The sequence below is a fragment of the Mycobacterium bohemicum DSM 44277 genome (genome assembly GCF_001053185.1).
In the GTDB taxonomy this organism is placed as follows: domain Bacteria; phylum Actinomycetota; class Actinomycetes; order Mycobacteriales; family Mycobacteriaceae; genus Mycobacterium; species Mycobacterium bohemicum.
The window spans coordinates 1-55,381 of the sequence record NZ_CSTD01000007.1 but is presented as its reverse complement, the minus strand read 5'-3'; the positions used below and the strand labels follow the sequence as shown (position 1 = coordinate 55,381).

At 69.8% G+C, this 55,381-nt stretch carries 60 protein-coding genes and 8 pseudogenes (1 of these 68 cut by a window edge); 46 read left to right on the top strand and 22 right to left on the bottom strand.

Annotation, left to right across the window (positions count from 1 at the left end):
- The 3 genes in view from BN971_RS23415 to BN971_RS23405 are tightly spaced (at most 8 nt apart) and all read left to right on the top strand, a layout consistent with a single transcriptional unit that may run on beyond the window.
- Positions 1-131, top strand: partial view of a 3-oxoacyl-ACP synthase III family protein gene (locus BN971_RS23415; RefSeq protein ID WP_090350686.1) — the 3' end only. The gene continues 883 nt to the left of window position 1, outside the view; only the last 131 of its 1,014 coding nucleotides appear in the window; its start codon lies off the left edge, out of view; the stop codon is at positions 129-131.
- Positions 131-1,183, top strand: a complete 1,053-nt coding sequence (locus BN971_RS23410) for a pyridoxal phosphate-dependent aminotransferase (RefSeq protein WP_085179150.1) — start codon at positions 131-133, stop codon at positions 1,181-1,183. The genes BN971_RS23415 and BN971_RS23410 overlap by 1 nt, the downstream gene beginning before the upstream one ends.
- Before the next feature lie 8 nt (positions 1,184-1,191).
- Positions 1,192-1,710, top strand: a complete 519-nt coding sequence (locus BN971_RS23405; protein ID WP_085179149.1) for a MarR family transcriptional regulator — start codon at positions 1,192-1,194, stop codon at positions 1,708-1,710.
- 11 nt (positions 1,711-1,721) lie between these two features.
- Here BN971_RS23405 and mmsB read toward each other — a convergent pair whose 3' ends face one another.
- The 4 genes from mmsB to BN971_RS23385 all read right to left on the bottom strand — a co-directional run bounded on the left by mmsB (position 1,722) and on the right by BN971_RS23385 (position 6,514).
- Positions 1,722-2,597 carry a 3-hydroxyisobutyrate dehydrogenase gene (gene mmsB / locus BN971_RS23400; RefSeq protein ID WP_090350685.1) on the bottom strand — a complete coding sequence of 292 codons (876 nt, stop codon included), beginning with the start codon at positions 2,595-2,597 and terminating at the stop codon, positions 1,722-1,724.
- Between the two features lie 19 nt (positions 2,598-2,616).
- Positions 2,617-3,798 carry an acyl-CoA dehydrogenase family protein gene (locus tag BN971_RS23395; RefSeq protein ID WP_085179147.1) on the bottom strand — a complete coding sequence of 394 codons (1,182 nt, stop codon included), beginning with the start codon at positions 3,796-3,798 and terminating at the stop codon, positions 2,617-2,619.
- 17 nt (positions 3,799-3,815) lie between these two features.
- Positions 3,816-5,336, bottom strand: a complete 1,521-nt coding sequence (locus BN971_RS23390) for a CoA-acylating methylmalonate-semialdehyde dehydrogenase (RefSeq protein WP_085179146.1) — start codon at positions 5,334-5,336, stop codon at positions 3,816-3,818.
- Positions 5,337-5,434: 98 nt separating this feature from the next.
- Positions 5,435-6,514: a GGDEF domain-containing protein gene (locus BN971_RS23385; RefSeq protein WP_085179145.1), complete on the bottom strand. Its 1,080-nt coding sequence runs from the start codon at positions 6,512-6,514 to the stop codon at positions 5,435-5,437.
- A gap of 189 nt (positions 6,515-6,703) precedes the next feature.
- Here BN971_RS23385 and BN971_RS23380 point away from each other — a divergent pair, with 189 nt between their 5' ends.
- The 5 genes from BN971_RS23380 to BN971_RS23360 are packed head-to-tail and all read left to right on the top strand — an operon-like array spanning position 6,704 to position 9,667.
- The gene (locus BN971_RS23380) at positions 6,704-7,246 is read left to right on the top strand and encodes an RNA polymerase sigma factor (RefSeq protein ID WP_085179144.1); all 543 of its coding nucleotides are present in this window, start codon (positions 6,704-6,706) and stop codon (positions 7,244-7,246) included.
- Positions 7,243-7,938: a Rieske (2Fe-2S) protein gene (locus BN971_RS23375; RefSeq protein ID WP_085179143.1), complete on the top strand. Its 696-nt coding sequence runs from the start codon at positions 7,243-7,245 to the stop codon at positions 7,936-7,938. The genes BN971_RS23380 and BN971_RS23375 overlap by 4 nt, the downstream gene beginning before the upstream one ends.
- 21 nt (positions 7,939-7,959) lie before the next feature.
- Complete coding sequence (locus BN971_RS23370) at positions 7,960-8,349, top strand: cupredoxin domain-containing protein (RefSeq protein WP_090350648.1); 390 nt, start codon at positions 7,960-7,962, stop codon at positions 8,347-8,349.
- Positions 8,346-9,278 carry a metallophosphoesterase family protein gene (locus tag BN971_RS23365; protein WP_085179141.1) on the top strand — a complete coding sequence of 311 codons (933 nt, stop codon included), beginning with the start codon at positions 8,346-8,348 and terminating at the stop codon, positions 9,276-9,278. The genes BN971_RS23370 and BN971_RS23365 overlap by 4 nt, the downstream gene beginning before the upstream one ends.
- Positions 9,275-9,667, top strand: coding sequence for a hypothetical protein (locus tag BN971_RS23360; protein ID WP_085179140.1), 393 nt, complete (start codon positions 9,275-9,277; stop codon positions 9,665-9,667). Before BN971_RS23365 ends, BN971_RS23360 begins: the two co-directional genes overlap by 4 nt.
- Here the strand turns inward: BN971_RS23360 and BN971_RS26520 are convergent.
- Both BN971_RS26520 and BN971_RS26515 read right to left on the bottom strand, forming a co-directional pair.
- Positions 9,664-10,623: a hypothetical protein gene (locus BN971_RS26520; RefSeq protein ID WP_249262775.1), complete on the bottom strand. Its 960-nt coding sequence runs from the start codon at positions 10,621-10,623 to the stop codon at positions 9,664-9,666. The two genes, BN971_RS23360 and BN971_RS26520, sit on opposite strands and share 4 nt — an antisense overlap.
- A gap of 52 nt (positions 10,624-10,675) precedes the next feature.
- A pseudogene (locus BN971_RS26515) lies at positions 10,676-11,059 on the bottom strand (PE family protein); the annotation flags it as partial.
- Between BN971_RS26515 and BN971_RS26350 the strand changes: the two are divergent.
- Positions 10,959-11,174: a hypothetical protein gene (locus tag BN971_RS26350; RefSeq protein ID WP_283159890.1), complete on the top strand. Its 216-nt coding sequence runs from the start codon at positions 10,959-10,961 to the stop codon at positions 11,172-11,174. The pseudogene BN971_RS26515 and the gene BN971_RS26350 sit on opposite strands and share 101 nt — an antisense overlap.
- A 97-nt stretch (positions 11,175-11,271) precedes the next feature.
- On the opposite strand, the gene BN971_RS26510 is transcribed toward BN971_RS26350, so the two are convergent.
- The 7 genes and pseudogenes from BN971_RS26510 to BN971_RS23325 all read right to left on the bottom strand — a co-directional run bounded on the left by BN971_RS26510 (position 11,272) and on the right by BN971_RS23325 (position 19,195).
- Positions 11,272-12,387, bottom strand: coding sequence for a PecA family PE domain-processing aspartic protease (locus BN971_RS26510; protein WP_139027165.1), 1,116 nt, complete (start codon positions 12,385-12,387; stop codon positions 11,272-11,274).
- Positions 12,388-12,767: 380 nt separating this feature from the next.
- Positions 12,768-13,325 (bottom strand): annotated as a pseudogene (locus BN971_RS26810) (PE family protein); the annotation flags it as partial.
- Positions 13,326-13,460: 135 nt separating this feature from the next.
- Positions 13,461-14,069 (bottom strand): dTDP-4-dehydrorhamnose 3,5-epimerase, encoded by a 609-nt coding sequence (gene rfbC / locus BN971_RS23345; protein ID WP_085180083.1) that lies wholly within the window; start codon positions 14,067-14,069, stop codon positions 13,461-13,463.
- A 1-nt stretch (position 14,070) separates the two neighbouring features.
- Positions 14,071-15,066 (bottom strand): dTDP-glucose 4,6-dehydratase, encoded by a 996-nt coding sequence (gene rfbB / locus BN971_RS23340; RefSeq protein ID WP_085180084.1) that lies wholly within the window; start codon positions 15,064-15,066, stop codon positions 14,071-14,073.
- A 58-nt stretch (positions 15,067-15,124) separates the two neighbouring features.
- Complete coding sequence (locus BN971_RS23335; RefSeq protein ID WP_085180085.1) at positions 15,125-15,973, bottom strand: LLM class F420-dependent oxidoreductase; 849 nt, start codon at positions 15,971-15,973, stop codon at positions 15,125-15,127.
- Positions 15,974-16,001: 28 nt separating this feature from the next.
- Positions 16,002-17,522, bottom strand: coding sequence for an ATP-binding protein (locus tag BN971_RS23330; RefSeq protein ID WP_085180086.1), 1,521 nt, complete (start codon positions 17,520-17,522; stop codon positions 16,002-16,004).
- Positions 17,519-19,195 carry an NAD(P)/FAD-dependent oxidoreductase gene (locus BN971_RS23325; RefSeq protein WP_085180169.1) on the bottom strand — a complete coding sequence of 559 codons (1,677 nt, stop codon included), beginning with the start codon at positions 19,193-19,195 and terminating at the stop codon, positions 17,519-17,521. Before BN971_RS23325 ends, BN971_RS23330 begins: the two co-directional genes overlap by 4 nt.
- A 272-nt stretch (positions 19,196-19,467) precedes the next feature.
- Here BN971_RS23325 and infA point away from each other — a divergent pair, with 272 nt between their 5' ends.
- The 8 genes from infA to truA all read left to right on the top strand — a co-directional run bounded on the left by infA (position 19,468) and on the right by truA (position 23,988).
- Entirely contained in the window at positions 19,468-19,689 is a 222-nt protein-coding gene (gene infA / locus BN971_RS23320; protein ID WP_003418601.1) for a translation initiation factor IF-1, read from the top strand.
- A gap of 55 nt (positions 19,690-19,744) precedes the next feature.
- Positions 19,745-19,858, top strand: a complete 114-nt coding sequence (gene rpmJ, locus BN971_RS23315; RefSeq protein WP_003879483.1) for a 50S ribosomal protein L36 — start codon at positions 19,745-19,747, stop codon at positions 19,856-19,858.
- Between the two features lie 179 nt (positions 19,859-20,037).
- The gene (gene rpsM, locus BN971_RS23310) at positions 20,038-20,412 is read left to right on the top strand and encodes a 30S ribosomal protein S13 (RefSeq protein WP_083175650.1); all 375 of its coding nucleotides are present in this window, start codon (positions 20,038-20,040) and stop codon (positions 20,410-20,412) included.
- 3 nt (positions 20,413-20,415) lie between these two features.
- Positions 20,416-20,835 carry a 30S ribosomal protein S11 gene (gene rpsK, locus BN971_RS23305; RefSeq protein ID WP_085180088.1) on the top strand — a complete coding sequence of 140 codons (420 nt, stop codon included), beginning with the start codon at positions 20,416-20,418 and terminating at the stop codon, positions 20,833-20,835.
- A 9-nt stretch (positions 20,836-20,844) separates the two neighbouring features.
- Positions 20,845-21,450: a 30S ribosomal protein S4 gene (rpsD, locus tag BN971_RS23300; protein ID WP_085180089.1), complete on the top strand. Its 606-nt coding sequence runs from the start codon at positions 20,845-20,847 to the stop codon at positions 21,448-21,450.
- 77 nt (positions 21,451-21,527) lie between these two features.
- Positions 21,528-22,571, top strand: a complete 1,044-nt coding sequence (locus BN971_RS23295; protein WP_085180090.1) for a DNA-directed RNA polymerase subunit alpha — start codon at positions 21,528-21,530, stop codon at positions 22,569-22,571.
- 36 nt (positions 22,572-22,607) lie between these two features.
- The gene (gene rplQ, locus BN971_RS23290) at positions 22,608-23,138 is read left to right on the top strand and encodes a 50S ribosomal protein L17 (protein WP_090350646.1); all 531 of its coding nucleotides are present in this window, start codon (positions 22,608-22,610) and stop codon (positions 23,136-23,138) included.
- On the top strand, positions 23,134-23,988 hold the full coding sequence (gene truA, locus BN971_RS23285; RefSeq protein ID WP_428978078.1) for a tRNA pseudouridine(38-40) synthase TruA: 855 nt from the start codon (positions 23,134-23,136) through the stop codon (positions 23,986-23,988). The genes rplQ and truA overlap by 5 nt, the downstream gene beginning before the upstream one ends.
- Here truA and BN971_RS23280 read toward each other — a convergent pair.
- Entirely contained in the window at positions 23,985-24,611 is a 627-nt protein-coding gene (locus BN971_RS23280) for a cutinase family protein (protein WP_085180170.1), read from the bottom strand. The two genes, truA and BN971_RS23280, sit on opposite strands and share 4 nt — an antisense overlap.
- 72 nt (positions 24,612-24,683) lie before the next feature.
- On the bottom strand, positions 24,684-25,550 hold the full coding sequence (locus BN971_RS23275; RefSeq protein WP_085180093.1) for a cutinase family protein: 867 nt from the start codon (positions 25,548-25,550) through the stop codon (positions 24,684-24,686).
- A gap of 108 nt (positions 25,551-25,658) precedes the next feature.
- Between BN971_RS23275 and eccB the strand changes: the two genes are divergently transcribed.
- The 7 genes and pseudogenes from eccB to BN971_RS26805 form a co-directional block, all read left to right on the top strand.
- Positions 25,659-26,852 (top strand): type VII secretion protein EccB, encoded by a 1,194-nt coding sequence (gene eccB / locus BN971_RS23270; RefSeq protein WP_346425740.1) that lies wholly within the window; start codon positions 25,659-25,661, stop codon positions 26,850-26,852.
- Positions 26,801-27,145: pseudogene (locus tag BN971_RS23265) on the top strand (type VII secretion-associated protein); the annotation flags it as partial. The gene eccB and the pseudogene BN971_RS23265, both read left to right, overlap by 52 nt.
- Positions 27,146-27,181: 36 nt before the next feature.
- A complete protein-coding gene (locus BN971_RS23260; RefSeq protein ID WP_085180098.1) occupies positions 27,182-27,499 on the top strand; it encodes a WXG100 family type VII secretion target in 318 nt (105 codons plus the stop codon).
- 8 nt (positions 27,500-27,507) lie between these two features.
- Positions 27,508-27,810, top strand: coding sequence for a WXG100 family type VII secretion target (locus BN971_RS23255; protein ID WP_090350679.1), 303 nt, complete (start codon positions 27,508-27,510; stop codon positions 27,808-27,810).
- 237 nt (positions 27,811-28,047) lie between these two features.
- Positions 28,048-28,491, top strand: coding sequence for a 50S ribosomal protein L13 (gene rplM / locus BN971_RS23250; protein ID WP_085180099.1), 444 nt, complete (start codon positions 28,048-28,050; stop codon positions 28,489-28,491).
- A 53-nt stretch (positions 28,492-28,544) separates the two neighbouring features.
- Positions 28,545-28,961, top strand: a pseudogene (gene rpsI / locus BN971_RS23245) (30S ribosomal protein S9); the annotation flags it as partial.
- A pseudogene (locus BN971_RS26805) lies at positions 28,936-29,037 on the top strand (hypothetical protein); the annotation flags it as partial. The pseudogenes rpsI and BN971_RS26805, both read left to right, overlap by 26 nt.
- 3 nt (positions 29,038-29,040) lie before the next feature.
- Here the strand turns inward: BN971_RS26805 and BN971_RS23240 are convergent.
- The 3 genes and pseudogenes from BN971_RS23240 to BN971_RS23230 all read right to left on the bottom strand — a co-directional run bounded on the left by BN971_RS23240 (position 29,041) and on the right by BN971_RS23230 (position 31,261).
- Positions 29,041-30,083, bottom strand: a pseudogene (locus tag BN971_RS23240) (LLM class F420-dependent oxidoreductase).
- A 46-nt stretch (positions 30,084-30,129) separates the two neighbouring features.
- The gene (locus BN971_RS23235; protein ID WP_085180104.1) at positions 30,130-30,969 is read right to left on the bottom strand and encodes a dienelactone hydrolase family protein; all 840 of its coding nucleotides are present in this window, start codon (positions 30,967-30,969) and stop codon (positions 30,130-30,132) included.
- A gap of 100 nt (positions 30,970-31,069) precedes the next feature.
- A complete protein-coding gene (locus BN971_RS23230) occupies positions 31,070-31,261 on the bottom strand; it encodes an Rv1535 family protein (RefSeq protein ID WP_085180105.1) in 192 nt (63 codons plus the stop codon).
- 425 nt (positions 31,262-31,686) lie between these two features.
- Here BN971_RS23230 and glmS point away from each other — a divergent pair, with 425 nt between their 5' ends.
- The 15 genes and pseudogenes from glmS to groL all read left to right on the top strand — a co-directional run bounded on the left by glmS (position 31,687) and on the right by groL (position 46,756).
- On the top strand, positions 31,687-33,552 hold the full coding sequence (gene glmS / locus BN971_RS23225; protein WP_085180106.1) for a glutamine--fructose-6-phosphate transaminase (isomerizing): 1,866 nt from the start codon (positions 31,687-31,689) through the stop codon (positions 33,550-33,552).
- 86 nt (positions 33,553-33,638) lie between these two features.
- Entirely contained in the window at positions 33,639-34,538 is a 900-nt protein-coding gene (locus BN971_RS23220; protein ID WP_085180107.1) for a DUF4436 domain-containing protein, read from the top strand.
- Between the two features lie 94 nt (positions 34,539-34,632).
- The gene (locus tag BN971_RS23215; protein ID WP_085180108.1) at positions 34,633-35,505 is read left to right on the top strand and encodes a DUF4436 domain-containing protein; all 873 of its coding nucleotides are present in this window, start codon (positions 34,633-34,635) and stop codon (positions 35,503-35,505) included.
- A gap of 38 nt (positions 35,506-35,543) precedes the next feature.
- Positions 35,544-35,839 (top strand): annotated as a pseudogene (locus BN971_RS23210) (DUF4436 family protein); the annotation flags it as partial.
- A 75-nt stretch (positions 35,840-35,914) separates the two neighbouring features.
- Entirely contained in the window at positions 35,915-36,628 is a 714-nt protein-coding gene (locus BN971_RS23205) for a rhomboid-like protein (RefSeq protein ID WP_090350642.1), read from the top strand.
- 39 nt (positions 36,629-36,667) lie between these two features.
- Positions 36,668-38,069, top strand: a pseudogene (locus BN971_RS23200) (NAD(P)H-hydrate dehydratase).
- A gap of 13 nt (positions 38,070-38,082) precedes the next feature.
- A complete protein-coding gene (gad, locus tag BN971_RS23195) occupies positions 38,083-39,465 on the top strand; it encodes a glutamate decarboxylase (RefSeq protein ID WP_085180110.1) in 1,383 nt (460 codons plus the stop codon).
- Positions 39,466-39,709: 244 nt separating this feature from the next.
- Positions 39,710-40,876 (top strand): alanine racemase, encoded by a 1,167-nt coding sequence (gene alr / locus BN971_RS23190; protein ID WP_211279787.1) that lies wholly within the window; start codon positions 39,710-39,712, stop codon positions 40,874-40,876.
- 52 nt (positions 40,877-40,928) lie between these two features.
- Complete coding sequence (locus BN971_RS23185) at positions 40,929-41,993, top strand: alpha/beta fold hydrolase (protein WP_085180174.1); 1,065 nt, start codon at positions 40,929-40,931, stop codon at positions 41,991-41,993.
- Entirely contained in the window at positions 41,986-42,447 is a 462-nt protein-coding gene (gene tsaE / locus BN971_RS23180; protein WP_085180112.1) for a tRNA (adenosine(37)-N6)-threonylcarbamoyltransferase complex ATPase subunit type 1 TsaE, read from the top strand. Before BN971_RS23185 ends, tsaE begins: the two co-directional genes overlap by 8 nt.
- A complete protein-coding gene (gene tsaB / locus BN971_RS23175; RefSeq protein ID WP_249262771.1) occupies positions 42,426-42,992 on the top strand; it encodes a tRNA (adenosine(37)-N6)-threonylcarbamoyltransferase complex dimerization subunit type 1 TsaB in 567 nt (188 codons plus the stop codon). Before tsaE ends, tsaB begins: the two co-directional genes overlap by 22 nt.
- Positions 42,989-43,453 (top strand): ribosomal protein S18-alanine N-acetyltransferase, encoded by a 465-nt coding sequence (gene rimI / locus BN971_RS23170; protein WP_085180114.1) that lies wholly within the window; start codon positions 42,989-42,991, stop codon positions 43,451-43,453. Before tsaB ends, rimI begins: the two co-directional genes overlap by 4 nt.
- Positions 43,450-44,496, top strand: coding sequence for a tRNA (adenosine(37)-N6)-threonylcarbamoyltransferase complex transferase subunit TsaD (gene tsaD / locus BN971_RS23165; RefSeq protein WP_085180115.1), 1,047 nt, complete (start codon positions 43,450-43,452; stop codon positions 44,494-44,496). Before rimI ends, tsaD begins: the two co-directional genes overlap by 4 nt.
- Positions 44,497-44,731: 235 nt before the next feature.
- On the top strand, positions 44,732-45,034 hold the full coding sequence (gene groES / locus BN971_RS23160) for a co-chaperone GroES (protein WP_007167930.1): 303 nt from the start codon (positions 44,732-44,734) through the stop codon (positions 45,032-45,034).
- Between the two features lie 90 nt (positions 45,035-45,124).
- The gene (groL, locus tag BN971_RS23155) at positions 45,125-46,756 is read left to right on the top strand and encodes a chaperonin GroEL (protein ID WP_085180116.1); all 1,632 of its coding nucleotides are present in this window, start codon (positions 45,125-45,127) and stop codon (positions 46,754-46,756) included.
- Positions 46,757-46,810: 54 nt separating this feature from the next.
- Here the strand turns inward: groL and BN971_RS23150 are convergent, their stop codons facing one another.
- Complete coding sequence (locus BN971_RS23150; protein WP_085180117.1) at positions 46,811-47,893, bottom strand: alpha/beta fold hydrolase; 1,083 nt, start codon at positions 47,891-47,893, stop codon at positions 46,811-46,813.
- A 107-nt stretch (positions 47,894-48,000) separates the two neighbouring features.
- Here BN971_RS23150 and BN971_RS23145 point away from each other — a divergent pair, with 107 nt between their 5' ends.
- Positions 48,001-48,585 (top strand): TetR/AcrR family transcriptional regulator, encoded by a 585-nt coding sequence (locus tag BN971_RS23145; protein WP_085180118.1) that lies wholly within the window; start codon positions 48,001-48,003, stop codon positions 48,583-48,585.
- Between the two features lie 57 nt (positions 48,586-48,642).
- Here the strand turns inward: BN971_RS23145 and BN971_RS23140 are convergent, their stop codons facing one another.
- Entirely contained in the window at positions 48,643-48,957 is a 315-nt protein-coding gene (locus BN971_RS23140) for a hypothetical protein (RefSeq protein ID WP_085180175.1), read from the bottom strand.
- A gap of 102 nt (positions 48,958-49,059) precedes the next feature.
- Here BN971_RS23140 and BN971_RS23135 point away from each other — a divergent pair, with 102 nt between their 5' ends.
- Positions 49,060-49,854 carry an enoyl-CoA hydratase gene (locus tag BN971_RS23135; protein ID WP_085180119.1) on the top strand — a complete coding sequence of 265 codons (795 nt, stop codon included), beginning with the start codon at positions 49,060-49,062 and terminating at the stop codon, positions 49,852-49,854.
- Here the strand turns inward: BN971_RS23135 and BN971_RS23130 are convergent, their stop codons facing one another.
- Positions 49,855-50,163, bottom strand: coding sequence for a WhiB family transcriptional regulator (locus BN971_RS23130; protein WP_067009583.1), 309 nt, complete (start codon positions 50,161-50,163; stop codon positions 49,855-49,857).
- Positions 50,164-50,515: 352 nt separating this feature from the next.
- On the opposite strand from BN971_RS23130, the gene BN971_RS26090 reads away from it, so the two are divergent.
- Positions 50,516-51,487: a hypothetical protein gene (locus BN971_RS26090; protein ID WP_428978076.1), complete on the top strand. Its 972-nt coding sequence runs from the start codon at positions 50,516-50,518 to the stop codon at positions 51,485-51,487.
- A 3-nt stretch (positions 51,488-51,490) separates the two neighbouring features.
- Here the strand turns inward: BN971_RS26090 and BN971_RS23120 are convergent, their stop codons facing one another.
- A complete protein-coding gene (locus BN971_RS23120) occupies positions 51,491-51,901 on the bottom strand; it encodes a DUF5319 domain-containing protein (protein WP_085180122.1) in 411 nt (136 codons plus the stop codon).
- A 181-nt stretch (positions 51,902-52,082) separates the two neighbouring features.
- Here BN971_RS23120 and guaB point away from each other — a divergent pair, with 181 nt between their 5' ends.
- From guaB to BN971_RS23100, 4 genes are all read left to right on the top strand, one after another.
- Positions 52,083-53,693, top strand: coding sequence for an IMP dehydrogenase (gene guaB / locus BN971_RS23115; protein WP_085180123.1), 1,611 nt, complete (start codon positions 52,083-52,085; stop codon positions 53,691-53,693).
- Positions 53,694-53,696: 3 nt separating this feature from the next.
- Positions 53,697-54,521: an IMP dehydrogenase gene (locus BN971_RS26800; RefSeq protein ID WP_170322222.1), complete on the top strand. Its 825-nt coding sequence runs from the start codon at positions 53,697-53,699 to the stop codon at positions 54,519-54,521.
- Between the two features lie 81 nt (positions 54,522-54,602).
- Positions 54,603-55,178 (top strand): sigma-70 family RNA polymerase sigma factor, encoded by a 576-nt coding sequence (locus tag BN971_RS23105; protein ID WP_085180120.1) that lies wholly within the window; start codon positions 54,603-54,605, stop codon positions 55,176-55,178.
- Positions 55,165-55,381, top strand: a 217-nt coding sequence (locus BN971_RS23100; RefSeq protein WP_283159885.1) for an anti-sigma-D factor RsdA, incomplete at its 3' end; no start/stop codon positions are given. The genes BN971_RS23105 and BN971_RS23100, both read left to right, overlap by 14 nt.

Below are 55,381 nucleotides of genomic sequence, written 5' to 3'. Positions count from 1 at the left end.
TCCCCGTCAACCTCGAGCGCGCGATCTGTTCGGGCCGGCTCAAGACCGGCGACGTGCTCATGATGGCCGCCTTCGCGCACGCCGGCGACTTCGCCGGGGCGGCGGCGGTGCGCTGGGGCGGGCGAGACTGATGCAGCCCGTCCCGGGCCCGGTGGCCGAGGACATCGGCGACGCGCTGCCCAATGCGATCGACCCGTTTGCGCTGTCGCTCAACGAGAATCCGTTCCCGCCGCTTCCGGCGGTGCGCTCGGCGTTGATCCGCTCCGTCTACGCGGCCAACCGGTACCCCGAGTTCCTGCCCGAGCGGCTGCGCGGCATGATCGCCGCCCACGTCGGCGTGCCCGCCGACTGGGTGGTGCCGGGCGCCGGCGCGACGGGCCTGGCGTTGCAAACCCTGCAGGCGCTGACGTCCCCGGGGGACACGATCGCGATGGCGTTGCCGACCTTCGACGGTTATCCGATCGTCGCGCGGATGGCCCGGCTGAACTCGCTGATCGTCCCGCTCGACGGACAGGGCCACAACGACCTCGACGCATTGGCCGACGCGGCCGCCGACGCCCGCGTGGTGGTGCTGTGCCGCCCGCACAACCCCACCGGCACGCTGGAGCCGGTTGCCGAGGTGTTGCGATTCCTGGGCCGCGTCCCGCGTGACACCGTCGTGCTGCTCGACGAGGCGTACATCGAGTTCACCGCGCCCGAGCACCGGATCGACCTGCCCGCGCTGCTCGTCCGGTTCCCGAACGTGGTGGTGATCCGAACATTCTCCAAGGCCTACGGCCTGGCGGGGCTGCGGATCGGCTACGGCGTCGCCTCGCCCGATCTCGCATCGAGGCTGTGGGCCCAGCAGCTGCCGTTCGGCGTCGCGATCACCGGCCTGCTCGCGGTTGCGGCCAGCTACGGCGCGGAAGACGAACTGCGGCAAAGGGTCCGGGCGATCAACGCCGAGCGTCGCCACCTGCGCATGCGGCTGAGCGCCATGGGCATCTACACCACCGACAGCCATGCCAACTTCCTCTACCTGCCCTTGGGCGCCGCACCGTGGCAGGGGGTGTTCGCCGACGGCGGGCTGCACGTGCGGCACTACCCCGACGGCGGCGCGCGGATCACCGTGGGCAACCGCGCCTCGACGCTGGCCGTCCTCTCCGCGCTGGGAAAGGCCACACGCCAGCTCCAAGTGCGGTAAGAAAGGGCGTGGCGGCAGCACACCCGGGCAAACGTCGCGACCAACGCGACCCGATCGCGCTCGCGCGCGCCAACTGGGAGGGCGCCGGATGGGGCGACGTCGCCCAGGGCATGGTCGCGGTGACGTCGGTGATGCGGGCCCACCAGATCCTGCTCGCCCGCGTCGAGACCGCGCTGCGTCCCTACGATCTGAGCTTTTCGCGGTACGAGTTGCTGCGGCTGCTGGCGTTCAGCCGCGCCGGCGCCCTGCCGATCACCAAGGCGTCGGACCGGCTGCAGGTCCACGTCACGAGCGTCACGCACGCGATCCGGCGGCTGGAGGCCGACGGGCTGGTGCGGCGGGTCCCGCATCCCACCGACGGCCGGACCACGCTGGTGCAGATCACCGAGCTGGGCCGCTCGACGGTCGAGGACGCCACCATCACGCTCAACGAGCAGGTGTTCGCCGACATCGGGATCGACGCCGCCGAGTCGGCGGCCCTGGTGTCGTCCATCGAGACGTTGCGGCGCAACGCCGGTGACTTCTGAGCGCGCGGGCGTCAGGCGTTGCGCAGCATTTCGATGACGGCGCTGAAGTCCTTGTCGGCGTGGGAGGCGGCGAATTTCGCGTAGATCTCCGCGGCGTGGGTGCCCAGGGGCGCGGACGAACCGGTCGAGGAGACCGCGTCCATCGCCAGGCCCAGGTCCTTGTTCATCAGCGCCGTCGCGAAACCGGGCCGAAAATCGTTGTTGGCCGGCGATGTCGGGACCGGTCCCGGCACGGGGCAATTTGTTTGCACCGCCCAGCAGTTGCCCGTCGCGCCGGTGATGACGTCGAAAAGCGACTGGGCCGACAGGCCCAGCTTCTCGGCCAGCACGAACGCCTCGCCGACGGCGATCTGCTGCACCGCGAGCACCATGTTGTTGCACACCTTCGCGGCCTGCCCGGCGCCGGCGGCGCCGCAGTGAATGATCTTGCCGGCCATGGGTTCCAGCACGGGGCGGGCCCGTTCCACCGCGTCGGCCTCGCCGCCGACCATGAACGCCAGCGTCCCGGCCGTCGCCCCCTTCACGCCGCCGGACACGGGCGCGTCGAGTTGCTGCATGCCGTGCGACCCGGCGAGTCCGTGGGCCTCGCGGGCGTCGTTGACCGAAATCGTGGAGCTGTCGATGAACAGCGTGCCCGCGCGCGCGGCCGGGAGGACCTCGGCGTAGCAGCGCTTGACCACGTCGCCGTTGGGCAGCATGGTGATCACCACGTCTGCCTCGGTCGCGGCGTCGGCCGCGCTGTCGAACACCGTGACGCCGTGGGCGGTCGCGGCCTCCGCCGCCGCCGGCACGGGGTCGAAGCCGCGCACCGTGTATCCCGCACCCACCAGGTTCGCCGACATGGGGCCGCCCATGTTGCCCAGACCTAGGAAAGCAATGGACGCGATGCTGCTCATGGCTGCCTTTCTACGCGGTCGTGCGGAACCGTGCGGCCTCGGCCCGGCCGATGACCACGCGCATGATCTCGTTGGTGCCTTCCAGGATCCGGTGCACCCGCAAATCACGGACGATCTTCTCCAGGCCGTACTCGCGCAGGTAACCGTAGCCGCCGTGCAGCTGCAGGGCCTTGTCGGCGACGTCGAAGCAGGTGTCGGTGACGTAGCGCTTGGCCATCGCGCACAGCTCGACCTTGTCGGGATCGTCGGCGTCCAGCGCACTTGCGGCCCGCCACAACATCATCCGGGACGTCTCCAGGCCCGTGGCCATGTCGGCGAGGGTGAAGCGCACGGTGGGTTCGTCGAGCAGGGCGGAACCGAACGCCTGCCGCTCGCGAACGTAGGCCCCGGCCTTGTCGAAGGCGGACTGGGCGCCGCCGAGCGAGCACGCCGCGATGTTGATCCGGCCACCGTTGAGGCCGTTCATCGCGATGCCGAAACCGGCTCCCTCGCCCTCGGCGCCGCCCAGCATCGCGTCGGCGGGCACCCGTACCCCTTCCAGGATCACCTGGGCGGTGGGTTGCGCATGCCAGCCCATCTTCTCCTCGCAGGCGCCGAAACTGAGCCCGGGCGTGCCTTTTTCGATGACGAAGGTCGAAATGCCGCGGGGTCCGGGGTTTTCCGCCCCGCCGGTGCGCGCCATCACCACGTACACGTCGGAGGCGCCCGCGCCGGAGATGAACTGCTTGACGCCGTCGAGCACGTAGTCCGCGTTTTTTCCAGGCCCCTCCTTGACGGCCCTGGTGGTCAACGCGCTCGCGTCGGACCCGGCGCCGGGCTCGGTGAGGCAGTAGCTCGCGATGACGTCCATCGCGGCCAGGCGGGGCACCCAGGCCTTGCGCTGCTCGGGCGTGCCGAACGTGTCGATCATCCACGCGCACATGTTGTGGATCGACAGGAAGGCCGCCGTCGTGGGGTCGGCGATGGCCAGCTGTTCGAAGATGCGGACGCCGTCGAGCCGGCGCAATCCGCTGCCGCCGACGTCGTCGCGGCAGTAGATCGCCGCCATGCCGAGTTCGGCCGACTCGCGCAGCACGTCCGTCGGGAAGTGCTTGGTGACGTCCCACTCCAGGGCGTGCGGGGCGAGCCGCTTGGCGGCGAACGCGGCCGCCGTCTCGGTGATGACGCGCTCGTCGGCGTTGAGGGTGAACATGATGGCCGTGACTCCGCCTAATTCATTGTGGGGATGACGAATTCGGCCCCGTCCTTGATGCCCGACGGCCAGCGGGAGGTGACCGTCTTGACCTTGGTGTAGAACTGGATCGACGTCGGGCCATGCTGGTTGAGGTCGCCGAAGCCGGAGCGCTTCCAGCCGCCGAAGGTGTGGTAGGCCACCGGGACCGGGATCGGCACGTTGACCCCGACCATGCCGACCTGCACCCGCGAGACGAAGTCGCGGGCGGTGTCGCCGTCGCGGGTGAACACGGCAACCCCGTTGCCGTACTCGTGCTCCGACGGCAGCCTCAGCGCCTCCTCGTAGTCGTGGGCGCGCACGATGCACAGCACGGGCCCGAAGATCTCGTCGGTGTAGATCGACATGTCGGGCGTGACGTGGTCGAACAGGGTGGGGCCGATGAAGAACCCGCCCTCGAGGTTGGCGTCACCGAATGTCAGGTCGTCGCTGCGCCGCTCGCGGCCGTCGATCACGATCTCGGCGCCGGCGGCCACCCCCTGGGCGATGTAGTCGCGCACGCGATGCAGGGCGGCCTCGGTGACCAGCGGTCCGTAGTCGGCCTTGGGGTCCAGGCTGTGTCCGACCCGCAGGTTGTTGATCCGGTCAATCAGCCTGGCGCGCAGGCGTTCCGCCGTCTTCTCGCCCACCGGCACCGCGACGCTGATCGCCATGCACCGTTCCCCGGCGCTGCCGTAGCCGGCGCCGATCAGCGCGTCGACGGCCTGGTCGAGGTCCGCGTCGGGCATCACGATCATGTGGTTCTTGGCGCCGCCGAAGCACTGCGACCGCTTGCCGTGGGCCGCGGCGCCCGCGTAGATGTACTGGGCGATGTCGGAGCTGCCGACGAACCCTACGGCCTGGATGTCCGGGTGTTCCAGGATCGCGTCGACGGCTTCCTTGTCGCCGTGGACCACCTGGAACACGCCGGGCGGCAGGCCGGCCTCCAGAAACAGCTCGGCCAGTCGCACGGGAACCGAGGGGTCGCGCTCGCTGGGCTTGAGGATGAAGGCGTTGCCGCAGGCCAGTGCGGGTCCGGCCTTCCACAGTGGGATCATCGCCGGGAAGTTGAACGGGGTGATGCCCGCGACCACGCCGAGCGGCTGGCGCAGCGAGTAGACGTCGATGCCGGGGCCGGCGCCCTCGGTGTACTCGCCCTTGAGCAGGTGCGGGATCCCGATGGCGAACTCGATGACCTCGACGCCGCGCTGGACGTCGCCGCGCGCGTCGGCCAGGGTCTTGCCGTGCTCGAGGGACAGCATTTCGGCGAGCTCGTCGGCCGCGTCGTTGACCAGCTCGACGAACCGCATCATCACGCGGGCACGGCGCTGCGGATTCCATGCGGCCCAGCCCTTTTGCGCCTCGACGGCCGAGGCGACGGCGGCGTCCACCTCCGCCCTGCCGGCCATCGGCACCAGCGCCTGCACCTGGCCGGTGCTCGGGTTGAAGACGTCGGCGGTGCGGCCGGACCGGCCGGCGGTGCGCTTGCCGTCGATGAAGTGCGGGATCTGCGTGGTCATGGGTGCCCTCGGGTGTGGTGACGACTGGATACTTGCATATCCTAGTAACCCGGTTCGCGCGTTGGCAAGGTGCGGTTGCCAGGCCCGCGCCCGGCGGCTTACGGCGTCAGCTGCGCGCCGCGGCAGCGAACCTGATTGCCGCCGGCGTGCTTGGCCTCATACATCGCGGCATCGGCCGCGGCGATCATCTGCTTGATCAGCGCCGGCTGCGGGTCGGCGTTGGCCAGCGGCGTCGTGGCGACACCGACGCTCGCGGTCACGGCCCACGGGGTCGCGGCGACGGCCGCGAGCATCCTGTCGGCGGTGTCCCTCGCGGCGGCGGCATCGCCGACCTCGGCGATCAAGAACTCCTCGCCGCCGAGGCGGGCGACCACGGAGTTGACGTTGCTGGCGCGGCGCAGGTTGTCGGCCACGGCCGTCAGGATTTCGTCGCCGACGGCGTGGCCGTGGTGGTCGTTGAGCCTCTTGAAGCCGTCCAGGTCGACCATGACCACCGCGAACGACCCGGCCTCGTCGGGTCCCTTCGCCGGAAGGAGCGCCTGCACCGAACGGTAGAAGCCGCGCCGGTTGTGCAGCCCGGTCAGCGGGTCGGTGTGCGACACCATGGCGTCGAGCGTCAGCAGGTGCAGCAGCACCTGGCCGGCGAAGGGGACGGCGAGCACCGCGATCGCCACGCCCAGAAAGTGGCCGAAGGCCAGCGCGGGATCGCCGGCCAGCGCCACCCGCACCGCCGAGAACACGGTGGTGAGCGCGGCGTTGGCCAACGTCAGCGTGAGCAGCCGGCTGGAATGGAAGAGCGCCACGTAGCCGCCTATCGGCGCGAACGTCGTGCAGGCCAAGAGGCCGGTGATCGGGCTGCCCGCGACGATGCAGCCGATGGTGACGCCGACGTTGCATCCGAGTGCGAACAGTTCGGACTCGTGCCGGGTGGGCCAGTGACTGAGCCACAGCGCGGCCATCGCGGCGCACAGGAGCGTGATCGCGACGGCCGCCGCGGTCCCCGTTGTCCCTTTCGGACCCGACGGGCTCCACAGCATCACGATCGGCACCACTCCGAACAGGCTGGCGAAGGTCGCGATCGCCAGTTGGGCGAACCGCTGAAGTCCCCGCTCGGCGAGATACCCCGACAGCCATTGGTATTGGTCGGGTTGCCCGCCGAATGGCCGGATCCACGTCACGGCGCCTCCGGGGGATGATCAGCGGTTTCGCGCGGGACAGATATCGTCCGCGGGGCCGGGGTGGGCGCCGGCGGACAGATAGTACAACGGCGTCAACCCCGCCGCGACTCGGCGGAGGCCGCGGCGCGGGCCCGGCAACGGATACTGACCGTGTAACCCGACCCGATATTCATCGGGTGGAGGAGGCACGTGACGGCACACCAGGACGACCCCGTCGGCCCGCGCAAGCTGCGCGCGGTACCCGACGACGGCTACGCCGACTGGGAGGCGGTGTACTCCGACAACGCGGCCTGGGTGTACCGGACGCTGTTCGCGCGCGTCGGCAACCGGGCCGACGCCGAGGACCTCACCGCCGAGGTCTTCCTCGCCGCGCTGCGGCCACTGCGGCTCACCGCCAGCGTCGGTGAGGTGCGCTCGTACCTGCGGACCACCGCCCGCACGGTGCTGGCCGCGCACTGGCGGCAGACACTGGGCCGGGAGATAACCTCGATCGACGACGTCGAACAGCCACCCGACAGCGAGGAAGCGATCAGCACCGCGCCCCGGCGGGTCGCCGAGGTTTTGGACAACCTGCCCGACCGATACCGCAGGATTCTGGAACTCCGCTTCCTGCAAGGCGATTCGATCAAGGAGTCGGCGGCCAAGCTTGGCATCAGTGTTGCCAACGCCAAAGTGCTCCAGCACCGCGCCCTGCGGCTGGCGGCGCAGGTCAACGAGGGAGGTGGGCCATGAACGCGCGCGGTTTGCGGCGCTACGTCGACGATTTGCTGCGCGGCCGCCGGCCCAAGGCGTTCGAGCCGGACGACTTCGAGGCCGCGCAGATCCGCACCGCGATCGAACTGCGCGCGGCGCGGCCCGGCCCGGATGCGGACGCCGAGCCGCGTCCGGAATTCCTCAGCGGCCTGCACCGCCGCCTGGCCGAGCAAATGTCCGGAGCCACGACGCAGGTGCCGCCGCGGCAGAGCAGCACGCGCCGCCAGGTCATCGTCGGCACCTCGGCCGCCGCGGCCGCCGCCGTCACCGCGGTATCGATCGATCGTGCCGTGATCGGCCAGTCGGGGGAGGCGCCCGCGGTGGCGGCCCGGCTCACCCCGAACGACGGAAGCTGGCAGAAGGTCGCGGCCAGTTCGGAGGTGCCCGACGCGCGCATGCGCTCCTTCGATCTGGGCTCTGTCGCCGGCTTCGTCCGTCGCGTGGACGGCAGGCTCGAGGCGGTCTCGGGGGTCTGTACGCATCAGGGCTGCCGGCTGTGGTTCGACGCGCCGGATGACACGCTGCGCTGCCCCTGTCACTCCACGTCGTTCTCCCCGACCGGACAGGTGGTCACCCACCAGCTGCCGATCGCCCCGAAGCCGTTGCCGACGCTGATGGTCCGCGAGGTCGACGGCGCGGTCGAGGTGTTCGCCCCGCGCCACGAGGTGTAACCCGCCGCCCTATCTCGGGGTATGACTACCAAGCTTCGAAAACGTCTGCTCGCGGCGTCGGCCGCAAGCGCGCTGTTGCTCGCCGGCTGCTCGTCGTCCCCGCCGGCCGCCCAGCCGTCGGTCGGCCCGGCGCCCGCAACGGGATCGCCGGCCGCGGCCACCGGGGACCAGGTCAGCATCGACAACTTCGCCTTCGCGCCGGCCACCCTGACCGTCAAGGCCGGCGCCACCGTCACGTGGACCAACCGGGACGAGGAACCGCACACCGTGGCCGCCAGCGACGGCTCGTTCCATTCGCCCGGGATGGGAACGGGCGCAACGTATTCGCACACTTTTCCGACGGCGGGGAAGTTCGACTATGTGTGCTCGATTCATCCGATGATGCACGGCACCGTGGTGGTGACGGGATGACCGGCGCAGACCCCGAGGGGATGACGCGCCGCCAGCTCATCCGGCACTCGGCGTGGTTCGGCGCGGCGGTCGGTTTCGCCGTCGTCGGCGGCGAGGTGATCTCGCATGCCGCCGGCTCGGCGACCGCGCAGCGCGCCCAGTCCCGGCCCACGCTGCGATTCGCGCAAGTCAGCGACAGCCACATCGGTTTCTCCGGCCCGCCGAACCCGGACGTCGCCGGCACGTTCGGCCACGCGATCGCCGAGATCAACAACCTCGGCTACACACCGGATTTCGTCGTTCACACCGGCGACCTCACCCACCTGTCGAGCCCTGAGCAGTTCGACCAGGTGAGACAGATGATGACCACGCTGCGGACCCCGCACGTCTTCACGGTGCCCGGCGAGCACGATTCGGTCGATGACGCGGGGCAGAAGTACCGCAGCGTCTTCGGCGCGGGGACCCGCGGCGACGGCTGGTACAGCTTTGACATCGCCGGCGTCCATGTGATCGCGTTGGTCAACACGCTGAATCTGAAGAAACTGGGTCATCTGGGCGCGGACCAGCTGGCGTTCGTCGAGAAGGACGTGCAGGCGCTGTCGAGTGACACACCCATCATCGTGTTCAGCCACATCCCGCTGTTCGCGATGTATCCGGACTGGGGCTGGGGCACCGACGACGCCGGCCAAGCGCTCAGTTACCTCAGTCGCTTCTCGTCGGTCACCTGCATCAACGGACATGTGCACCAACTGTTTTCCAAAACGGAAGGCAAGGTCACCTTCTACAGCGGGACCACGACAGCCTATCCGCTGCCCCATCCCGGCGACGGGCCGGCGCCCAAGCCCGTCACGCTGCCGGCCGGCAAATTACGCGACGCTCTAGGCATTCGCGAGGTCAGCTACACCAAGGGGCAGACCGCCCTGGCCCTGAAGGAGAGCGTTCTGCAATGAAGTTTGTGTTCCGGCTCGCCCTGGCGGCCTGCCTTACCGTCAGCGCACTGGGCCACGCCTATCTGTATGTCCATGGCTACCAACATATCCCGATGATCGGCATCGGTTTCCTGATCCAGGCCAGCGTCTCGATTTCGTTGGCTCTGCTGATCGCCGTGGGCGGCCCCTGGTGGTTACGGTGGGGCGCGGCCGCGTTGGCAGGCGGGTCGCTGGCGGCGTTCGTCCTGTCCAGGACCGTGGGGCTCTTCGGCTTCACCGAGCGCGGATGGGACCCGGCCCCGTATGCGGCCCTCACGGTGGTGGCCGAAGCGCTGTGCGTGCTGTTGTGGGCGAGCGCGTTCGTGAGGTGGCCGGGGCCGCTGACCTACCGCTCTCGGTTCGCCGGCTAGATCGCCGGATCGAACTCGATTGTGCCGCCGGCGGGGCTGTAGGAGAAGTAGATCGGCATCTGCTTGAAGACGTAGTTGCCGGTGTTGAAGGCGCCGGGCCCGTTGGGCGGAGGGGCGGTCTGCGACACCGTGACTTGCATCGAATTGGCGCCCACCGTCTCCGAATACAACTGTTCGGCACCGCCTTGCCCGTTGGGAATGTCCACCTGGATTTGGGTGCCCGCCGGCAAGTACTGGCCGGGCTGATAGCCGTTGACAATGTCCGACGGGATGTTGCCGCCGTTGCCACCGGTGTCGACGAACGCGCCGGTGAGGTCCTGGAACGCCCCGTTGTTGACCGAGATGGTCAGGTCATCGGTGACCGGAGCGCCGGACACGGAGGCGAAGGGCGCCACGGGATTCGGCCCGAATTCCACGTAGGGATGGGCCGCCTGCTCGTTGAAGAGCACGCCCTGACTCAGCGCGCCCGGCAGTTGCTGCACGGGGCTGGTGGCGAAATTGGGCAGATTTTCGGTGTTGGCCCCCACGCCGAGGATGGCCTCGTTCGGGGTGACGGGCATTCCATTGTGTGTTTCCGCGGTGATGACGCCGATCGTCATCGGCTTCGTGAGGACCCCGTCGCCGAAGTTCAGAACCGCGGTGTAGGTGGTATAGAAGTCGATGGTTCGGTCCTCGGGCGGCCCGAATGCATATTGGCTCTGCTGGCCGGGGGTACCGAGCGACGCCGGATTGACCATGCTTTCCGGGAACAGGGCGGCGGTGGATCCACTGTCCATCAGCGCCTGCACCTGCGGTCCGTCGTTGACCGAGACGGTCACCGTCGGGCGGCCGCCGTTCGCGGCGTCGACCCCGTTCAGCGTGAGGGTGGCCGGACCGCCGGCGGCGCCGCCGACCCCCGAGTGGCCCCACAACATACCGCCGGTGCCGCCGTGGCCGCCGACACCCGAGACCACCACCGCCGGGCACGCCGGCCGTGGTACTGGCGCCGCCGTCGCCGCCGTCGCCCCAGAGGATTCCACCGGCACCGCCGGGGGTCCCGGCCCCCTGGGAGTTGGTCGTGCCTTCGGCCCCGTTGCCGATCAGCGGCCGGCCCAACAGCGTCTCGGTCGGCGCATTGACCAGGGCCAGAAGGTCTGCTTCGAACGTCCGCAGCGGCTCGGCGCCGGCGACCTCTGCAGTGGCGTAGGCCTGGGCACCGGCGGTCAGGGTCTGCATGAATTGGGTGTGAAACGTCGCGGCCTGCGTGCTCAGCTCCTGATAGGCCAGCCCGTATCGGGAGAACAGCGTCGCGATGGACGCCGACACCTCGTCGCCGGCGGCGGGGAGCACCGCGGTGGTGGGCATCGCCGTGGCCTCGTTGGCCGCGCTGAGCGTGGCGGCGAGGCTCTCCAGCGAGCGCGCAACATCGGTCATGGTCTCGGGCACCGCAACGACGAACGACATCAAAACCTCCGGTCGCACAGTATTGCCATTTCGAGAGGTCGCCCCCAGTGCGGCGGGTACATAGTAGTCATTTCGGCTCCGTCACTAACAAGGTCAAACCGGATGAAAATTTTCTTAACTAGCGGTGAGCGATTGCGCCCAAACGCCGTCCGGCGCCGGTCTCAGGTATCGAAAACCATTGTGCCGGCACCGCTTGGGCTGTACGAGAGGTAGACCGGGTCCTGCAGGAAGGGGCTTATTCCAGTGTTGAAGAACCCTCCGAGGGCGCTCGGCGCGACCGTCGTCTGTTGGTTGCCGGCCGTCGTCGTGTAGAGCAATGTTCCGTCGGGTGTGTAAACGGAGACGGTGGTGCCCGCCGGCAGGTATCCACCGGAGTTCGGCGGGCCCAGGTTGTCGGGCACGGAACCGCCCAGACCGCCGGAATCGATGTATGCGCCGGTGGTCTGCTGCATCGCGCCGCCGTTGATCCGGACATCCAGGGTGGTGATCGGGGCCCCGGTCACCGACGCATACCCGGGTAAGGGATTGGGGCCGAATTGCAGTGTCCCCGTGGGTTCGTCGATGAGCAGTCCCTGGCCGAACGCCCCCGGCAACGCCGTGACGGGACTGCTGGCCGGACCGTAGCCATTGGCCCCGACGCCCAGAATGGCCGGCGCCTGCGAAGCCGGGTAGGAGAAGATGAAATTCTGGGTTATCGAGGTGACGACGGCGACTGTCGTTGGCGCCGTGACGATTCCGTTCCCGAAATTCACCGTGGTCGTATAGGTGTTGTAGTACTCGGTCAGGTAATCCCCGACCCCGCCGTACGTGACGCTCCCCTGCCCGGTCGCGTTACCCAGACTGGCGAGGTTCACATCCTGCGGGGGGAGGATGAGACCGCGGGATCCGGTGTCGACGATCACCGGCACGTTCGGGCCGCCGCCGACCGAGACGTTGACGTAGAGGTCCTGGCCGTTGAGTTGGAGCGGGACCGTGGCCACGCCGGGGGCGCCGGTGAGTCCGGCCGTGCCCAGCAGCCCGCCGCTGCCGCCGGCACCACCGGTCCCGGTCCCGCTGTTGGCACTGCCGGCCCCCCCCTGCCCCCCCTGACCGCCGATGCCACCGGTGCCGCCGTTGCCGTTTGTCCCACCCGCGGCTGCTGCGCCGCCGGTGCCGCCCGTCCCGCCGGCACCACCCTGGCCGCCGGTGTTGCCGGACCCGGCATTCCCGGTTCCCGCGGCACCGGTGGCACCACTTCCGCCGGTACCACCCGTTCCGCCCTGGCCGCCCGCGCCCACGGCGCCGACGCTCGAGCCGATCCCGCCACTTCCGGCGATCCCTCCGGTTACGGTTTCCCCCCACCCCCGCCGGCCCCCCCGCCGCCGCCGTTACCGAACCCGATCACCTGGCCACCTGCCCCGGCCGCCCCGCCAGCACCGCCGTTGCCCCCGGTATCGAGTTCGCTGCCGGTCACGGTCCCGGAGTTGCCGCCGATACCGCCAGCGCCGCCATGACCGCCGGGGCCGAACAAGATGCTCGCGCCGGCGCCACCGGAGCCACCGGCCCCACCGACGTCGCCCGTGGAGATGATGCTGTTGATGACGGCTCCGCCAGCTCCGCCGGCCCCACCGACCCCGCCGGCCCCGCCGCTGCCGAGAATTAAGCCGGCGCCGCCGACCCCACCGACCCCGCCGACCCCGCCGTCGTCGCCGAAGAAGACAGTGCTGTCGGTGACGGCCCCGCCGGCCCCGCCGACGGCTCCCGGGGCGGTGCTGTTCCCGCCGTTGCCGCCGTTGCCCCACAACAGGCCACCGGCGCCCCCCGCCGTCCCGACCCCTTGGGCGTTGGTCACACCGTTGGCGCCGTCGCCGATCAAGGGACGGCCCAGCAGCGTGTTGGTGGGGGCGTTGATGAGCCCGAACAGGTCTTGCTGGAGGATTTGCAGCGGGTCGGTGTTGGCGGCCTCGGCGGCCGCATAACCGCTCGCGGCCGCCGTCACGGCCTGCACGAATTGGGCGTGGAATTCCGCGGCCTGCCCGGTAAGCGCCTGATACGCCGACGCGTAATCGGAAAAGGCCGCCGAAATGGCCGCCGACACCTCGTCGGCGCCGGCCGTGATCAAATCGGTCGTGGGCGCCGCCGCCGCCGCGTTAGCCGCGCGGATGGCCGAACCGATGTCGGCGAGCTTCGTGGCCGCACCCGTCAGCGTTTCGGGCGTTGCGATGACAAAAGACACCCCCACCTCCCCTGGCCGATTCGTTGGAAGAGCTCTCACCCGAATTGGCGACAAAGGGGATGTTAGGTGTTATGCGCCCGGAAAATAGCGGTTTTCAATTGCGGGCCGGCGTATTTGGACGCGCTTATCGCGAAATCAACTGTGGCGCATACCGTCGATGAACCTGCGCGTCTCCTCCCAACTGGGCAGTACGCCGGAGGCGCGCACTTCGGCGAAGCTGGGGGCCACCGCGTCCTTGTCGGACAGGCTGGGTGCGGCCCCGCCGACGAGGGGCCAGTCGATGGCGAGATCGGGATCCGTCGCGCAGATGGCGTACTCGCGCTGCGGGTTGTACTCCGACGAGCACAGGTACATCACCGTCGAATTGTCCTGCAGCGCAAGGAATCCGTGCGCGAGGCCCTCGGAGATGTAGATCGTGCGGCGGTCCTTGTCGTCCAGCAGCGTCGAATCCCAGCGGCCGAACGTCGGCGATCCTTCCCGGACGTCCACCACCACGTCGAACACCGAGCCGCGCACGCAGGTGACGTACTTGGCCTGGCTCGGCGGCACCTGGGCGAAGTGCAGCCCGCGCAGCACCCCGGCCGAGGACACCGAGCAGTTGGCCTGCCGGACGTCGAGGTGATGACCGGCGAAATCGGTGAAATCGCGGTCTTTGAGCCATTCGAAGAACAGGCCGCGGGAGTCGCCGTGGATCGTCGGGGTGATCTCCCACGACCCCGGGATGCTGAGCTCGCGGACTTCCACGTTACTGACCTCGTTCCTCGTAGCGGGCTTCCGCGGCGTCTTTGAGTGGGCGCCACCATGATTCGTTGTTGCAGTACCACTCGATGGTCTCGCGCAGTCCCTCTTCGAAATTGCTGTGCGGCGGCGTCCACGCCAGCTCGTCGTACAGCGTCGACGGGTCGATGGCGTACCGCAGGTCGTGGCCGACGCGGTCGGGGACGTGGTCGAAGTCGTCCGGGTCGCGGCCCATCATCTTCAGCAGGGTGCGCAGCACGGTCAGGTTGTCGCGCTCGCCCTCGGCGCTGATCAGATACGTCCGGCCGATCTGACCTTTTTCCAGGATCCGGCGGACCGCGCTGTTGTGGTCCTCGACGTGGATCCAGTCGCGGACGTTGGCGCCGTTGCCGTACAGCTTGCACCGGCGGCCGGTGAGCACGTTGGTGATCTGGCGCGGGATGAACTTCTCCACGTGCTGATACGGCCCGTAGTTGTTGGAGCAGTTGGAGATCGTCGCGCGCGCACCGTAGGACCGCACCCACGCCCGCACCAGCATGTCGGCGCCGGCCTTGGTCGCCGAGTACGGGCTCGACGGGTCGTACGGCGTGGACTCGGTGAACCGCTCGAGGTCGTCGAGTTCCAGGTCGCCGTAGACCTCGTCGGTCGAGACGTGATGCAGCCGCACGCCGTGGCGGCGCACCGCTTCGAGGATGGTGAACGTTCCGATCACGTTGGTGTACACCGCCGGCACCGGGTCCTCGAGCGCGTTGTCGACGTGGCTTTCCGCGGCGAAGTGGATGACGGCGTCGGACTCGGCGACCAGCTGCGAAACCAGGTCGGTGTCGGTGATGTCGCCCTCGACGAACCGAATGGAGTCCTCGACCTGGGCCAGCGACTCGCGACGGCCGGCATAGGTCAACGCGTCGAGCACCGTCACGTCGTCTTCGGGGTGTTCGCGCACCGTGCTATGCACGAAATTGGCGCCGATGAAGCCGGCGCCTCCGGTGACCAGCAGTCGCATGGTCAGAAACCATAGACGAGGCGGACGGCCGGTCGGTGCCGGTTAGCGCGATTGTGGCCTAACCCGCGGTCAGCCCCAGTGGTTCCGCCAGCTCCGCGAGGGCGGCGACGAGGTTGTCGTCCTTGGTGAGGACCTGCACGGGCACGTGGTCGGCACCGGCGGCGAGATGCTCGCCCAGCCGGGCGGCGACCTGCTCGGGGGTGCCGTACGCCACCACCGCGTCGACGAGGCGGTCGCTGCCCGGCCGGGTGACCTCGTCCTCGGCGAAGCCCAGCCGCTTCCAGCTGTTGCGGTAATTGGCCAGGTTGAAGTAGATGTCGAGGGCCTTGCGGCCGACCGCGCGGGCCTTGTCCGCGTCGGTGGTCAGCACCACCTTGTGCTCGGGGGCCAAAAACGCCGACGGGCCGATCAGCTCGCGGGCCCGCGCCGTGTGCTCCGGGGTGGTCAGGTAGGGGTGCGCTCCGGCGCTGCGCTGCGCGGACAGCGTCAGCACCCGCGGGCCCAGGGCCGCCACCACCCGCCGGTGGGCCGGTACGCCGTAGTCGTCGAGGCGGTCCAAGTATTCGACCAGCGCGTCGTAGGGCTTGCGGTACTCGGTGTGCGCCTCGGGGTGGCCGACGCCGATGCCGAGCAGGAAGCGCCCCGGGTAGGCCTTGTCGATGCGGTGGAAGGACTCGGCGACGGGCCCCGCCGCGGCGGTCCAGATGTTGACAATGCCGGTCGCCACCTGCAGCGTCGTGGTTGCGGCCAGGATCGGCTCCACCCAGGCCAGCTCGGCCGGGGGCGAACCGCCGACCCACACCGCCCCGTAGCCGAGGGCCTCGATTTCTTTGGCTTGCTGGGGCGTCACGCCGCGTCCGAACGATCCGAACCGGCCGAGGTCGGGCTTGCTGGCTGCATCGGTCATGGTTGTCCCAACCGGGCGGCCGGTGCTGCTATTCCGGAAGCGCGCCATCCACGGCGGGCGGCAACTGCAGCGGCAGCAGGACGATGAACCGGGTATCGCCGGGTGCGGATTCGACCCGCAGGTCCCCGCGATGCTTTTTCACGACGATGTTCGAGGCCAGGTCCAGCCCGAGGCCGGTGCCTTCCCCGACCGGCTTGGTCGTGAAGAACGGCTCGAAGATCCGCTCGCGTATGTCGTCGGGCACACCCGGTCCGGTGTCGCAGATTTCGACGCGGGCCATCCGTTCGCCCTCGCGGCAGGTGCGGATGGTCAGCGTGCCGCCCGCTTCCCCCATCGCGGCGATGGCGTTGTCGACGATGTTGGTCCACACCTGATTGAGATCGCCCGGGTAGCAAGGGATTTCCGGCAACGATTTGTCGAATTCCTTGACCACCGTGATGGCCGTGTCCCTGCCCGGGCCGGCGCCCAACCGGTCGGCGAACATGGTGAGGGTGCTGCGCAGCAGTTCGTGGAGGTCGGCGACCTGGAACGGGGCGCGGTCCATCTGCGAATACTGCTTGGCGTCGGCGACCAGCGCCGAGATTCGCTTGCTCGCCTCGGAGATCTGGTTCAGCAGCAGCTCGCCCTCGACGGTGTAGGTGAGCCACTGGAGTGCCTTCTCGAGCGAGGTGGACGAGTCCAGCTCGTCGGTGGCCGCGGCTATCCGCTCCAGCCAGTCGGTGTCGAGGCCGGCCTCGACGAAGGTCGGCGCGATGTCCCAGCCGTCCTCGACGCCGTGGTCTTGGAGCCATTCGCCGACGGCGTCTTCGGCGTCGGCCGTCTCGATCGACGTCATGGTCGCCGACACCGACTTGGCGACCTGGGCCGCGACCTCCTCCTGCAGCCGGACCAGGCCGCGCAGCGCCTCGGGGGTGACGGTGCCGTCGGCGAGCATCGCGAGCTTTCGCCGCATGCCGGCCACCCGCTCGCGCAGTTCCGCGGCGGCCCGCGCGGTGGCCGCGGCGGGATTGTTCAGCTGGTGGGTCAGCCCCGCGGACAACTGGCCCAGCGCCAGCAGCTTCTCCCGGTTGTCGATGATCCGTCTGGTCCGCTCGGTGCCGACGGCGATCCCGTCGAGCAGGTGGACGGCCATCGGGAACTCTTCCTGCATGAAGCGGGCGAAGGCCGTGGCGTCCATCACGAAGAATCGCGACGGCCTGGTGACCCGCACCGACGTGCTGTACGCCTGCTGCGCCTCGCCGGTGAACGCCTGCCAGGCGCCGCAATACACGCCGCGCTGCGACGTCCGGTTGGTTTCGATGTCCTGGCCCCCGGAGAGCTTCGACATCACCAGCTCGCCCTCGATGAGCACGTAGAAACACGTCGCCGGCTCGCCCTCCACGCAGATCGGGCCCGGCTGGTACTCCTGGACGTGCCCGTCGGCGCACAGCCTGGCCAGCTGCGGGTCGGACAGCTTCTCGAACAGGAACAGGGTGCGCAGGTCGTCCGGCCGGCAGGCGGTCCTGTCCGTCGTTGATCCGGCGTCGGCCGTCGGCTCGGCGCCGGTCATGATTCCGCGAGGTAGCGGTGTACCAGCATCACCGCCATGGATCCCTCGCCGACGGCGGCCGCGACGCGCTTGGCCGACTCGGCCCGCACGTCACCGGTGGCGAACACGCCCGGCACGCTGGTTTCCAGGTGGTGGGGTGGGCGGTCCAGCGTCCAGCCGCACACGCCGCGCAGGTCCGGCCCGGTCAGGATGAAGCCGCGGTCGTCGCGTGCGAGCACGCCGTCGAGCCAGTCGGTGCCCGGTGCGGCGCCGATGAAGATGAACATCCGCGCGCAGGTGACGTCCTCGGTCTCGCCGGTCCGGTTGTCGACCAGGGTCAGCCTCTCCAGGTGGTCGTTGCCGACGGCGCGGCGCACTTCGGTGCAGGTGCGCACGATGATGTTGGGCCGCGCCTGGATCTGCTGGATCAGGTAGTACGACATCGAGGCGTCCAGCGAGGGGGCGCGCACCGCGATGGTGACCGATTTGGCCTCGCGGGACAGGTACATCGCGGCCTGCCCGGCGGAGTTGGCCCCGCCGATCACGTAGACGTCCTCGCCCGCGCACTCCGACGCGACGGAGACCGCGGCCCCGTAGTAGACGCCGCGGCCGGTCAGCTCGCCGCATCCCTCGGCCGGCAGCTGGCGGTAGGCGACGCCGGTGGCCAGGATGACCGCGTGCGCGTCGATGAAGCCGCCGTCGGCGAACCGCACCGTGCGCTTGGAGCCGTTGATCTCCAGCGCCGTCGCGGTGCGGGCAGTGACGAGTTCGGCGCCGAACTTCTCGGCTTGGCGGCGCGCGCGGTCGGCCAGTTGGCCGCCCGACACCCCGTCGGGGAAGCCCAGATAGTTCTCGATCCGCGAGCTCTGGCCGGCCTGCCCGCCCGTCGCGGTGCGCTCGATCAGCACCGTGCGCAGCCCCTCGGAGGCGCCGTACACGGCGGCGGCCAGGCCGGCGGGGCCGCCGCCGATGACGATCAGGTCGTAGAACTCCTGCGACGGCGTGGTGGTCAGGCCCAGGGTGTCGGCGAGCTGCGCTTCGGTGGGTTCGACCAGGGTGTCGCCGCGCTCGGTGACGACGACGGGCAATCGCAGGCCATCGACCCCGGCGGCCTTGAGCAACCGCTCGCCGTCGGGATCGTCGGCCATGAACCAGGAGTAGTGCAGCCCGTTGCGGGCCAGGAAGTCACGCACCTGCCAGGACCGCTCCGACCAGCGGTGCCCGATCACCTTGGTGTGTGGCACGGGACGTTCCGGTGCCGCCCGCCAGGCGTCGAGCAGCCCGTCGATCACGGGATAGAACTTCTCCTGCGGCGGGTCCCACGGCTTGAGCAGGTAGTGGTCGAGATCGACGACGTTGATCGCGTCGATCGCGGCGTGGGTGTCGGCGTAGGCGGTCAGCAGCACCCGGCGTGCCGCCGGATACAGGTCCATCGCCTGCTCGAGGAATTCGATGCCGCTCATCTGCGGCATCCGGTAGTCGGCGATGAGGACCGCGACCGTCTCGCCCCGCAGTTTCAGCTCTTTGAGCGTCTCCAGGGCGTCGGGACCGGACTCGGCGCGCACGATCCGGTGCCGGTCGCCGTACTGGCGGCGCAGATCCCGCGCGACGGCGCGCGAAACCGAGGGATCGTCGTCGACGGTCAGCAGCACGGGTTTATGGTCCTGGACAGCGGAGTTCGCCGGGCTGGTCATCACGGTCAAGTATGCCCTCGGCACGGCTCCCACGGCAGGTCGAAAGCCGTTGTCGCGGCGCGCGGGATTTCTCTGCCGGCGATTTTGGTCCGGGCGGTTGACCAGGTATTGTGGGACAACGGTGCCTCATGCGCGCCGACTTTTTGCGTGCCCTGTCCTAGGAATTTCCCGGAATTTCCTGCCCTTGGCTCACGTTTCCAGTCGGGCGAATGCTGCGCCGATACGGGCGAACACGACAACGAGACCAAAAGACGAGGATTACTGAGAAGTTCATGGCCAAGAAGGACGGTGCCATCGAGGTCGAGGGCCGCGTGGTAGAGCCCCTGCCCAATGCGATGTTCCGCATTGAGCTGGAGAACGGCCACAAGGTGCTCGCCCACATCAGCGGCAAGATGCGGCAGCACTACATCCGCATCCTGCCCGAGGACAGGGTGGTGGTGGAGTTGTCTCCCTACGACCTGTCGCGGGGCCGCATCGTGTACCGGTACAAGTAGCGAGCAGCCCGAACCGCATACCCCGACGAGCAGACAAGAACAGGATCGAAGAGCCGTGAAGGTGAACCCCAGCGTCAAGCCAATCTGTGACAAGTGCAGGGTGATCCGTCGGCATGGGCGGGTCATGGTGATCTGCTCCGATCCGCGCCACAAGCAGCGCCAGGGCTAGATCGCCCCGGCGCTTGAGACACAACTGAATGCAGACCTCCCAGCACCACTGAGCGGCTGGCATCTACCGAGATGGGCCAGCTCATCCACGCCCGGACGGAGGCCGGGCCCCGCCTGAAAACGTCGAGCGGGAACGGGCTGGGATAAGACCTCCGCCTAGAAAAAGAGGAAACGCCACCCATGGCTCGACTAGTAGGCGTCGACCTGCCGCGCGATAAGCGCATGGAGGTCGCGCTGACGTACATCTTCGGCGTCGGCCGCACCCGTTCCAACGAGATCCTGGCCGCGACGGGCATCGACAAGGACCTGCGCACCAGGGACCTGACCGACGACCAGCTGACCCACCTGCGCGACTACATCGAAGCGAACCTGAAGGTGGAGGGCGACCTGCGCCGCGAGGTCCAGGCCGACATCCGCCGCAAGATCGAGATCGGCTGCTACCAGGGCCTGCGGCACCGCCGCGGCCTGCCGGTGCGCGGCCAGCGGACCAAGACCAATGCGCGGACCCGCAAGGGCCCCAAGCGCACCATCGCGGGCAAGAAGAAGGCCAGGTAACCCATGCCACCGGCAAAGAAAGCGCAGGCAGGCTCCGCCAAGAAGGGGCAGAAGACCCGCAAGCGGGAAAAGAAGAACATTCCCCACGGCGCCGCTCACATCAAGAGCACGTTCAACAACACGATCGTGAGCATCACCGACCCCCAGGGCAACGTCATCGCCTGGGCGTCGTCGGGTCACGTCGGCTTCAAGGGATCCCGGAAGTCGACCCCGTTCGCCGCCCAGCTGGCGGCCGAGAACGCCGCCCGCAAGGCGCAGGAGCACGGGGTGCGCAAGGTCGACGTGTTCGTCAAGGGCCCGGGCTCGGGCCGCGAGACCGCGATCCGTTCCCTGCAGGCCGCGGGGCTGGAGGTCGGCGCGATCTCCGACGTCACACCGCAACCCCACAACGGTTGCCGTCCGCCCAAGCGCAGAAGGGTCTAGGAGGGAATCATGGCTCGCTACACCGGACCCATCACCCGCAAGTCGCGCCGGCTGCGCACCGACCTCGTCGGTGGCGACCAGGCCTTCGAGAAGCGTCCCTACCCGCCCGGCCAGCACGGCCGCGCGCGGATCAAGGAGAGCGAATACCTGCTGCAGCTGCAGGAGAAGCAGAAGGCCCGCTTCACCTACGGCGTCATGGAGAAGCAGTTCCGCCGCTACTACGAGGAGGCCGTGCGGCAGCCCGGCAAGACCGGTGAGGAACTGCTGCGCATCCTGGAGAGCCGGCTGGACAACGTGGTGTATCGCGCCGGGCTGGCGCGCACCCGCCGGATGGCCCGCCAGCTGGTCAGCCACGCGCACTTCAGCGTCAACGGCGTAAAGGTGGACGTTCCCAGCTACCGGGTGTCGCAGTACGACATCATCGACGTGCGGGACTCCTCGCTGAACACCGTGCCGTTCCAGATCGCGCGGGAGACGGCGGGCGACCGCCCGATCCCGAGCTGGCTGCAGGTCGTCGGGGAGCGCCAGCAGATCCTGATCCACCAGCTGCCCGAGCGGGCCCAGATCGACGTGCCGCTCACCGAGCAGCTGATCGTCGAGTTCTACTCGAAGTAGCAAGAACTTCCGCACGCGTGGTGCGGAACACCTAACGGCATCAAATAGCGGGTGCCGAGAAGGAGAAGAAGGAACACATGCTGATCTCTCAGCGACCCACCCTGTCCGAAGAGGTGTTGACCGACAGCCGGTCCCAGTTCGTCATCGAGCCGCTGGAGCCGGGATTCGGCTACACCCTGGGCAATTCGCTTCGGCGCACGCTGCTGTCGTCGATCCCCGGCGCGGCCGTCACCAGCATCCGCATCGACGGCGTGCTGCACGAGTTCACCACCGTGCCCGGCGTCAAGGAAGACGTCACCGACATCATCCTCAACCTCAAGGGCCTCGTGGTGTCCTCGGAGGAGGACGAGCCGGTGACGATGTACCTGCGCAAGCAGGGCCCGGGCGAGGTCACCGCGGGTGACATCGTGCCGCCCGCCGGCGTCACCGTGCACAACCCCGCGATGCACATCGCGACGCTGAACGACAAGGGCAAGCTCGAGGTCGAGCTCGTCGTCGAGCGCGGCCGGGGCTACGTCCCGGCGGTGCAGAACCGCGCGTCGGGCGCCGAAATCGGCCGCATCCCGGTCGATTCCATCTACTCGCCGGTGCTCAAGGTGACCTACAAGGTGGAGGCCACCCGTGTCGAGCAGCGCACCGACTTCGACAAGCTGATCCTGGACGTCGAGACCAAGAGCTCGATCACCCCGCGCGACGCGCTGGCCTCGGCCGGCAAGACGCTGGTCGAATTGTTCGGCCTGGCGCGCGAACTCAACGTCGAGGCCGAGGGCATCGAGATCGGGCCGTCGCCGGCCGAGGCCGACCACATCGCGTCGTTCGCCCTGCCGATCGACGACCTGGACCTGACCGTGCGCTCCTACAACTGCCTCAAGCGCGAGGGTGTGCACACCGTCGGCGAGCTGGTCTCGCGCACCGAGTCGGACCTGCTCGACATCCGCAACTTCGGTCAGAAGTCCATCGACGAGGTGAAGGTCAAGCTGCACCAGCTGGGCCTCTCGCTCAAGGACAGCCCGGCCACCTTCGACCCGTCGGAGGTCGCGGGCTACGACGTCGCCACCGGCACCTGGTCGACCGAGGGTGCCTACGACGACCAGGACTACGCGGAAACCGAACAGCTGTAACGGTATTCGAAAAGCATCTAGACAGGAGCGTCAGCAATGCCCAAGCCCACCAAGGGCCCTCGCCTCGGCGGGTCGTCGTCGCACCAGAAGGCCCTGCTGGCCAACCTGGCCACCTCGTTGTTCGAGCATGGCCGGATCAAGACGACCGAGCCGAAGGCGCGCGCGCTGCGGCCGTACGCGGAGAAGCTGATCACGCACGCGAAGAAGGGCTCGCTGCACAACCGTCGAGAGGTGCTGAAGAAGATCCGCGACAAGGACGTGGTGCACGCCCTGTTCGCCGAGATCGGGCCGTTCTTCTCCGACCGCAACGGCGGGTACACCCGCATCATCAAGGTCGAACCGCGCAAGGGCGACAACGCCCCGATGGCGGTGATCGAGCTGGTTCGCGAGAAGACGGTGACGTCGGAGGCGGACAGGGCGCGCCGCGTCAAGGCTTCGAAGAAGGCCGCACCCGAGGCTGCCGCCGCGGCGCCGCAGGCGGCGGTCGAGGCCGAGCCCGCCGAAGCTGAGGAGGCCGCCGGGGACGAGGCAGCCGCCACCGAGGCCGCCGAGGCTCCCGAGGATTAACGAGGTTGTCCGTCTGCGGCTCGACATCGCCTACGACGGAACCGAATTCGCGGGGTGGGCCGCCCAGTCCGGGCAGCGCACGGTCGCCGGCGTCCTCGACGAGGCGCTGACGACGATCTTCCGCGTCCCGGTGCGGCTGCGCGCCGCCGGACGCACCGACGCCGGCGTGCACGCCACCGGTCAGGTGGGCCACGTCGACGTGCCCGTCGACGCGGTGGCCAACGCCTACTCGCGGTCGTCGGCCGTGGGCGACCCCGAGTTCCTGCCGCTGGTGCGCCGCCTGGGCCGGTTCCTGCCCGGCGACGTCCGTGTCACCGAAATCGCGCGCGCGCCGCAGGGCTTCGACGCCCGGTTCTCGGCGCTGCGGCGGCATTACGCCTACCGGCTGACGACGGCGCCCTACGGCGCGTTGCCGCAGCAGGCGCGGTATGTGACCGCCTGGCCGAGGGCCCTGGACGTGGACACGATGAACGCGGCGTCACGGGATCTGCTGGGGCTGCACGACTTCGCCGCGTTCTGCCGTCAGCGCGAGGGCGCCACCACCATCCGCGAGCTGCAGCGGCTGGACTGGTCGCGCGACGGCGAGCTGATCACCGCGCGCGTGAGCGCCGACGCGTTCTGCTGGTCCATGGTGCGGTCGCTGGTGGGGGCGCTGCTGGCGGTCGGCGAACACCGCCGCCCGGTCTCATGGTGCGCCGAATTACTCTCGGCGACAGCGCGTTCCAGCGACTTCGCGGCCGCGCCGCCGCAGGGTCTGACCCTGATCGGCGTCGACTATCCGCCCGACGACCAACTGGCCGCGCGGAATCTGATCACCCGCGACCTGCGCACGCGCCACGATCACAACTAGACCTTGCCCGCAACGAATTTCGCGGCCTGGTTGGTCATGCCCGGGACGTAGCTGAGGTGGGCGCTCCACTGGGTGCCGTTCGAGCAGATCGGGTCGCCGGTGTTGCACAGGTCGATGGTCTTGCCGTCGAAATTCGGGGTGAGCGCGCTCATCAGGTTGCTCGCGCGGGCCGAGGGGTTCCCGAACAGCGCGATGGCGGCCACGTGGTCGGCGGCCTCGGCCGGCAGGGGCTGGCGGAAGCCGAGGCCGGGAAGCGGCGAGGCCGTGACGATGTCGACGACGGCCGCGCCCTGCGAATACCCGCCCAGCACCAACTTGGTGTTGGGGCAGTTGGCGGCCATCTGCTGCACGTGGTTGCTGGCGTCGTTCGCGCCGTCGGTGGCGGCCAGGAAGTCCTTGCTGGCCGGGTAGTTGACACCATATGCGCCAACGCTTTTGCGGGTGTCCGCGCGCAGCGCGCTGACGAAGGCCTGGCCGACCTTGCCCACGCCCGGGGGCTCACCGGTTCCACGGGCGAACACCACCTCGACGTCGGGGCATGACGCCGAGGCGAGGGGCAACACCTTGGGCACGACGAAAAGCGCGGCCGCTGCAAGGAATGCGGCGAGCAGCCCTAGCCTGATGAGCCTCACATCAAGAGGCTACGGCCCTTTGATAGGCCTTTGATAAGCCAATGGTCAAGCGCCGGTAACGATTTAGACGAGCGGAGCTTGCGGAGCGGGGGTGTTGGGAACGCTCGGGGTGGGAAGCGCCGGTGCGGTCACGGGCGTCTGCGGCCCGTATCCCGGCGACTGCGGGGCGTAGGAGGGTGACTGCGGCCCGTACCCGGGCGTCGGCCCGTACCCGGGGGTCGGCCCGTTCCCGGGCGCCTGCAGCCCGGAGTTGGCCAGCAGCCTGGAGGCGACGTAGGAGGCGGCCTGGGTGGTGTAGGCGGGGACGTAGCCCTCGGTGTGTCCGCTCCACTGGTTGCCCGAGCCCGCGTGACAGATCGGGTCCTCGGGGTTGCACAGGTCGATCGCCTTGGACCCGAGCAGCGCGCTCTGGCTGGGCAGCGTCCCGCCGGCGCGGTCGGCCACGTCGCCGAAGGTGGCGACGGCGGTCACGTGGCTGGCCAGGTCGGCCGGCAGCGAGTTACCCCAGGTGATGCCGCCGATCGGGACGCCGGCCACGATGTCCATCACCGACGCGCCCTGCGAGTAGCCGCCCAGCACGATCTGGGTGTTCGGGCACTTCGCGACGGCCTGCTTGACGCGGTTGATGGTGTCGTTGGCGCCGTCGCCGCCGTGCAGCTGCAGCTTGCTGGCGGCGTAGTTCACCCCGTAGGTGTCGATGTTGAGGCCCGGAGCCTGCTGGCGCAGCGAGTCGACGAAGGCGTCGCCGACGCGGCCCAGCCCGGGCGGCTCGTTGGTGCCGCGCGCGAAGATGACCTCCACGTCCGGGCAGTCATCCGCCGAGGCGACCGGGATGGCGACCGGGCTGGTGGGGGGATTGACGAGGGCCAGGGTGGCGACGACGAGCGCCGCGCAGATGAGGCCGACCCAGCGACCTGCCGACCGAGCCATACCCCGTTGCGGGCCCCCCCGAGGGCCACGTGTCCGCTGAACAGTCACCTGAAGAGCTTAACCGCCGGCGGCGGCGACCGAAAACTCGCTGACCTGTGGATAAGGGGCGTGGGTCCGCCGGCGGGCGGTCTAGCGTGGGGCGGGGTCACGTCGCAGATCGGGGGGCCAGTGCCGCGCCAGCCCACAACCTGGGTGCAGGTCAGTGGTTACCGCTTCCTGCTGCGCCGCCTCGAGGCGGCGTTGCTGACCGGGTCACCGTCGGGGCCTTCGCACCCGGCAGGCGGGCGGGGGGCGCCGCTGGTGCTGGGGTGCGTGCTCGCCGCGGTTGCCACGGCCGGCTGCGCTCTGCTGGCTTTTCTGCGACCGCAGCCGGCGCTCGAGCGCGCCCAGATCGTGGTGACCCGGGAATCCGGCGCGCTGTTTGTGCGGGTCGGCGACACCTGGCATCCGGTGCTCAACCTGGCCTCGGCCCGCTTGGTGGCGGCGACGCCCGCAAGCCCGCTGCCGGTGCGCGAGTCCGACCTGGCCAACGCCAAACGCGGTCCGCTGCTGGGCATTCCGGGCGCTCCTTCGCTCCTCGGCAGGCCGCTGACCGGCGAGGAGTCGACGTGGACGGTGTGCGACGCGGACGGCGGCGGCGGCACGACGGTCGTCGTGGGGCCCGCGGAGGGTGCGCCCGCGGATCGGCTCGCTGCCGATCGCGCCGTCCTGGTCACGCCGCCGTCGGGTGCGCCGGCGTACCTGCTCTACGACGGCCGGCGGGCGATGGTGGACCTCGGCGACGCCGCGGTGCTGCGTGCCCTTCGGCTCGAGGGCCGAGCGCCGCGGCCGGTGTCGCAGTGGTTGCTGGATGCCATCCCGGAGGCGTCGCCGATCGCGGCGCCGAGGGTGCACGACGCGGGCCGCCCGGTGGCCGGCCTGCCCGGCATTCCGGCCGGCAGTGTGCTGCGGATCGCGCGCGCGGATGGTGACGAGTATTACGCGGTGGTCGCCGGCGGGGTGCAGCGCATCGGCGGGGTGGCCGCCGACCTGATCCGGTTCAGCAACTCGCGGGGCGCCACCGACGCCGTCACCGTGGCGGCCGACACCCTGCGCGGCGCCGCGATCGTCGACGCCCTCCCGGTGGGGAGCTTCCCCGACCGGGCGCCGGGACTGGTCGACGGAGGCGGCGACCTGTGTGTCGCCCGGCGCCCCGCCCCCGCCGGCCGATCTGCCGTCGAGCTGGTGGTGCGCGGCGGCCCGCCCATCCCGCCCGGGTGCAGGTTGCGTCGCCGTCGGACCCCGAGGTGGCGCTGCTGGTGACGCAATCCCCGGTGCCCGGTGAGACGCTGAGCGGCACCGCCGAGCGGCTGAAACGCGCGCTCGACGCCGAGCCCGGCGGGGTCTTCGCCGACTTCGACCCGTCCGGGTCCACCGCCGGGCGGCCCGCCGTGACCTACCGCGAGGTGCGGGCCCGCCATCACGTGCGGTGGACGGTGTTCGTCGACGGGCCGGTGCGGATCAGCATCGGATGCCAGAGTCGCCCGGGCGCCGAGGACGCCGTCCGCGGCGTCTGCGAGCAGGCGGTGCGGTCCGCGCGGGCGATCGGAATTTGATGGAACCGAACGGCGGTGGCCGTGGTCGGATCATGTATGGCCGCACCGAACACGCTGAGCACCGACTTCGACCTGATGCGGTCGGTCGCGAATACGACGGATGCCCGCAACGAGGAGATCCGGGCGATGCTGCAGGCGTTCATCGGCCGCATGAGCGCGGTGCCGCCGTCGGTGTGGGCCGGGCCCGCGGCCGCCCGGTTCAAAGACGTGGTCGACCGGTGGAACGCCGAGTCGCTGCGGCTCTACCACGTCCTGCATGCGATCGCCGAAACGATCCGGCACAACGAGGCCGCGCTGCGCGAGGCCGGCCAGAGCCACGCCCACCACATCGGCGCGGCAGCCGGAAACCTGTGAGGGAGGCGGTGACTGTGGACCCGGTGCTGTCGTATGACTTCGGCGAGATCGAACACTCCGTTCGCCAGGAGATTCACGCCACCTCTATCCGCTTCAACGCGGCACTGGAGGACCTGAGGGGGCAGATTGCCCCGCTCGAGCAGCTGTGGACCCGCGAGGCGGCCGCCGCCTACCAGGTCGAGCAGCTGAGGTGGCACCGGGCGGCGAGCGCGCTCACCCAGATCCTGGTCGACCTGGGCCGGGCGGTGCGTGACGGAGCCGACGAAGTGGCGGACGCCGACCGCCGCGCGGCAGGGGCGTGGGCCCGCTAGCCGAACCCATGAGCTCTGTGTGGTCCCGGTGGAGGAGAGCCGCTGGGACCACACAGTGTTTTGACGATTTTGACCTGCGGGGACGCCGATCGGTAAGCTGCTCGGTTGGCGTGCGGTACGCAAGGGGCTCGGGTCAACGTCGGTCGCCGAGACCAACCCCGCCGCAGACCTACAAGGGACGCCTGACCGGCACCCGGCTCGAACCGGGATCCACCACGAGAAGAGAAGGTAAGCGCTGTGCCCACCTATGCGCCCAAGGCGGGTGACACCACGAGGTCGTGGTACGTCATCGACGCCACGGACGTGGTGCTTGGCCGCCTTGCCGTCGCAGCTGCCACCCTGCTGCGCGGCAAGCACAAGCCGACGTTCGCCCCCAATGTCGATGGCGGGGATTTCGTCATCGTCATCAATGCCGACAAGGTCGCGCTGTCCGGCGACAAGCTGCGCAGCAAGATGGCTTACCGCCACTCGGGGTACCCCGGCGGGCTGCGCAAGCGCTCGATCGGCGAGCTGCTGGAGAAGCACCCGACCCGCGTCGTGGAGAAGGCGATCGTCGGCATGCTGCCCAAGAACAAGCTGAGCCGCCAGATCCAGCGCAAGCTGCGCGTCTACGCCGGCCCGGAGCATCCCCACACCGCGCAGCAGCCGGTTCCGTACGAGATCAAGCAGGTGGCGCAGTGACCGACACAACCGACGCGACCGAAACCGTCGAGCCGACCGACACCGCCGAGGCGGTGGAGGCGGCCCCGGAGGCCGCCGACGCGCCCGCGGCCTCGGCCGAGACCCCGGCGGCGCGGCCCAGCGAGGCCTTCGTGTTCGAGCGCCCCATCCAGACCGTCGGCCGCCGCAAGGAGGCCGTGGTCCGGGTGCGCCTGGTGCCCGGCACCGGCCAGTTCCACCTCAACGGCCGCAGCCTGGAGGGCTACTTCCCCAACAAGGTGCACCAGCAGCTCATCAAGGCCCCGCTGGTCACGGTGGACCGGGCCGAGAGCTTCGACATCTACGCCCACCTGCACGGCGGCGGCCCGTCGGGCCAGGCCGGAGCCCTGCGCCTGGGCATCGCCCGGGCGCTGATCGTGGCGTCGCCGGAGGACCGGCCGGCGCTGAAGAAGGCCGGCTTCCTCACCCGGCGCGACGCCGCCCCCGGGCGGGCCACCGGCGCCGGGCAACGAGGGATCGACGCCGTGCGAAGTCGCCGCGGACCAACTCCCGCAGGCGGGGCAGTGATGATCAGGCGGGCCGCAGCCGCAGCACGTCCTCGACGTAGCGCACCGCCTCGCGCGGGTCGGCGGTCACGGGGCTCACCAGCAGCGTCGTCACGCCCGACTCCGCGAACGCCGCCAGCCGTTCGGAGACATGGCCGCGCGGACCGACCAGGGAGATCCCGCGCACCAACTCGTCGGGGACCGCCGTGATGGCCTCCTGCTTGCGGCCGGACAGGTACAGCTCCTGGATCCGATCCGCGACCTCGCCGAACCCGTAACGGGTCGCCAGGTTGTGATAGAAGTTGCGGCCCTTGGCGCCCATCCCGCCGAGGTAGAGCGCCAGCTGCGGCTTGACCCAGGCCAGCCGCTCGTCGACGTCGTCGCCGATGGCCAGCGAGGCGTGCACCGCGACGTCCAGCGGGCCCAGCGCCGGATCACGCTTGGCGAAGCCGGCGGCCAGCGCGTCGCCCCACACCGACCCGGCCTTCTCGGGGTGGTAGAAGACGGGCTGCCAGCCCTCGGCGATCTCGGCGGTGAGCTCGACGTTCTTGGGGCCCAGCGCTGCTATCGTGATCGGAATGCGTTCGCGCACAGGATGATTGATCAGTTGCAAGGCCTTGCCCAGGCCCGTCCCGCGGTCCGGCGGCAGAGGAATCTGGTAGTGCTTCCCGGCGTATTGCAGGCGTTCGCGCCGCCACACCTTCCGGCAGATCTCCACGACCTCGCGGGTGCGGCCCAGGGGGGCGTCGAATGCCACCCCGTGGAACCCCTCGATCACCTGCGGCCCGGACGTGCCGATCCCCAGGCGGAAGCGTCCGTCGGACACGAAGTCCAGGCCCGCGGCGGTCATCGCCAGCAGCGACGGCGTGCGGATGTAGATCGGCACCACCCGGAGGCCAGCTCGACGGTGCTGGTCTTGGCGGCCAGGTAGCCGAGCTGGCTGATGGCGTCGTACGAATACGCCTCGGCCACCACCGCGACCTCGACGCCGGACTTCTCCAATTCGACGACGCGGTCCACGGCCTCGTGAAAGCCGCCCGAATAATCCAGGGCGATCCCGATTCGCATCAACGACTGATATCACGCTGACCGCGGAACCCCGCGCGGGGGCGCGTCACTTGAGCAGCGCGACGATCTTGTCCTCGAGGCCGACGGGCTCCGCCTCGGGGTCGACGGGATTGGTCCCGGGCAACTCCACATCGGGGTCGGCGAAGTCGCGATAGGTCTTGTCGCCGCCCAGCGTGTAGAGCAGGTATCCGGTCAGCAGGGCGCGCACCGATCGCTGCGTCTTGCGATGCGTCCCGGACAGTCCGAATGCCTTCGCCAGCCGCCGGCCCTGCACGAGGCCCCCGGGCACGGCCTTGCTGACGATGCGCAGCGTCGCCGTGTCCCACGCGGCGGCAAGGGGCGCCGCGTTGGACGTCAGCGTCTTCGCCGCGTCCGGGGCGGTCAGGATCAGGCCGGGAACCTTCAGCGTCGCGGCCGGCAGCTCGGCCGGCGGTTGGGTGACCGAGGGGAAGATCGCCACCGCCGCCGTGAGCTTGGCGGGCATTCCGGCGGCGGCGAACACGGCGGCCGAACCACCGAAACCGTGGCCGACCACCCCCAGCTTGGCCGGATGCACGCTGATCTTGCCCGGCCCGAGGCGCACGCCGGACACGATGTCGAGCGCGGTGCCCAGGTCGAACGCGAAATTGAGCACCGACGGCGCCAGGCCGCGCTCGGTATCGGGGGCGCCGGCCACGATCCCCCACGACGCCAGGTGCTCCAGCAGCGTGGAATAGCGCGCGGCGCCGGCGAGCCAGTCGTGGCCGAACGCGACGGCCGGCAGATTCAGCCCGGCCTCGGGGGTGTAGACCACGCCCGGCAGCCCGGCGAAGGCCAGGTCACCGCGCAGAACCCGATGCGGGCCACGGCGGCCGAGGGCGGCGACGAGCTTGCGGATTCGGGCCACGCGTCGACGTTAGCGCATCCCCGATTGACCCCAGTTGACCCCGAGCAGCCCCGAGGAGCTCCAGATCGACCCAGATCGACCCAGATCGACCCAGAATCGACTACGCCGTGACCTCGATCAGGCCCACGCGCCATAACACCGCGTACACGTGGTGCAGCGGAATGCTCAGCAAACGGGCGGCGGCGTCGGCCAGGGGGTCGCCGCTGGGGGCCGCCCGTTGCGGCCGGCGCCGGTCGACCTGCGCGGTCGCCGCCAGTTGCGGTAGTGCGTCTTCGTACGCTAAAGCGGTCATGTTCTCCCCTCGGAGACGTGTGTATGGCGGGCAATATTGTCTTTTTCGTCAACGGGAATTAACCACGATCAAATCGGCTTACGCTATTTGCCGAGCCGCAATTCTGATCGGCTTTGAGGAGGGCTGCGAATGACGGCAGGCTGCGGTGGGCTGACGGTCATTGCGGGCTAACACGTTGATTCACAGCGCCTTACGCTTGATCGGCCGCTCCTGAGGTCGTGCACTGGCAGGTATTGGTCAGCTTAAGTCCGATGTTGCTGGGAGAAATGTTGTTAGAGGAAACGTCGCGAGGACATCAGGTGAAGGATTCGACATTTTGATGAAGTCGGTATGAATGCCGCGAATCGGGCCCGCGTCGCCGGCCCGGCGGCCGTTCCGGCTCGCCGCGACCGCCCGGGGGATTGTGCTGCACTACCCTGGACACAATGTGCGGAATCGTCGGCTACGTCGGGCAGCGGCCCGCCTGCCAGGTCGTCATGGCCGCGCTGCACCGAATGGAGTACCGCGGCTACGACTCGTCGGGGATCGCGCTGGTCGACGATGAGGGCGGGCTGACCGTCTGCCGGCGCGCCGGCCGGCTGGCCAACCTCGAGGAGGCCGTCGCCGGCATGGCCCCGGAGTCCAAGACCGGCACCACCGGCCTGGGCCACACCCGGTGGGCCACCCACGGACGCCCCACCGACCGCAACGCCCACCCGCATCGCGACGCCGCCGGCAGGATCGCCGTCGTGCACAACGGCATCATCGAGAACTACGCGACCCTGCGTCACGAGCTCGAGGGGTACGGCGTGGAGTTCGCCAGCGACACCGACACCGAGGTCGCCGTGCACCTGGTGGCCCGCGAATACCGGCACGGCGAGGCCGCCGGAGACTTCGCCGCGTCGGTGCGGGCCGTGCTGCGCCGGCTGGAGGGCCACTTCACGCTGGTGTTCGCCAACGCCGACGAGCCCGGCACGATCGTCGCCGCCCGCCGCTCGACGCCGCTGGTGGTCGGGATCGGCGACGGTGAGATGTTCGTCGGCTCCGACGTGGCGGCGTTCATCCCGCACACCCGCGACGCCGTCGAACTCGGCCAGGACCAGGCCGTCGTGATCACCGCGGACGGCTACCGGATCACCGACTTCGACGGCAACGAAGACGTCAGCTACCGCGAGTTTCACATCGACTGGGACCTGGCCGCCGCCGAGAAGGGCGGCTACGAGTACTTCATGCTCAAGGAGATCGCCGAGCAGCCCGCCGCGGTGGCCGACACCCTGCTCGGCCACTTCGTCGACGGCCGGATCGTGCTGGACGAGCAGCGCCTGTCCGACCAGGAACTGCGCGAGGTCGACAAGGTGTTCGTGGTGGCCTGCGGCACGGCGTATCACTCGGGGCTGCTGGCCAAGTACGCGATCGAGCACTGGACGCGGCTGCCGGTGGAGGTGGAGCTGGCCAGCGAATTCCGCTACCGCGACCCGGTGCTGGACCGCAGCACGCTGGTGGTGGCCATCTCCCAGTCCGGGGAAACGGCCGACACCCTCGAAGCCGTCCGGCACGCCAAGGAGCAGAAGGCCAAGGTGCTCGCCGTCTGCAATACCAACGGCTCGCAGATTCCCCGGGAATGCGACGCCGTGCTCTATACGCGCGCCGGCCCGGAGATCGGCGTGGCCTCGACCAAGACGTTCCTGGCGCAGATCGCCGCCAACTACCTGGTCGGGCTGGCGCTCGCGCAGGCCCGCGGCACCAAGTACCCCGACGAGGTCGCGCGCGAGTATCGCGAGCTGGAGTCGATGCCGGACCTGGTGGCCCGGGTGATCGCGGGCATCGAACCCGTCGCCACCCTGGCGCACCGATTCGCCAAGTCCTCGACGGTGCTGTTCCTGGGCCGCCACGTCGGCTACCCCGTGGCGCTCGAGGGCGCGCTGAAGCTCAAGGAGCTGGCCTACATGCACGCCGAGGGATTCGCCGCGGGCGAGCTCAAGCACGGCCCGATCGCGCTGATCGAGGACGACCTTCCGGTCATCGTCGTCATGCCCTCGCCCAAGGGGTCGGCCGTGCTGCACGCCAAGCTGTTGTCGAACATCCGCGAGATCCAGGCCCGCGGCGCGATTACCATCGTGATCGCCGAGGAGGGCGACGAAACCGTCCGCCCCTACGCCGACCACCTGATCGAAATACCCGCCGTCTCAACGCTTTTGCAGCCCCTGCTGTCGACCATCCCGCTGCAGGTGTTCGCCGCGTCTGTCGCCCAGGCCCGCGGATACGACGTCGACAAGCCGAGAAACCTGGCGAAGTCCGTCACGGTCGAATAGGGCAGCGCTTTGGTGGTGTGCCGCCAGATGTGCAGCCGTTCGGTTAGATTCCCTGTGTACGGGCCACGTCACAGGGTAGGAGCCGCATGCGATCGGCGGTCAGAAGATTCGCCATGGCAGGTCTTGTCGTGCTGATAGTCGGGGTTTACGTGGTGCTGATCGGCCTGTACGAGGACACGGTCGACGGAGCTCCGTCCGGCGTCCTCAGTGATAACGCGGAGACGGCCCCCGAGAGCATCGCGACGATGACGGTCGAAGAGGTGCAGTCGAACTACAGCGCGGTCGTTGCCAACCTGGCTGTCGCCCCCGGGCCCGAACTGCTGGACCCGGTGACCCACCGGCTCAAGGAGGACCTCGTTCTGCGAGTCAGATCGGCGGCCCAGCCCAGTCGACGCGAATACTCGAAAGGCATGCTGCCCGGCGTGTTTCCGGTCCCTTTGACGATCTCGGGTCACGTGGAACGTTGGCCGTTCGACAGTTACAGTTCGGGACCCGTTGAGGTGCAGCTATTCCGTAACGGTGACACCACGAAGGCACCCGAACTCGTCCCGGTGAAAATCATCGACCACCTGTCGGGATTCAAGGTTGCCGCCAGCAAAGTCAGTGGCGGGGCGTACCGATTGCGCGTGCGGCGCGCGATGAGCACAGCGTTGTTCGGCATCGTCATCTGCGGGGTGCTCATCGCCATCGCCGTCGTGGCGCTCTTCGTCGCGGTGCAAACCCTCCGTAACCGGCGCAAGTTCCAACCGCCCATGACGACCTGGTACGCGGCGATGCTCTTCGCGGTGGTCCCACTCCGAAACGCACTTCCCGGCGCGCCCCCGATCGGGGCCTGGATCGATGTCACCGTCGTGCTCTGGGTGATCGTTGCGTTGGTGACAGCAATGGTTCTCTACATCTGCTGCTGGTGGCGCCACCTGAAGCCTGAGGTGGTGGCCACACCGCCGAATCCCGCCCCGTCACCATTGAGCCCGCAGCCGGCCTGAAGTCCGCATGACCAATGCGATGCCCGCTTCGGTCGAATCGCCGCGATCACGCATCCGTTGACTTACATTTCTCGGGGGCGCAGAAGGGGGAGGCATGAAACTGGGGTTCGTAGCGCTCGGCGTTGCCGTCGTTGCTGCGTACGTCACGTCGGTGGTGTTGTATGCCGACAGCGGCGCCCGGCAGCGACAGGCCGTACTCCCGGCTTCGGGTGAGCGCACCACCGCGACGCTGACTGTGGAGGAGGTTCAGTCGAACTACAGCGTGCTCGTTGCGAACCTGGCCGTTTCTCTCGGATCTGCGCTCCTGGATCCGCAGACCGAGCACCTCAATCAGGACGTCAGCCTGCGAGTCAGGTCCGCCGCCACGCCCACCCGCCGCGAGTACACGAAGGGCATGCTTCCGGGGGTCTTTCCGGTTCCGCTGACCATCGCCGGCGACATCGAAACGTGGCCCTTCGATCAGTACCAGTCGGGGCCGATTGAGGTCGAGCTCATCCGGGGCGGGGAGGGCGGGGTGTCCGAGCGCATTCCGGTGACCTTCGTCAACCATTTGCCCGGATGGCAGGTCGTTGCCACCCAGGCCAACGGAACGGGCCCGTACCAGGTGCGAATGGAGCGGTCGCTCAGCGCGGCGGCATTCGGTTTCGCCATCCTGGGCGTGCTTGTCGCCATCGCTGCCGTCGGCTTTTTCGTCGCGGTCCAGACACTGCGTGATCGGCGCAGGTTTCAGCCGCCCATGACAACCTGGTACGCCGCAATGCTTTTCGCGGTGGTACCGCTGAGAAACGCCCTGCCGGGGTCGCCGCCTTTCGGCGGCTGGATCGACATCACGCTCGTGCTGTGGGTACTGGTCGTCCTGGTGATCTCGATGCTGCTCTACATCGCCTGCTGGTGGCGGCACCTGAAACCGGACACCGACACGGCAAAGCCGCAAGCCGAAGCCGTCAGCGGAAGCCCGGCCCGATGAAGCTTGGGCATCGCCGGTTTATTGCTGTCCATCGCGGCCTCAGCGTCGTGGTCACGTCCGCGGTGACGCCGACCAAGCGCACCTGGTCGAAGGCAATGCTGCCGGGCGGCTTCCCGGTCCCGCTGAGTCTCACCGGCCGCGTCGCCGACTGGCCCTTCGACCGCTAGGTTTCCTGGGCCTCGTGGTCGCCGTCGCGACGGCGCCGGACTTGCGAAAATTCCAGCCGCCCATCACGACCTGGTACGCGGCGATGCTCTTCGCGGTGGTGCCGCTGCGCAACGCGCTTCCCCACGCGCCTCCGTTCGGCGCCCGGGTCGACGTCCGAGTGGTGCTCTGCCGAAGCGGTGACGAAGAACTCCAGGCACCATCGAACTCGCACGCTGTGACGGCAGCGTGCGAAGGTTGATGCGTGGCAGACGCATCCGTTTGGGGACGACTCCGCGGCATGGGGCTCGCCGTTTGGCATTTCGTCAGCGGTGCGCCGCTGACCTACACCTGGCTGTGCGTGTTGGCGATCACGACGGTCATCCAGAACCTGCTGTCCGGGCGGCAACTGCACTCGATGCTGCTGCACCATTCCACCAATATCCGGGGCCTGGCCCGCGACCCGCTCGATGTGCTGTTCTCCAGCCTGCTGTGGATCGACGGCAGGAATCTGGAGCCCTACCTGCTGCTGTTCACCCTGTTCCTGGCGCCGGCCGAGCACTGGCTGGGCCACCTGCGCTGGCTCACCGTGGGACTGAGCGCCCACATCCTGTCCACCTACATCAGCGAGGGCATGCTGTACTTCGCGATCGAGGAGCGCGACGCCTCCGACCGGCTGGTGAACGCCCGCGACATCGGGGTCAGCTACTTCCTCGTCGGCATCATCGCCGTGCTGGCCTACCGCATCGCGCGGCCCTGGCGCTGGGGCTATCTCGGGATCCTGTTCCTGATCTATACCTTCCCCCTGCTCGCCATGGACCGCATCGAGCTGAACTTCACCGCGATCGGGCACTTCACCTCGATCCTGATCGGCCTGTGCTTCTACCCGATGGCGCGCGCCAGGGGCGGCAGGCAGCTGAACCCCGCGCAGATCGGGCCCGCCTTCCGCCGGCGCAGCGCCTCCGAGAAGCCCGGCTGACGGTGGGGCGACGGGCCACGACGTGGAATGCTTGCGGTGATGCGGCATTACTACTCGGCGGACGCAATCCGCGACGCGGAAGCCCCGCTACTGGCCAGCCTGCCCGACGGTGCCCTGATGCGGCGCGCGGCTTTCGGCCTGGCCACCGAGGTCCTCGCTGAGCTCACCGCCCGCACCGGGGGGGTCGCCGGGCGCCGGGTGTGCGCGGTCGTCGGCTCCGGAGACAACGGCGGCGACGCGCTGTGGGCCGCCACGTTCGCGCGCCGGCGCGGCGCGGCCGCCGACGCCGTGCTGCTCAATCCCGACCACGCCCACCGCAACGGGCTGGCGGCCTTCCGGGCAGCTGGCGGACGCGTCGTCGAGAGGGTTTCGGCGGCAACCGATCTCGTGATCGACGGGGTGGTCGGCATTTCCGGCTCCGGGCCGCTGCGGCCGGCCGCCGCCGAGGTGTTCGCCGCCGTCGACAAGGCGGGGATCCCCGTGGTCGCCGTCGACATCCCCAGCGGGATCGACGTCGCGACCGGCGCGATCACCGGCCCCGCGGTGCACGCCGCGCTGACCGTCACCTTCGGCGGCCTCAAGCCCGTGCACGCCCTCGCCGACTGCGGCCGGGTCAAGCTGATCGACATCGGGCTCGACCTGCCCGAGACCGCAGAAACGGTGGTCCTGGGCTTCGAGGCCGCCGACGTGGCGGCGCGCTGGCCGGTGCCCGGCCCGCACGACGACAAGTACACCCAGGGCGTGACGGGCGTGATGGCCGGCTCGTCGACCTATCCCGGCGCCGCCGTGCTGTGCACGGGCGCCGCGGTCGCGGCCACCTCCGGCATGGTCCGCTATTCCGGCAGCGCGCACCGTGAGGTGCTCGCCCACTGGCCCGAGGTGATCGCCTCGCCCACCCCGGCGTCGGCCGGGCGGGTGCAGTCCTGGGTCGTGGGGCCGGGCCTGGGCACCGACGAGACCGGGGCGGCGGCGCTGTGGTTCGCGCTGGAAACCGACCTGCCGGTGATCGTCGACGCCGACGGCCTGACCATCCTGGCGGCCCACCCCGAACTGGTGGCGAACCGCGTCGCGCCGACGGTGCTCACCCCGCACGCCGGTGAATTCGCCCGGCTGGCGGGCAGCCCGCCGGGGGACGACCGCGTCGGCGCGTGCCGCAAGCTGGCGGACACGTTCGGGGCCACCGTGCTCTTGAAGGGGAACGTCACCGTCGTCGCCGACCCCGGCGGCCCGGTGTACCTCAACCCCGCCGGGCAGTCCTGGGCCGCCACCGCCGGCTCCGGCGACGTGCTGTCGGGCATGATCGGCGCTCTGCTGGCCTCGGGTCTGCCGGCCGCCGAGGCGGGCGGCGGCGCTCTCGGCCGCCGACCCGGGGCCCGGTGAGGCGCCGACGTCGTCGTCCCGCATGGTTCCGCACATCCGGGCGGCCCTGGCCGCCCTATAGAGAGGAATTCGCAGTGCCCCAACACCCGTCCCTGCCCGCCCACTCCATCGCCCCCGCCTACACGGGCCGCATGTTCACCACCCCGGTGCCGGCGCTGCGGCTGCCCGAGGAGTCGATGGACCCCGAGACCGCCTACCGCTTCATCCACGACGAGCTGATGCTCGACGGCAGTTCCCGGCTGAACCTGGCCACCTTCGTGACCACCTGGATGGATCCGGAGGCCGGGAAGCTGATGGCCGAAACGTTCGACAAGAACATGATCGACAAGGACGAATACCCGGCGACCGCGGCGATCGAGCAGCGCTGCGTCTGCATGGTGGCCGACCTGTTCCACGCCGACGACCTGCGCGACGACGATCCCTCCAGCGCCTGCGGGGTGTCCACGATCGGCTCCAGCGAGGCGGTCATGCTCGGCGGGCTGGCGATGAAGTGGCGGTGGCGGGCGAAGGTCGGGAAGGGTTGGGAGGGCCGCAAGCCCAACCTGGTGATGGGCTCCAACGTCCAGGTGGTCTGGGAGAAGTTCTGCCGCTACTTCGACGTCGAGCCGCGCTACCTGCCGATGGAGGAGGGGCGCTACATCATCACCCCCGAGCAGGTCGTCGACGCCGTCGATGAGGACACCATCGGCGTGGTGGCGATCCTGGGCACCACCTACACGGGCGAGCTGGAACCGGTCGCCGACATCTGCGGCGCGCTCGACAAGCTGGCCGCTGGCGGCGGGGTCGACGTCCCGGTGCACGTCGACGCCGCCAGCGGCGGGTTCGTGGTGCCCTTCCTGCACCCGGAGATCAAGTGGGACTTCCGGCTGCCCCGCGTGGTGTCGATCAACGTCAGCGGCCACAAGTACGGGCTCACCTACCCCGGCATCGGGTTCGTGGTGTGGCGCAGCAAGGAGTACCTGCCCGAAGAACTCGTCTTCCGCGTCAACTACCTCGGCGGCGACATGCCGACCTTCACGCTGAACTTCTCGCGCGCCGGCAACCAGGTCGTCGGCCAGTACTACAACTTCCTGCGGCTGGGCCGCGAGGGTTATACGCAGGTCATGCAGTCGCTGTCGTCGACGGCGCGCTGGCTGGGTGAGCAATTGCGAGTCGGCGACCACTGCGAGCTGATCTCGGACGGCTCGGCGATCCCGGTGGTCAGCTTCCGTCTCGCCCGGAACTGCGGTTACACCGAGTTCGACGTCTCCCACGAGCTGCGGGGCTACGGGTGGCAGGTGCCCGCCTACACCATGCCGGACAACGCCACCAACGTGTCCGTGCTGCGCATCGTGGTGCGGGAGGGCCTGTCCGCGGACCTGGCGCGCGCCCTGCACGACGACGCCCGCAGCGCGCTGGCCTCGCTGGACAAGCTCAAGCCCGGCGGCCACTACGACGCGCAGCACTTCGCGCACTGAGTCGATATCGGGTGGTCGCGGCCGTCACATAGATCACAGTGGTCCCTCGCCGGAAGGAATGTCCGTTGTGCCCGCCTCGTAGCGACAATCGGCCGCCTGGCGCCCCGCCGCGCTGTTTGTCGCTATGAGGCGGGCACATCGGCTGCCCCCGGGCACAGAGGCTCCTGAGCCCGCTGGGACTCGTGTGGCGTCCGCCTTTTCCTCACCCGCGGCGGCGCCGGGCGCTTCTGGGACAATGGGGGCCGTGCCCGTTACGCCGATATCCCTGACACCGGGCGTCCTCGCCGAGGCGGTCGTGGACCTGGGCGCCATCGCCCACAACGTGGAGGTGCTGCGCGAGCGCGCCGGCTCCGCGCAGGTCATGGCCGTGGTCAAGGCCGACGGCTACGGCCACGGCGCCACCGAGGTAGCCCGGGTGGCCCTGGCCGCCGGGGCCGCCGAACTCGGTGTCGCCACCGTGGACGAGGCGCTGGCGCTGCGCGCCGACGGAATCACCGCCCCGGTTCTGGCGTGGCTGCACCCGCCCGGCCTCGACTTCGGGCCGGCGCTGCTGGGCGACGTCGAGATCGCGGTCTCCTCCGAGCGCCAGCTCGAGGCACTGCTGGACGCGGCGCGCCGGACCGGCCGCACGGCGACGGTGAGCGTCAAGGTCGACACCGGGCTGAACCGCAACGGCGTGGCCCCGGCGGACTACCCGGCGATGCTGGCCGCGCTGAAACGGGCCGTCGTCGAGGAAGCGATCCGGCTGCGCGCATTGATGTCACACATGGTCTACGCCGACCAGCCGAGTAACCCCATCAACGACGTTCAGGCGCAACGGCTCACACAGATGCTGGCCCGGGCGCGCGATGAGGGCGTGCGCTTCGAGGTCGCGCACCTGTCGAACTCGGCGGCGACCATGGCTCGCCCCGATCTGGCCTTGGATCTGGTGCGGCCGGGGATCGCGGTGTACGGCCTGAGCCCCGTGCCCGAGCTCGGCGACATGGGTCTGGTACCCGCGATGACGGTGAAATGCCCCGTCGCCCTGGTCAAGTCGGTGCGCGCGGGCGAGGGCGTGTCGTATGCGCACACCTGGATCGCCGACCGCGACACCACCGTGGCGCTGCTGCCGATCGGGTACGCCGACGGCGTCTTTCGTGCGCTCGGCGGCCGGCTGGAGGTACTGATCAACGGCCGGCGGCGCCGCGGTGCCGGGCGGATCTGCATGGACCAGTTCGTCGTCGACCTCGGGCCCGGACGCCCCGACGTGAGCGAGGGCGACGAGGCGATCCTGTTCGGCCCGGGCGGCGGCGGGGAGCCCACCGCGCAGGAGTGGGCGGATCAGCTCGGCACCATCCACTACGAGGTGGTGACCAGCCCCCGCGGGCGCATCACCCGGACCTACCGCGGGGCCGACGGCGTTGAGGCGTGATCGCACGCCCGCCGGCCGCAGGGGCAGGGCCTGGCTGGCGGGGGGCGCCGGACTGACCGCCGTCGCCACCATCGTGGGTGCGTCGGCCCGCCGTTCGATCACCCAGCGCGCGACCGGCCGTGAGGATCCTTACGCCGACGAGGATTTCGACCGGATCGACGACGACCCTGGCTACGTGGTGACCACGCCCGACGGGGTGCCGCTGGCGGTCCGTGAATCCGGTCCGGTCAACGCGCGGGTGACCATCGTCTTCGTGCACGGGTTCTGCCTTCGCATGGGCGCGTTCCACTTTCAGCGCACCCGACTTCCCGGGCAGCTGGGCCCGGACGTCCGGATGGTGTTCTACGACCAGCGCGGCCACGGAAAGTCCGGCGAGGCCGCGCCCGAGACCTATACGCTCACCCAGCTCGGCAGGGACCTGGAAACCGTGCTGAAAGTGGCGGCGCCGCGGGGGGTCGTGGTGCTGGTCGGCCACTCGATGGGCGGCATGACGGTGCTGTCCCACGCCCGCCAGTTTCCCGAGCAGTACGGGCGCCGCATCGTCGGCGCGGCGATCATCTCCTCTGCCGCCGAAGGGGTGACCCGATCCCCGCTCGGCGAGATCCTGAAAAACCCCGCGCTGGAAGCGGTCCGGTTCACCGCCCGGTCCGCGCCGAATCTGATGCATCGCGGCCGCACGGTGTCTCGGTCGCTGATCGGGCCGGTGCTGCGGGCCGCGTCCTTCAGCGACGTGCATGTCAGCCGCAGCCTGGACGCGTTCTCCCAGCGGATGATGAACGGCACCCCGATTCCCACCATGGTGGGATTCCTCGACGCCCTCGAACACCACGACGAAACCGCCGGGCTGTGGACGCTGCTGCGCATCCCGACGCTGATCGCCTGCGGCGACCACGACCTGCTCACCCCCGACGAATACTCGCGGAAGATGGCCGCCTCGCTGCCGCAGTCGGAGTTGGTGATCGTCGAGGGCGCCAGTCACCTTGCGCTGCTGGACAAGCCGAAGGCCATCAACGACGGGCTGGTCCGGCTGGTCAGGAGGTCCACGCCGGGCAGGGCGCGGCTCACCCTCCACCGGTTGCGGGAACGGCTGCGGGAACGGTTGCGCCGCAATGGATGACGGCGGCACGGCCACGCTCGAACGCGTCGAGGACACCGTGGCGCTGGGCTCCCGGCTGGGCGAACAGTTGCACGCCGGCGACGTGGTGGTGCTCACCGGTCCGCTCGGCGCCGGAAAGACGGTGCTGGCCACGGGCATTGCCGCGGCGATGGACGTCGACGGTCCGGTCACCTCGCCCTCCTACGTCCTGGCGCGGGTGCACCCGGCGCGGCGACCCGGCGCGCCCGCCATGATCCACGTCGACATGTACCGCCTGCTGGACCGGCCCGGCGCCGACCTGCTGGGCGAGCTCGACTCCCTGGACCTCGACAGCGATCTCGACGACGCGGTCGTCGTGGTCGAGTGGGGCGAGGGCGTGGCCGAGCGCCTCTCCGAACGCCACCTCGACGTGCGCCTCGAGCGCGTCAGCCATTCCGACGTGCGGATCGCGACCTGGCGGTGGAACCGGTCGTGATCGTCCTCGCCCTCGACACCTCCACCCCGGCCGTCACGGCCGGCCTCGTCCGGCGCGACGACATGACCGTGCTGGCCGAGCGGGTCACCGTCGACGCCCGCGCGCACGCCGAGCGGCTGACCCCCAACGTGCTCGCCGCCCTCGCCGACGCCGGCTTGGCGATGGTCGACCTCGACGCGGTGGTCGTGGGGTGCGGCCCCGGCCCGTTCACCGGTTTGCGCGCCGGGATGGCGACCGCCGCCGCCTACGCGCACGCGCTCGGCATCCCCGTGCGCGGGGTCTGCAGCCTGGACGCCATCGGGGTGCGTACCACCGGCGACACGCTGGTGGTCACCGACGCCCGCCGGCGCGAGGTGTACTGGGCCCGCTACCGCGACGGCGTCCGCACCGAAGGACCGGCCGTCGACCTGCCGCTGCGCGAGCCCGCGCACCCGACGCCGGCCGGCCTGGTCGCCGCGGTGCCGGATTGGTCGCAGCGCCCGCAGCCGCTGGTCGCGCTGTACCTGCGCCGGCCCGACGCCAAGCCCTTGCAGGCCCCGCGATGACCGCGCCGGGTGTCACGTTGGGCGCGCTGACGCCCGCCGACGCGCGGCGCTGCGCCGAGCTGGAGGCGCTGCTGTTCGACGGCGACGACCCCTGGCCCGCGGTGGCGTTCAACCGGGAATTGGCCAGCCCGCACAACCACTATGTGGCGGCGCGGGCGGGCGGCGAGGTGGTGGGCTACGCCGGGATCTCCCGGCTGGGCCGCACGCCGCCCTTCGAGTACGAAATCCACACCATCGGGGTGGACCCGGCCTACCAGGGGCGGGGCATCGGCCGGCGGCTGCTCGAGCAACTGCTCGAATTCGCCGACGGCGGGGCGGTGTATCTGGAGGTCCGCACCGACAACGAGCCGGCCATCGCGCTGTACCGCAGCGCGGGGTTCGAACAGGTCGGCCTGCGCCGGCGCTATTACCGCGTCAGCGGCGCCGACGCCTACACCATGCGACGGGAACCCCGACAGTGACGACCATCCTGGCAATCGAAACCTCCTGCGACGAAACGGGAGTCGGCATCGCCCGGCTCGACGGCACCGGCCCCGGGGCCACCGTCACGCTGCTCGCCGACGAGGTGGCCTCCAGCGTCGACGAGCACGTCCGCTTCGGCGGCGTGGTCCCCGAGATCGCCTCCCGGGCGCACCTGGAAGCGCTGGGCCCCGCCATGCGCCGCGCGCTCACCGCCGCCGGCCTGGACAAGCCGGGCCAGAAACCCGACGTCGTCGCCGCCACCATCGGGCCCGGGCTGGCGGGCGCCCTGCTGGTGGGCGCGGCGGCGGCCAAGGCCTATGCCGCGGCCTGGGGCGTCCCGTTCTATGCCGTCAACCACCTGGGCGGGCACCTGGCCGCCGACGTCTACGAACACGGGCCGCTGCCCGAGTGCGTGGCGCTGCTGGTGTCCGGCGGGCACACCCACCTGTTGCACGTGCGGTCCCTCGGCGAGCCGATCGCCGAACTGGGCAGCACCGCCGACGACGCCGCCGGCGAGGCCTACGACAAGGTGGCCCGGCTGCTGGGGCTGGGCTACCCGGGCGGCAAGGTGCTGGACGACCTGGCCCGCACCGGTGACCCGGCGGCGATCACGTTCCCGCGCGGCATGACGGGCCCGGCCGACGACCCCCACGCGTTCAGCTTCTCCGGCCTCAAGACCGCCGTGGCGCGCTACGTGGAAAGCCATCCGGACGCCGAGACCGCCGACATCGCCGCCGGTTTCCAGGAAGCCGTCGCCGACGTGCTGACGATGAAGGCGGTGCGCGCGGCCACCCGGCTCGGCGTCTCGACCCTGCTGATCGCGGGGGGAGTGGCCGCCAATTCGCGGTTGCGGGAACTGGCGGTGCAGCGGTGCGCGGCGGCGGGCCTTGAGCTGCGGATCCCCAGGCCACGGCTGTGCACGGACAACGGAGCGATGATCGCGTCGTTCGCCGCGCACCTGGTGGCGGCGGGCGCGCCGCCGTCGCCGCTCGATGTGCCGACCGACCCGGGCCTGCCGGTGGTCAAGGGACTGGTGAGCTGATCTCTCGTGGCGAACACGCGGAAGCAGCGGGGGCCCCTTGAGTGCTAGCACTCTCGTGTATAGAGTGCTAGGTGGCAATCGGGCGCTCCCCTGCGTCGGCACCCGCGACGACGGCGCAAGGGCACGGCCGAATGCCGAACACCTGATAATCCGGTCGGTCCGGGCGAGGCCCTGACCGACCGTCAACTCGGTCCGGAGGCACCGGACCCGATCAAACTAGTGGAGGGCTCCAATCGTGGCGAAGGTGAACATCAAGCCACTCGAGGACAAGATTCTCGTGCAGGCCAACGAGGCCGAGACCACGACCGCGTCCGGTCTGGTCATTCCTGACACCGCCAAGGAGAAGCCGCAGGAAGGCACCGTCGTCGCAGTCGGCCCCGGCCGGTGGGACGAGGACGGCGAAAAGCGGATCCCGCTGGACGTGTCGGAAGGTGACACCGTCATCTACAGCAAGTACGGCGGTACCGAGATCAAGTACAACGGCGAGGAATACCTGATCCTGTCGGCACGTGACGTGCTGGCCGTCGTATCCAAGTAAAAACCGTGTTCCGCCCCGGCGATCCCCGCGCGTCAACCGCGGGGATCATCCGGGGCGGCATGCGTTAGCAGGGCGTGACTAAGGAGCCTGATGAGCAAGCTTATTGAGTACGACGAAACCGCGCGCCGGGCGATGGAGGCGGGCGTGAACAAGCTCGCCGACGCGGTCCGCGTCACGCTGGGGCCGCACGGCCGGCATGTGGTGCTGGCCAAGGCCTTCGGCGGGCCCACCGTCACCAACGACGGCGTGACCGTCGCCCGGGAGATCGAGCTGGAGGACCCGTTCGAGAACCTGGGCGCGCAGCTGGTGAAGTCGGTGGCGACCAAGACCAACGACGTCGCCGGCGACGGCACCACCACCGCGACCGTGCTGGCGCAAGCCCTGGTCAAGGGCGGCCTGCGCCTGGTTGCCGCCGGCGTCAACCCGATCGAGCTGGGCCTGGGAATCGCGAAGGCCGCCGACGCGGTGTCCGAGGCGCTGCTGGCGTCGGCCACCCCGGTGTCCGGCAAGGACGCGATCGCCCAGGTGGCGACCGTGTCGTCGCGGGACGCCCGGCTCGGTGAGCTGGTCGGCGAGGCGATGAGCAAGGTCGGCGTCGACGGCGTCGTCAGCATCGAGGAGTCCTCGACCCTGAGCACCGAGCTGGAGTTCACCGAGGGCGTCGGCTTCGACAAGGGCTTCCTGTCGGCGTACTTCGTGACCGACTTCGACTCGCAGGAGGCCGTGCTCGACGACCCGCTGATCCTGTTGCACCAGGACAAGATCAGCTCGCTGCCGGACCTGCTGCCGATGCTGGAGAAGGTCGCCGAGGCGGGCAAGCCGCTGCTGATCGTCGCCGAAGACGTGGAGGGCGAGCCGCTGGCCACGCTGGTCGTCAACTCGATCCGCAAGACGCTGCGCGCGGTGGCCGTCAAGGCGCCGTTCTTCGGCGACCGGCGCAAGGCCTTCCTGCAGGACCTCGCGATCGTGACGGGCGCCGAGGTGGTCAACCCCGACACCGGCCTGCTGCTGCGGGAGGTCGGCCTGGAGGTGCTGGGCTCGGCCCGCCGCGTCGTGGTGAGCAAGGACGAAACGATCGTCGTCGACGGCGGCGGCTCGACCGACGCGGTCCAGGGCCGCATCAAGCAGCTGCGCGCCGAGATCGAGGCGACCGACTCGGACTGGGACCGCGAGAAGCTGCAGGAGCGGCTGGCCAAGCTGGCCGGCGGGGTCGCCGTCCTGAAGGTCGGCGCCGCCACCGAGACGGCGCTCAAGGAGCGCAAGGAAAGCGTCGAGGACGCCGTCGCGGCCGCCAAGGCCGCCGTGGAGGAGGGCATCGTCGCGGGCGGCGGATCCGCGCTCATCGGGGCCCGCAAGGCGCTGACGGAGCTGCGCGCGTCGGTGAGCGGCGACGAGGCCCTGGGCGTCGACATGTTCTCCGAGGCGCTGGCCGCACCGCTGTACTGGATCGCCAGCAACGCGGGGCTGGACGGCGCGGTCGTGGTGAACAAGGTCAGCGAGCTGCCCGCCGGGCACGGGCTGAACGCCGAGACGCTGACCTACGGCGACCTGGTGGCCGAGGGGGTCATCGACCCGGTCAAGGTGACCCGGTCGGCGGTGGTCAACGCGGCGTCGGTGGCCCGCATGGTGCTCACCACGGAGACCGCGGTGGTGGAAAGGCCCGCGCACGAGGAGGACGACCACGGCCACGGGCACGGCCACGGTCATCACCACCATCACTAGGGCATAGCGCGCGCAAACGTAAAGGCCCCCGACACGTCGAGCGTGCGGGGGCCTTTACGTCCGTTCGGGGCGGGAGATGGGCGGCGAAGCCAGGGTGCGTTGCAGCCAGCTGAAAATCAGGCCGATCGCCTCGGGCAGCTTTGTGGTCGCGCAGTGTCCGGTGTCGGGGATGAGGTGAACCTCCGTGTCGGGGCGGCCCTCGAAGACCAGCGTGTCGTGCCGTGGGACGTGCACGTCATCGGCGCCGTTGACCACGAGCATCGGGGCATTGGTTTTCTGATCGAGCAGTGCGCGCAGCGAGAAGTCACCGAACGTTGCGGCCAGCTCCCCGCTGCTGGGACGGTGATCGAACCCCAGCGCGTTGCCGACGATGCCGTCCATGCCGAAATGCAGCGTCGAGGCGTCTTTGGTGAAGGCCTCTTCGACCGGTCCTCCCAGGACGATCGCGGCGTCCACTTCGCCCGCCAAGCCCGAACGGGCGGAGTAGTGCCCGCCCATGGAGATTCCCAGATGGGTCACGATGCCATTGCCCATCCTCCGGCCCTCGGCGATGAGACCGCGCACGATTTCCGCCCCGCCGTCGGGGGTCATCGGCACCTCCGATTCGCCCGTGCCGGCGATGTCGAATGCCATCACCCGGACTCCGGCCGTCGACGCCGCGAGCACGAACATGCTGTGCATGTCCATTTTCCAGCTGTCCACCCCGCCGGACGCCAGCAGCACCGGCGCGGCGGCGGGCAGGTCGGGCGCAGCGAAAATGTGCACCGGGACCGTGGTCCCCGCACCCCGGTACGGCACCTCGATGACGCGGCGCTCGAAGCCCACCCCGAAACGCGGTGCGGCAAGCAGATACTGCTCAAGCTGGTTCTCGAAGGCCCGGCGCTTGGAGTCGTCGGCCAGGGTCGGGAACTTCGCCCACCCGTAGGCCAGCGCGGCGAGTAGATGCGAACCCTGGCCGGCGTAGCGCGCGGCCAGCGCCGACCACTCATACACCCAGCCGCCGGGCGCGTCCGCCCACATGTCGGTGATCGCGGCGCGCACCGCGTCCACGTCGTGGGCGGGTAACCCGGTGTTGACCATCTGGGGATACCGCTCGCCGAACAGATCCTGCGCGTCGACCGGCCACTGAAAGGACATCGCGAACTCCCTAGCGTTGAGCGGCTAATGCAGAAACTTTGCGTTAAAGAACACGCTAGCATTGCCTGACGCGTTAAAGCAAGGAAGCTGCGTTAACATGAGAAATCATGAGCGATCCAGGGGTTCGGCGGCGAACCGGAGGCCGGTCGGCCCGCGTCCGCGAGGCTGTGCTGAAGGTGACGCTGCAGGCGGTGGCCGAGCATGGCGCCGACAGGGTCAGTATCGGTGAGATCGCGCGGCAGGCCGAAGTGCACGAAACGTCGATCTACCGGCGGTGGCCGACGAAGGAACACCTTGTGCTCGACGCATTGCTGGACTACAGCGAGGCCAAGCTCCCCATTCCCGACACCGGCACGCTGCGGGGCGACTTGGTCACCTTCGCGACCGAAGTCGCCGCCTACCTCGACTCCCCGCTCGGGCGAACGCTCGTCAGGTCGATGGCCGTTGCCGGCGACGACGACACCCTGGTCGCCGGACGTGCCCGGTTCTGGGAGTCTCGGTTCGACCTCGCCAACACGATGATCGCCCGCGCCAAGGAGCGAGGCGAGGTCCCCACCGACCTCGACGCGGCCCTGGCTCTCGAACTCGTCGTCGCACCCCTGCATTTCCGGGCACTGCTCACCCGCCAGCCCATCGACGCACACCGCATCGCGCAGCTCGTCGACGCGCTCCTGACCGGGTTGGCCGGCTGATCGACCCGTTAGCGGAGGTGGACATAACCCACCGCGGCCGGCGCCGGCGGCCCGGCGTCAGGCGTGTACGTCGCGCAGCCCCACGGCGAAGCGCAACCCCGAGCAGTTGTAGCACCCCACGCAACCGATGCAGCCCGTGCAGGCGGCGCAACCCACGCACGCGACGCACCGTTTGCAGAACGCGCACGCCACGCAGGCGATGGTCCCGGCGACGGCGAAAGACAGTGCGGTGACTGCACTTCCGGCGACGCCTGCGCTGGCGGCGGTGGCGATCGAGCCGGCGACCCCGGCGCTGGCCACGGTGGCCACGGAGCCGGCCACCGCGGCGCTGGCGACGGTCGAGATCGAGCCGGCCACCGCCGCGCCGGCCATCGGGTCGCCGCGGGTGTCGGGAAATTGCGCCACGCCGCCAATGTAGACCGCGCCCGCGGCGTGCGGCAGGATCGGAACCCGCACCCGAGTGAGGTCATCGCCATGGAAGAACCGCTGCTGCTGCAACATCGCGACGATCGCGGTGTCGTCACGCTGACGCTCAACCGCCCGCAGGCCTTCAATGCGCTGTCGGAGGCGATGCTGGCCGCGCTGGCCGAGGCCGTCGAGTCGCTGGCCGCCGACGACGGGGTGCGCGTGGTCGTGCTCGCGGCGTCCGGGAAGGCCTTCTGCGCGGGCCACGACCTCAAGGAGATGCGGGCCGAGCCGTCGCTCGAGTATTACGAGAAGCTGTTCGCGCAGTGCACGGCCGTGATGCTGTCCGTCCGGCGGCTGCCGGTCCCGGTGATCGCGCGGGTCCACGGCCTGGCCACCGCGGCGGGTTGCCAGCTCGTCGCCATGTGCGACCTCGCGGTGGCCAGCCACGACGCCCGCTTCGCCGTCAGCGGCATCAACGTCGGGCTCTTCTGCGCGACCCCGGGAGTGGCGCTGTCGCGCAACGTGCCCCCCAAGGCCGCCTTCGAGATGCTCGTCACCGGCGAATTCGTCTCGGCCGGGCGGGCGCGCGAGCTGGGGCTGGTCAACAGGGTGGCGGCGCCCGGCGAGCTGGACGACGCGGTCGAGGCCCTGGTGGCGGGCATCGTCACCAAGCCGCGCGTCGCGGTCGCGATGGGCAAGGCGCTGTTCTACCGCCAGCTCGAAACCGGCATCGATTCCGCGTACGAGGACGCGGGCACCACGATGGCCTGCAACATGATGGATCCCAGCGCGCTCGAGGGCGTCGCGGCGTTCATCGAGAAGCGACCGCCCCGCTGGTCGGCGGCGGCGTCGACGACGTGATCAGGCCGACCGGCGGATGCCCCGGTTGCGGCCGATGTCGCCCTTCAGCAACATGTCACGCTCGGACTCCGACAGGCCGCCCCACACGCCGTAGGGCTCGCCGACCTCGAGCGCATGCGACCGGCATTCCTGGATCACCGGGCACCGCCGGCACATCTCCTTGGCGCGCTGCTCGCGCTGCATGCGGGCGCGGCCACGCTCGCCGTCGGGGTGGAAGAACATCGAGGAGTCGACTCCGCGGCACAGGCCCTGCAGTTGCCAGTTCCAGATGTCGGCGTTGGGGCCAGGTAGCTGCTCAGGCTGTGGCATTGGTGTCATTCCCTCTCTGCACGGCACGCCAGGTGAGGTGAGTCCGCGAGGCGATTGTGTAACTGATGTGGGGTGGCGTCACCGATGACTACCCGTCGATCTCGAACTTAGGTGCGTTAGTGAATTTCAGTCAATAGCCATTTAGACGGCCAAAGTATGTAAGGGTTGGACAATTATTAACGTCGCGTTCATGTACCGCCCATGCCGTTCCCAAAGCCGTGCTACCAGGCAACTTGACCTTACCCGGATTGCCCAGCTCAGGACGCGGAATGGCGGGTCGGGCAATTTTTGTACCCGGTCAGACGATTAACATTTCGGTAACACAGATACCACGAAGTGTTTACTGGTCACCGTGATTGATACTCGTCACACCCGGGAGGACCCGGAAGGCCGCGACGCGACGCTGGCGGCGGCCGCCTTCGGGGAGCGACCCGAGCGCTGGCCGCTGCCGACCGCGGCCACGCCCGCCCAAATGTGGCTGCGGGCCGTGGCCTGCGGCGGTCAGGGGCGGTACGGGGCCGCCTATCGCGATCTTGCGGCGCTCCGCCGCATTGGGTCCGGGCCGCTCGTGTCGCTGGCGCACAGCACGCAGGGTTCGTTCCTGCGGCAACTGGGTTGGCACACGGTGGCGCGGGGCTGGGACGGCCGAGCGCTGGCGCTGGCGGGCGCGGATCCCGAAGCCCGCGCCGACGCCCTGATCGGGCTCGCGGCCGACGCGCTGGGCGTCGGCCGCTTCCCGGCCGCGGCGACGTTGGCCGAACGCCGCCGCGGCCGCCGCGGGCTGGCGGCGGTCGGGTCGGTCGCGGCGACGCTGCTGGTGCTCAGCGGCTTCGGCGCGATGGTGGTCGAGGCCCGTCCCGGGGACACGCTGTACGGCCTGCACGCCATGTTCTTCGACGAGCCGCAGCTCAACTCGAACCAGGTCATGTTGTCCGCCAAGGCCGATCTGGCCAAGGTTCAGCAAATGATCGACGAGAGCCAATGGGACCAGGCGCAGAATCAGCTGACCGAGGTCAGCAGCCTGGTGCAGTCGATGGACGCCGGCCCGGACCGCACCGACCTGCAGCAACAGCTGAAGTTGCTGAACACCCGGATCGAGTCGCGCAATCCGAACGCGACGCTGCCCCCCGCGGCGCCGACCACCGGAGTTCCCTCGCCCACGGCGTTTTCGCCCGCGGTGACGGCGTCACCGCCGAGTTCGACGCCGACGACGACGTCCCTGAGCCCGTCCCCGAGCCCGTCCCCGAGCCCCCCGTCCGGGCGGCACCGGCACCATGGGCAGACCGGCAGCTCGGCGCCGGTGGAGCCGAGCATCAATCCCTAGCGGTCAGCGGCGGTGGAATCCGTCGGCGTCTGACGTCGCCTCGTTGAGCGACGCGTCGGCGTATCCGCGGCAGTAGTCCCACGTGACGTAGGCGTCGGGCTCGGGGTCGTAGGCCGGCTCGTGCGGGCGGACCGTGCCGTCGATCAGCAGCTGCAGCAGGTTGGCGCGCAGCATGTCCCAGTCGTGGTAGTGGTCCTGCTGGCACTCGTCGCAGCACACCACCAGACCGCGAATTCCCCTGTGCGCCAACAACGCCTCGTAGACGGCGAGGTCGGCCAGGTCGGCCTCGACCGCGAGCCGCTCCTGCTGGTCCAGCGGCTGTCCCGGCTCGACGGCTTCGAGCGCCGCGGACGGGTCGCAGGGGTCGTCGGCGAAGGGGTCGGGCGGCAAACCCGGTGGGAGGTGGTCACGCACGCCTACAGCCTACGCAGCCGGACTGACAAAACGCCAGAAGGCGGACACCGGCCATCCCCCATGTCGCGTCCGGGTCGGCTCGGGTCTGTTCCGGCCCGCGGCACACCCGAGCAAGCGAGTCCGGGGGCCGGCCGAGCCGATAGGATGGGGCTCTCACTCCGCGCGCTATGGAGGCCCCCCGATGTCCCTTGGCATGTCCAACCTGGAACACAGCTCCGACCTGGTGGCGAGTCCCTACGTGCGCGACTCGACCGCCCGGGGCCTGGCCGACGACCCGATGCCCACGGGCGGCGACGACCCGCACAAGGTCGCGATGCTGGGCCTGACGTTCGACGACGTGTTGCTGTTGCCGGCGGCCTCGGACGTGGTGCCGGCCACCGCCGACACCTCCAGCCAGCTGACCCGCAAGATCCGGCTCAAGGTGCCGCTGGTCAGCTCGGCGATGGACACCGTGACGGAGTCGCGGATGGCCATCGCGATGGCCCGCGCCGGCGGCATGGGCGTGCTGCACCGCAACCTGCCGGTCGCCGAACAGGCCGGACAGGTCGAGATGGTCAAGCGCTCGGAGGCCGGCATGGTCACCGACCCGGTCACCTGCCGGCCGGACAACACGCTGGCCCAGGTCGACGCCATGTGCGCCAAGTTCCGCATCTCCGGGCTGCCCGTGGTCGACGACTCCGGCGCGCTCGTCGGCATCATCACCAACCGGGACATGCGCTTCGAGGTCGACCAGTCCAAGGCCGTCGCCGAGGTGATGACCAAGGCCCCGCTGATCACCGCCCGGGAGGGCGTCAGCGCCGACGCGGCCCTAGGCCTGTTGCGCCGCAACAAGATCGAGAAGCTGCCGGTGGTCGACGGCCACGGCCGGCTCACCGGGCTGATCACCGTCAAGGACTTCGTCAAGACCGAGCAGCACCCGCTGGCCACCAAGGACAGCGACGGCCGGCTGCTGGTCGGGGCCGCCGTCGGGGTCGGCGGCGACGCCTGGGTGCGCGCGATGATGCTCGTCGACGCCGGGGTGGACGTCCTGGTCGTCGACACCGCGCACGCCCACAACCGGCTGGTGCTCGACATGGTCAGCAAACTCAAACTGGAGGTCGGTCACCGGGTCGAGGTGATCGGCGGCAACGTCGCGACCCGGTCGGCGGCCGCCGCCCTGGTCGACGCCGGCGCCGACGCCGTCAAGGTCGGGGTGGGTCCCGGCTCGATCTGCACCACCCGGGTGGTGGCCGGCGTGGGCGCCCCGCAGATCACCGCGATTTTGGAAGCTGTAGCGGCCTGTCGTCCGTCCGGCGTGCCCGTCATCGCCGACGGCGGGCTGCAGTACTCCGGCGACATCGCCAAGGCGCTGGCCGCGGGCGCGTCCACCACCATGCTGGGGTCGTTGCTGGCCGGCACGGCCGAGGCGCCCGGCGAGCTGATCTTCGTCAACGGCAAGCAGTTCAAGAGCTACCGCGGCATGGGGTCGCTGGGCGCCATGGCCGGGCGCGCCGGGCCCGGGGGGTCGGGCAAGTCGTACTCCAAGGACCGCTACTTCCAGGACGACGCCTTGAGCGAGGACAAGCTGGTGCCCGAGGGCATCGAGGGCCGGGTGCCGTTCCGCGGCCCGCTGTCGTCGGTGATCCACCAGCTGACCGGTGGCCTGCGCGCCGCGATGGGCTACACCGGGGCGCCCACCATCGAGGCGCTGCAGCAGGCGCAGTTCGTCCGGATCACGGCGGCCGGCCTGCGGGAGAGCCACCCGCACGACGTCGCCATGACCGTCGAAGCACCCAACTACTTCGCGCGCTGAGCCATGGTCGAGATCGGGATGGGCCGCACCGCCCGTCGCACCTATGAACTCAGCGAGGTCAGCATCGTGCCGTCGCGGCGCACCCGCTCCTCGCAGGACGTCTCGACCGCCTGGCAGCTGGACGCCTACCGCTTCGAGATCCCCGTCATCGCGCACCCGACCGACGCGCTGGTGTCGCCCGAGTTCGCGATCGAACTGGGCCGGCTCGGCGGGCTCGGCGTGCTCAACGGCGAGGGGCTGATCGGCCGGCACGCCGACGTGCAGGGCAAGGTCGCGCAGCTCGTCGAGGCCGCCACCAAGGAGCCCGAACCGTCGGCGGCGATCCGGCTGCTGCAGGAGCTGCACGCCGCGCCGCTGAACCCCGACCTGCTGGGCTCCGCGGTCGCCCGCATCCGGGAGGCCGGGGTGACCACCGCGGTGCGGGTCAGCCCGCAAAACGCCCAGGCGCTGACCCCGGTGCGCCGCGGGTGGGTGGCCGCCGAACTGGCGATGGCCTCCGGGGACGGGCGGGCCGCCGTGCGGCACGCCACCGAGGCGGTGCGGCTGGCGCGGGCGATGGTCCGGCCGTCGGCGCGGCACCGCGTCAAGAGCGACGTGGTGCTGGCGGCCGCGCTGTGCAGCGCCGGCGACATCGAGCGCGCCCGGGCGGTGGCCGAGGCTTCGCTGGGCGACGCCGGACGGCTGGGCTTGCTACCCCTTCGCTGGGCGCTGGCTTGCTTGCTGATCGATATCGGAAGCGTCACGTTCCAGCCACGAAAACTGCTGGAAATTCGGGATATCTGCGCAGGTGAGATACGCCACGCCGGTGCGACGTGGCGTTCCGCTTGAAACGGCTTTCCGGCCGTTATTGTCAGTGAGTTAGTTAGCCCGCGATGTGTCCCATTCGTAACGTTGGAGCTACCGCCGTCGATGACAATTCAAGGGGAACGTCTCGACGCTGTGGTTGCAGAGGCCGTGGCGGGGGACACACAGGCCCTACGGGAGGTGCTGGAGACCATCCGTCCGATTGTTGTGCGGTACTGCCGGGCGCGGGTCGGCACAGTCGAACGGGGTGGGATGTCAGCCGACGACGTGGCTCAGGAGGTGTGCTTGGCCACCATCACGGCCTTGCCTCGCTATCGCGATCGGGGACGCCCGTTCCTGGCGTTCCTGTACGGGATCGCCGCCCACAAGGTGGCCGACGCCCACCGGGCCGCCGGCCGTGATCTCGCCTACCCGTCGGATTCGCTGCCCGAGCGGTGGTCGCCCGACGCAGGACCGGAGCAGCGGGCCATCGAAGCCGACTCGGTGAGCCGGATGAGCGAGCTGCTGGAGATCCTGCCGGCCAAGCAACGCGAGATCCTGATCCTGCGCGTCGTGGTGGGTCTGTCCGCCGAGGAGACCGCCGCCGCCGTCGGCAGCACCACCGGCGCCGTGCGGGTCGCCCAGCACCGGGCGCTGGCGCGGCTGAAGTCCGAGATCGTGGCGGCGGGTGACTATGCCTGAGCCCCAACCGGCCCTCGACGAGCTGGCCCAGACCGACCTGCTGCTCGACGCGCTCGCCGAGCGCCGACCGATTCGCCGCGACAACCCCGACGATGACGTGCTGGCCACCCTGATGGAGGACTGGCGCGACAACCTGAGATGGCCGCCGGCCAGCGCGCTGGTGGCGCCGGAGGAGGCCATCGCCGCGCTGGCGACGGGGCTGG

Coding starts and splice junctions, on each gene's coding strand:
- BN971_RS23130 (WP_067009583.1), bottom strand. CDS start 50,163: ATGCCACAGCCTGAGCAGCTACCTGGCCCCAACGCCGACATCTGGAAC.
- groL (WP_085180116.1), top strand. CDS start 45,125: ATGAGCAAGCTTATTGAGTACGACGAAACCGCGCGCCGGGCGATGGAG.
- BN971_RS23370 (WP_090350648.1), top strand. CDS start 7,960: ATGACTACCAAGCTTCGAAAACGTCTGCTCGCGGCGTCGGCCGCAAGC.
- BN971_RS23140 (WP_085180175.1), bottom strand. CDS start 48,957: ATGGCCGGCGCGGCGGTGGCCGGCTCGATCTCGACCGTCGCCAGCGCC.
- rfbB (WP_085180084.1), bottom strand. CDS start 15,066: ATGCGACTGCTGGTCACCGGAGGCGCCGGCTTCATCGGCGCCAATTTC.
- BN971_RS23330 (WP_085180086.1), bottom strand. CDS start 17,522: ATGACCGGCGCCGAGCCGACGGCCGACGCCGGATCAACGACGGACAGG.
- BN971_RS23335 (WP_085180085.1), bottom strand. CDS start 15,973: ATGACCGATGCAGCCAGCAAGCCCGACCTCGGCCGGTTCGGATCGTTC.
- tsaE (WP_085180112.1), top strand. CDS start 41,986: ATGGATGACGGCGGCACGGCCACGCTCGAACGCGTCGAGGACACCGTG.
- rpsM (WP_083175650.1), top strand. CDS start 20,038: ATGGCTCGACTAGTAGGCGTCGACCTGCCGCGCGATAAGCGCATGGAG.
- BN971_RS23230 (WP_085180105.1), bottom strand. CDS start 31,261: ATGACCGCTTTAGCGTACGAAGACGCACTACCGCAACTGGCGGCGACC.
- BN971_RS23220 (WP_085180107.1), top strand. CDS start 33,639: ATGCGATCGGCGGTCAGAAGATTCGCCATGGCAGGTCTTGTCGTGCTG.
- BN971_RS23105 (WP_085180120.1), top strand. CDS start 54,603: ATGACAATTCAAGGGGAACGTCTCGACGCTGTGGTTGCAGAGGCCGTG.
- glmS (WP_085180106.1), top strand. CDS start 31,687: ATGTGCGGAATCGTCGGCTACGTCGGGCAGCGGCCCGCCTGCCAGGTC.
- infA (WP_003418601.1), top strand. CDS start 19,468: ATGGCCAAGAAGGACGGTGCCATCGAGGTCGAGGGCCGCGTGGTAGAG.
- BN971_RS23395 (WP_085179147.1), bottom strand. CDS start 3,798: ATGTTCACCCTCAACGCCGACGAGCGCGTCATCACCGAGACGGCGGCC.
- rpsK (WP_085180088.1), top strand. CDS start 20,416: ATGCCACCGGCAAAGAAAGCGCAGGCAGGCTCCGCCAAGAAGGGGCAG.
- BN971_RS23360 (WP_085179140.1), top strand. CDS start 9,275: ATGAAGTTTGTGTTCCGGCTCGCCCTGGCGGCCTGCCTTACCGTCAGC.
- BN971_RS23295 (WP_085180090.1), top strand. CDS start 21,528: ATGCTGATCTCTCAGCGACCCACCCTGTCCGAAGAGGTGTTGACCGAC.
- BN971_RS23215 (WP_085180108.1), top strand. CDS start 34,633: ATGAAACTGGGGTTCGTAGCGCTCGGCGTTGCCGTCGTTGCTGCGTAC.
- BN971_RS26350 (WP_283159890.1), top strand. CDS start 10,959: ATGGACGCCGACACCTCGTCGCCGGCGGCGGGGAGCACCGCGGTGGTG.
- BN971_RS23260 (WP_085180098.1), top strand. CDS start 27,182: ATGGCCGCACCGAACACGCTGAGCACCGACTTCGACCTGATGCGGTCG.
- BN971_RS23135 (WP_085180119.1), top strand. CDS start 49,060: ATGGAAGAACCGCTGCTGCTGCAACATCGCGACGATCGCGGTGTCGTC.
- BN971_RS23365 (WP_085179141.1), top strand. CDS start 8,346: ATGACCGGCGCAGACCCCGAGGGGATGACGCGCCGCCAGCTCATCCGG.
- rpsD (WP_085180089.1), top strand. CDS start 20,845: ATGGCTCGCTACACCGGACCCATCACCCGCAAGTCGCGCCGGCTGCGC.
- BN971_RS26800 (WP_170322222.1), top strand. CDS start 53,697: ATGGTCGAGATCGGGATGGGCCGCACCGCCCGTCGCACCTATGAACTC.
- rplQ (WP_090350646.1), top strand. CDS start 22,608: ATGCCCAAGCCCACCAAGGGCCCTCGCCTCGGCGGGTCGTCGTCGCAC.
- rimI (WP_085180114.1), top strand. CDS start 42,989: ATGACCGCGCCGGGTGTCACGTTGGGCGCGCTGACGCCCGCCGACGCG.
- BN971_RS23150 (WP_085180117.1), bottom strand. CDS start 47,893: ATGTCCTTTCAGTGGCCGGTCGACGCGCAGGATCTGTTCGGCGAGCGG.
- BN971_RS23275 (WP_085180093.1), bottom strand. CDS start 25,550: ATGGCTCGGTCGGCAGGTCGCTGGGTCGGCCTCATCTGCGCGGCGCTC.
- BN971_RS23325 (WP_085180169.1), bottom strand. CDS start 19,195: ATGACCAGCCCGGCGAACTCCGCTGTCCAGGACCATAAACCCGTGCTG.
- BN971_RS23390 (WP_085179146.1), bottom strand. CDS start 5,336: ATGACCACGCAGATCCCGCACTTCATCGACGGCAAGCGCACCGCCGGC.
- BN971_RS23375 (WP_085179143.1), top strand. CDS start 7,243: ATGAACGCGCGCGGTTTGCGGCGCTACGTCGACGATTTGCTGCGCGGC.
- BN971_RS23410 (WP_085179150.1), top strand. CDS start 131: ATGCAGCCCGTCCCGGGCCCGGTGGCCGAGGACATCGGCGACGCGCTG.
- guaB (WP_085180123.1), top strand. CDS start 52,083: ATGTCCCTTGGCATGTCCAACCTGGAACACAGCTCCGACCTGGTGGCG.
- BN971_RS23145 (WP_085180118.1), top strand. CDS start 48,001: ATGAGCGATCCAGGGGTTCGGCGGCGAACCGGAGGCCGGTCGGCCCGC.